This window comes from Lysinibacillus pakistanensis (assembly GCF_030123245.1).
Lineage (GTDB): Bacteria > Bacillota > Bacilli > Bacillales_A > Planococcaceae > Lysinibacillus > Lysinibacillus pakistanensis.
In genome coordinates, this window is record NZ_CP126101.1 from 4,732,555 (window position 1) to 4,790,225 (window position 57,671).

At 36.0% G+C, this 57,671-nt stretch carries 57 protein-coding genes (2 of these 57 only partly in view); 16 read left to right on the forward strand and 41 right to left on the reverse strand.

All coding sequences use genetic code 11. The annotated features are described in order from the left end of the window. Positions 1 to 87 carry the beginning of a LolA family protein gene (locus QNH24_RS23550; protein WP_054771011.1) on the reverse strand. It extends 978 nt beyond the left edge of the window, so 87 of the gene's 1,065 nt are visible here — the first part of the coding sequence; it begins with the start codon at positions 85 to 87; its stop codon lies off the left edge, out of view. Positions 88 to 313: 226 nt separating this feature from the next. After that, complete coding sequence (acpS, locus tag QNH24_RS23555) at positions 314 to 667, reverse strand: holo-ACP synthase (protein WP_283869797.1); 354 nt, start codon at positions 665 to 667, stop codon at positions 314 to 316. Between the two features lie 64 nt (positions 668 to 731). On the opposite strand from acpS, the gene QNH24_RS23560 reads away from it, so the two are divergent. Beyond that, positions 732 to 1,355, forward strand: a complete 624-nt coding sequence (locus QNH24_RS23560) for a rhomboid family intramembrane serine protease (protein ID WP_283869798.1) — start codon at positions 732 to 734, stop codon at positions 1,353 to 1,355. A 79-nt stretch (positions 1,356 to 1,434) separates the two neighbouring features. On the opposite strand, the gene QNH24_RS23565 is transcribed toward QNH24_RS23560, so the two are convergent. The 8 genes from QNH24_RS23565 to QNH24_RS23600 form a co-directional block, all read right to left on the reverse strand. After that, positions 1,435 to 2,010, reverse strand: coding sequence for a GNAT family N-acetyltransferase (locus tag QNH24_RS23565; RefSeq protein ID WP_283869799.1), 576 nt, complete (start codon positions 2,008 to 2,010; stop codon positions 1,435 to 1,437). Between the two features lie 113 nt (positions 2,011 to 2,123). Further along, the gene (locus QNH24_RS23570) at positions 2,124 to 3,596 is read right to left on the reverse strand and encodes a PH domain-containing protein (protein ID WP_283872929.1); all 1,473 of its coding nucleotides are present in this window, start codon (positions 3,594 to 3,596) and stop codon (positions 2,124 to 2,126) included. Then, entirely contained in the window at positions 3,589 to 4,068 is a 480-nt protein-coding gene (locus tag QNH24_RS23575; protein WP_054771013.1) for a PH domain-containing protein, read from the reverse strand. Before QNH24_RS23575 ends, QNH24_RS23570 begins: the two co-directional genes overlap by 8 nt. Before the next feature lie 194 nt (positions 4,069 to 4,262). Continuing rightward, a complete protein-coding gene (cshA, locus tag QNH24_RS23580; protein ID WP_283869800.1) occupies positions 4,263 to 5,780 on the reverse strand; it encodes a degradosome RNA helicase CshA in 1,518 nt (505 codons plus the stop codon). A gap of 350 nt (positions 5,781 to 6,130) precedes the next feature. After that, positions 6,131 to 6,823: an alpha/beta hydrolase gene (locus tag QNH24_RS23585; protein WP_283869801.1), complete on the reverse strand. Its 693-nt coding sequence runs from the start codon at positions 6,821 to 6,823 to the stop codon at positions 6,131 to 6,133. 62 nt (positions 6,824 to 6,885) lie between these two features. Beyond that, positions 6,886 to 8,250, reverse strand: coding sequence for a UDP-N-acetylmuramoyl-tripeptide--D-alanyl-D-alanine ligase (locus QNH24_RS23590; protein ID WP_283869802.1), 1,365 nt, complete (start codon positions 8,248 to 8,250; stop codon positions 6,886 to 6,888). 11 nt (positions 8,251 to 8,261) lie between these two features. Further along, positions 8,262 to 9,341 (reverse strand): D-alanine--D-alanine ligase, encoded by a 1,080-nt coding sequence (locus QNH24_RS23595; protein ID WP_283869803.1) that lies wholly within the window; start codon positions 9,339 to 9,341, stop codon positions 8,262 to 8,264. A gap of 135 nt (positions 9,342 to 9,476) precedes the next feature. Beyond that, a complete protein-coding gene (locus QNH24_RS23600) occupies positions 9,477 to 10,229 on the reverse strand; it encodes a hypothetical protein (RefSeq protein WP_283869804.1) in 753 nt (250 codons plus the stop codon). 219 nt (positions 10,230 to 10,448) lie between these two features. Here QNH24_RS23600 and QNH24_RS23605 point away from each other — a divergent pair, with 219 nt between their 5' ends. Continuing rightward, positions 10,449 to 11,636 (forward strand): FtsW/RodA/SpoVE family cell cycle protein, encoded by a 1,188-nt coding sequence (locus QNH24_RS23605; RefSeq protein ID WP_283869805.1) that lies wholly within the window; start codon positions 10,449 to 10,451, stop codon positions 11,634 to 11,636. A gap of 71 nt (positions 11,637 to 11,707) precedes the next feature. On the opposite strand, the gene QNH24_RS23610 is transcribed toward QNH24_RS23605, so the two are convergent. Continuing rightward, on the reverse strand, positions 11,708 to 11,845 hold the full coding sequence (locus tag QNH24_RS23610; RefSeq protein ID WP_166672133.1) for an Lmo0850 family protein: 138 nt from the start codon (positions 11,843 to 11,845) through the stop codon (positions 11,708 to 11,710). A gap of 449 nt (positions 11,846 to 12,294) precedes the next feature. Here QNH24_RS23610 and QNH24_RS23615 point away from each other — a divergent pair, with 449 nt between their 5' ends. From QNH24_RS23615 to cls, 3 genes are all read left to right on the forward strand, one after another. Then, positions 12,295 to 13,455, forward strand: coding sequence for an MFS transporter (locus QNH24_RS23615; RefSeq protein ID WP_283869806.1), 1,161 nt, complete (start codon positions 12,295 to 12,297; stop codon positions 13,453 to 13,455). A gap of 187 nt (positions 13,456 to 13,642) precedes the next feature. Further along, complete coding sequence (locus QNH24_RS23620; protein ID WP_283869807.1) at positions 13,643 to 14,434, forward strand: YwqG family protein; 792 nt, start codon at positions 13,643 to 13,645, stop codon at positions 14,432 to 14,434. Positions 14,435 to 14,571: 137 nt separating this feature from the next. Next, on the forward strand, positions 14,572 to 16,029 hold the full coding sequence (gene cls / locus QNH24_RS23625) for a cardiolipin synthase (RefSeq protein WP_283869808.1): 1,458 nt from the start codon (positions 14,572 to 14,574) through the stop codon (positions 16,027 to 16,029). A gap of 52 nt (positions 16,030 to 16,081) precedes the next feature. On the opposite strand, the gene QNH24_RS23630 is transcribed toward cls, so the two are convergent. The 4 genes from QNH24_RS23630 to QNH24_RS23645 all read right to left on the reverse strand — a co-directional run bounded on the left by QNH24_RS23630 (position 16,082) and on the right by QNH24_RS23645 (position 19,237). Then, positions 16,082 to 16,855 carry a M15 family metallopeptidase gene (locus QNH24_RS23630; RefSeq protein ID WP_283869809.1) on the reverse strand — a complete coding sequence of 258 codons (774 nt, stop codon included), beginning with the start codon at positions 16,853 to 16,855 and terminating at the stop codon, positions 16,082 to 16,084. Between the two features lie 341 nt (positions 16,856 to 17,196). Continuing rightward, on the reverse strand, positions 17,197 to 17,448 hold the full coding sequence (locus tag QNH24_RS23635) for a hypothetical protein (protein WP_283869810.1): 252 nt from the start codon (positions 17,446 to 17,448) through the stop codon (positions 17,197 to 17,199). Positions 17,449 to 17,503: 55 nt separating this feature from the next. Beyond that, positions 17,504 to 18,265 carry a membrane protein insertase YidC gene (gene yidC, locus QNH24_RS23640; protein WP_283869811.1) on the reverse strand — a complete coding sequence of 254 codons (762 nt, stop codon included), beginning with the start codon at positions 18,263 to 18,265 and terminating at the stop codon, positions 17,504 to 17,506. A gap of 177 nt (positions 18,266 to 18,442) precedes the next feature. Beyond that, entirely contained in the window at positions 18,443 to 19,237 is a 795-nt protein-coding gene (locus QNH24_RS23645; protein WP_283869812.1) for a helix-turn-helix transcriptional regulator, read from the reverse strand. Between the two features lie 504 nt (positions 19,238 to 19,741). Between QNH24_RS23645 and QNH24_RS23650 the strand changes: the two genes are divergently transcribed. The 3 genes from QNH24_RS23650 to QNH24_RS23660 all read left to right on the forward strand — a co-directional run bounded on the left by QNH24_RS23650 (position 19,742) and on the right by QNH24_RS23660 (position 23,494). Further along, positions 19,742 to 20,392 carry a LytTR family DNA-binding domain-containing protein gene (locus tag QNH24_RS23650; protein WP_054609424.1) on the forward strand — a complete coding sequence of 217 codons (651 nt, stop codon included), beginning with the start codon at positions 19,742 to 19,744 and terminating at the stop codon, positions 20,390 to 20,392. A gap of 316 nt (positions 20,393 to 20,708) precedes the next feature. Next, positions 20,709 to 22,229 carry a succinyl-CoA:acetate CoA-transferase ScpC gene (scpC, locus tag QNH24_RS23655; protein ID WP_283869813.1) on the forward strand — a complete coding sequence of 507 codons (1,521 nt, stop codon included), beginning with the start codon at positions 20,709 to 20,711 and terminating at the stop codon, positions 22,227 to 22,229. Between the two features lie 122 nt (positions 22,230 to 22,351). After that, positions 22,352 to 23,494 (forward strand): MFS transporter, encoded by a 1,143-nt coding sequence (locus QNH24_RS23660; protein ID WP_283869814.1) that lies wholly within the window; start codon positions 22,352 to 22,354, stop codon positions 23,492 to 23,494. A 16-nt stretch (positions 23,495 to 23,510) separates the two neighbouring features. Here QNH24_RS23660 and QNH24_RS23665 read toward each other — a convergent pair whose 3' ends face one another. From QNH24_RS23665 to QNH24_RS23720, 12 genes are all read right to left on the reverse strand, one after another. Further along, entirely contained in the window at positions 23,511 to 23,822 is a 312-nt protein-coding gene (locus tag QNH24_RS23665) for a hypothetical protein (RefSeq protein ID WP_283869815.1), read from the reverse strand. Between the two features lie 505 nt (positions 23,823 to 24,327). Next, complete coding sequence (locus QNH24_RS23670) at positions 24,328 to 24,609, reverse strand: GNAT family N-acetyltransferase (protein ID WP_054771020.1); 282 nt, start codon at positions 24,607 to 24,609, stop codon at positions 24,328 to 24,330. Positions 24,610 to 24,725: 116 nt separating this feature from the next. Next, positions 24,726 to 25,640 (reverse strand): DUF1002 domain-containing protein, encoded by a 915-nt coding sequence (locus QNH24_RS23675; protein ID WP_283869816.1) that lies wholly within the window; start codon positions 25,638 to 25,640, stop codon positions 24,726 to 24,728. 162 nt (positions 25,641 to 25,802) lie between these two features. Next, positions 25,803 to 26,660 carry a CvfB family protein gene (locus tag QNH24_RS23680; protein WP_283869817.1) on the reverse strand — a complete coding sequence of 286 codons (858 nt, stop codon included), beginning with the start codon at positions 26,658 to 26,660 and terminating at the stop codon, positions 25,803 to 25,805. 42 nt (positions 26,661 to 26,702) lie between these two features. Beyond that, positions 26,703 to 27,119 (reverse strand): transcriptional regulator MntR, encoded by a 417-nt coding sequence (mntR, locus tag QNH24_RS23685; RefSeq protein WP_283869818.1) that lies wholly within the window; start codon positions 27,117 to 27,119, stop codon positions 26,703 to 26,705. A 186-nt stretch (positions 27,120 to 27,305) separates the two neighbouring features. Next, positions 27,306 to 27,605 (reverse strand): late competence development ComFB family protein, encoded by a 300-nt coding sequence (locus QNH24_RS23690; protein ID WP_376781256.1) that lies wholly within the window; start codon positions 27,603 to 27,605, stop codon positions 27,306 to 27,308. 170 nt (positions 27,606 to 27,775) lie between these two features. Then, the gene (locus tag QNH24_RS23695; RefSeq protein ID WP_283869819.1) at positions 27,776 to 29,902 is read right to left on the reverse strand and encodes a heavy metal translocating P-type ATPase; all 2,127 of its coding nucleotides are present in this window, start codon (positions 29,900 to 29,902) and stop codon (positions 27,776 to 27,778) included. Beyond that, on the reverse strand, positions 29,880 to 30,254 hold the full coding sequence (locus QNH24_RS23700; RefSeq protein ID WP_054771024.1) for an ArsR/SmtB family transcription factor: 375 nt from the start codon (positions 30,252 to 30,254) through the stop codon (positions 29,880 to 29,882). Before QNH24_RS23700 ends, QNH24_RS23695 begins: the two co-directional genes overlap by 23 nt. A gap of 177 nt (positions 30,255 to 30,431) precedes the next feature. Continuing rightward, positions 30,432 to 32,795, reverse strand: coding sequence for a penicillin acylase family protein (locus QNH24_RS23705; RefSeq protein WP_283869820.1), 2,364 nt, complete (start codon positions 32,793 to 32,795; stop codon positions 30,432 to 30,434). Positions 32,796 to 32,981: 186 nt separating this feature from the next. After that, positions 32,982 to 33,737 carry an exodeoxyribonuclease III gene (locus QNH24_RS23710; protein ID WP_283869821.1) on the reverse strand — a complete coding sequence of 252 codons (756 nt, stop codon included), beginning with the start codon at positions 33,735 to 33,737 and terminating at the stop codon, positions 32,982 to 32,984. Positions 33,738 to 33,791: 54 nt separating this feature from the next. Continuing rightward, entirely contained in the window at positions 33,792 to 34,706 is a 915-nt protein-coding gene (gene murB, locus QNH24_RS23715) for a UDP-N-acetylmuramate dehydrogenase (RefSeq protein ID WP_283869822.1), read from the reverse strand. 193 nt (positions 34,707 to 34,899) lie between these two features. Beyond that, entirely contained in the window at positions 34,900 to 35,205 is a 306-nt protein-coding gene (locus tag QNH24_RS23720; RefSeq protein ID WP_054771027.1) for a winged helix-turn-helix transcriptional regulator, read from the reverse strand. Positions 35,206 to 35,661: 456 nt separating this feature from the next. Here QNH24_RS23720 and QNH24_RS23725 point away from each other — a divergent pair, with 456 nt between their 5' ends. Together QNH24_RS23725 and QNH24_RS23730 are read left to right on the forward strand one after the other, a co-directional pair. Beyond that, the gene (locus tag QNH24_RS23725; RefSeq protein WP_283869823.1) at positions 35,662 to 36,189 is read left to right on the forward strand and encodes a YceI family protein; all 528 of its coding nucleotides are present in this window, start codon (positions 35,662 to 35,664) and stop codon (positions 36,187 to 36,189) included. 33 nt (positions 36,190 to 36,222) lie between these two features. Beyond that, positions 36,223 to 36,591: a DUF2500 domain-containing protein gene (locus tag QNH24_RS23730; protein WP_283869824.1), complete on the forward strand. Its 369-nt coding sequence runs from the start codon at positions 36,223 to 36,225 to the stop codon at positions 36,589 to 36,591. 24 nt (positions 36,592 to 36,615) lie between these two features. Here the strand turns inward: QNH24_RS23730 and QNH24_RS23735 are convergent, their stop codons facing one another. From QNH24_RS23735 to QNH24_RS23745, 3 genes are all read right to left on the reverse strand, one after another. Continuing rightward, positions 36,616 to 38,976 carry a bifunctional 2',3'-cyclic-nucleotide 2'-phosphodiesterase/3'-nucleotidase gene (locus QNH24_RS23735; RefSeq protein ID WP_283869825.1) on the reverse strand — a complete coding sequence of 787 codons (2,361 nt, stop codon included), beginning with the start codon at positions 38,974 to 38,976 and terminating at the stop codon, positions 36,616 to 36,618. A gap of 305 nt (positions 38,977 to 39,281) precedes the next feature. Continuing rightward, positions 39,282 to 39,908: an FMN-dependent NADH-azoreductase gene (locus QNH24_RS23740; protein WP_283869826.1), complete on the reverse strand. Its 627-nt coding sequence runs from the start codon at positions 39,906 to 39,908 to the stop codon at positions 39,282 to 39,284. A 158-nt stretch (positions 39,909 to 40,066) separates the two neighbouring features. Then, on the reverse strand, positions 40,067 to 40,774 hold the full coding sequence (locus tag QNH24_RS23745) for a DsbA family oxidoreductase (RefSeq protein WP_283872931.1): 708 nt from the start codon (positions 40,772 to 40,774) through the stop codon (positions 40,067 to 40,069). Between the two features lie 129 nt (positions 40,775 to 40,903). On the opposite strand from QNH24_RS23745, the gene QNH24_RS23750 reads away from it, so the two are divergent. After that, on the forward strand, positions 40,904 to 42,283 hold the full coding sequence (locus tag QNH24_RS23750; protein ID WP_283869827.1) for an FAD-dependent oxidoreductase: 1,380 nt from the start codon (positions 40,904 to 40,906) through the stop codon (positions 42,281 to 42,283). A gap of 38 nt (positions 42,284 to 42,321) precedes the next feature. Here QNH24_RS23750 and QNH24_RS23755 read toward each other — a convergent pair whose 3' ends face one another. Continuing rightward, positions 42,322 to 43,245: a manganese-dependent inorganic pyrophosphatase gene (locus QNH24_RS23755; protein ID WP_283869828.1), complete on the reverse strand. Its 924-nt coding sequence runs from the start codon at positions 43,243 to 43,245 to the stop codon at positions 42,322 to 42,324. Between the two features lie 412 nt (positions 43,246 to 43,657). Here QNH24_RS23755 and QNH24_RS23760 point away from each other — a divergent pair, with 412 nt between their 5' ends. After that, the gene (locus QNH24_RS23760; protein WP_283869829.1) at positions 43,658 to 44,461 is read left to right on the forward strand and encodes a GNAT family N-acetyltransferase; all 804 of its coding nucleotides are present in this window, start codon (positions 43,658 to 43,660) and stop codon (positions 44,459 to 44,461) included. Positions 44,462 to 44,556: 95 nt separating this feature from the next. On the opposite strand, the gene QNH24_RS23765 is transcribed toward QNH24_RS23760, so the two are convergent. Next, a complete protein-coding gene (locus QNH24_RS23765; protein ID WP_283869830.1) occupies positions 44,557 to 45,420 on the reverse strand; it encodes a MurR/RpiR family transcriptional regulator in 864 nt (287 codons plus the stop codon). Positions 45,421 to 45,808: 388 nt separating this feature from the next. Continuing rightward, entirely contained in the window at positions 45,809 to 47,038 is a 1,230-nt protein-coding gene (locus tag QNH24_RS23770; RefSeq protein WP_283869831.1) for an MFS transporter, read from the reverse strand. Between the two features lie 204 nt (positions 47,039 to 47,242). Between QNH24_RS23770 and thrC the strand changes: the two genes are divergently transcribed. From thrC to QNH24_RS23785, 3 genes are read left to right on the forward strand one after another with little or no spacing between them, the layout of a single operon-like run. Next, positions 47,243 to 48,295: a threonine synthase gene (gene thrC, locus QNH24_RS23775; RefSeq protein WP_283869832.1), complete on the forward strand. Its 1,053-nt coding sequence runs from the start codon at positions 47,243 to 47,245 to the stop codon at positions 48,293 to 48,295. Beyond that, positions 48,292 to 49,185, forward strand: coding sequence for a homoserine kinase (gene thrB, locus QNH24_RS23780; RefSeq protein WP_283869833.1), 894 nt, complete (start codon positions 48,292 to 48,294; stop codon positions 49,183 to 49,185). Before thrC ends, thrB begins: the two co-directional genes overlap by 4 nt. 53 nt (positions 49,186 to 49,238) lie before the next feature. Beyond that, entirely contained in the window at positions 49,239 to 49,925 is a 687-nt protein-coding gene (locus tag QNH24_RS23785; protein ID WP_283869834.1) for an MtnX-like HAD-IB family phosphatase, read from the forward strand. A 66-nt stretch (positions 49,926 to 49,991) separates the two neighbouring features. Here QNH24_RS23785 and QNH24_RS23790 read toward each other — a convergent pair whose 3' ends face one another. The 6 genes from QNH24_RS23790 to QNH24_RS23815 form a co-directional block, all read right to left on the reverse strand. Continuing rightward, on the reverse strand, positions 49,992 to 50,597 hold the full coding sequence (locus QNH24_RS23790; protein ID WP_283869835.1) for a phosphatase PAP2 family protein: 606 nt from the start codon (positions 50,595 to 50,597) through the stop codon (positions 49,992 to 49,994). 249 nt (positions 50,598 to 50,846) lie between these two features. After that, positions 50,847 to 51,734, reverse strand: coding sequence for a hypothetical protein (locus QNH24_RS23795; RefSeq protein WP_283934517.1), 888 nt, complete (start codon positions 51,732 to 51,734; stop codon positions 50,847 to 50,849). 448 nt (positions 51,735 to 52,182) lie between these two features. After that, positions 52,183 to 52,797 (reverse strand): response regulator, encoded by a 615-nt coding sequence (locus QNH24_RS23800; RefSeq protein ID WP_283872933.1) that lies wholly within the window; start codon positions 52,795 to 52,797, stop codon positions 52,183 to 52,185. Continuing rightward, positions 52,781 to 55,060, reverse strand: coding sequence for a sensor histidine kinase (locus QNH24_RS23805; RefSeq protein WP_283872935.1), 2,280 nt, complete (start codon positions 55,058 to 55,060; stop codon positions 52,781 to 52,783). The genes QNH24_RS23800 and QNH24_RS23805 overlap by 17 nt, the downstream gene beginning before the upstream one ends. 17 nt (positions 55,061 to 55,077) lie before the next feature. After that, a complete protein-coding gene (gene comX, locus QNH24_RS23810; RefSeq protein ID WP_283869837.1) occupies positions 55,078 to 55,236 on the reverse strand; it encodes a competence pheromone ComX in 159 nt (52 codons plus the stop codon). Between the two features lie 12 nt (positions 55,237 to 55,248). Further along, positions 55,249 to 56,151, reverse strand: coding sequence for a polyprenyl synthetase family protein (locus tag QNH24_RS23815; RefSeq protein ID WP_283869838.1), 903 nt, complete (start codon positions 56,149 to 56,151; stop codon positions 55,249 to 55,251). A 358-nt stretch (positions 56,152 to 56,509) separates the two neighbouring features. Here QNH24_RS23815 and QNH24_RS23820 point away from each other — a divergent pair, with 358 nt between their 5' ends. After that, complete coding sequence (locus tag QNH24_RS23820) at positions 56,510 to 57,166, forward strand: hypothetical protein (RefSeq protein ID WP_283869839.1); 657 nt, start codon at positions 56,510 to 56,512, stop codon at positions 57,164 to 57,166. Between the two features lie 146 nt (positions 57,167 to 57,312). Here the strand turns inward: QNH24_RS23820 and QNH24_RS23825 are convergent, their stop codons facing one another. Both QNH24_RS23825 and QNH24_RS23830 read right to left on the reverse strand, forming a co-directional pair. Continuing rightward, entirely contained in the window at positions 57,313 to 57,627 is a 315-nt protein-coding gene (locus tag QNH24_RS23825; RefSeq protein WP_283869840.1) for an antibiotic biosynthesis monooxygenase family protein, read from the reverse strand. 1 nt (position 57,628) lies between these two features. Beyond that, a protein-coding gene (locus QNH24_RS23830; RefSeq protein ID WP_283869841.1) for a siderophore ABC transporter substrate-binding protein crosses the window boundary here: on the reverse strand, positions 57,629 to 57,671 show its final stretch. Its footprint extends 965 nt past the window's final position; 43 of the gene's 1,008 nt are visible here — the last part of the coding sequence; the start codon falls outside the window, past its right edge; the stop codon is at positions 57,629 to 57,631.

The following is a 57,671-nucleotide window of genomic DNA, read 5'->3' on the forward strand; positions in this document are numbered from 1 at the left end:
CACTTTTTCCTGTGAGGCTGTACCACACGCCGACAGAAGTAATATTGTACAAATTAAGACGAGCCATTTAACTATACGGTTGCCCACGCTTTCACCCTTTCTTCTTTCAAATCCACTACGACAATATATGAACCTTATTTGTCAGTTATGTCATCTGAAGAGCAGGCAATATATTTATCTTCATTCAGCAAATGTTTTTTTGTATCGAAAGCATAGCTACAATAACACCAAGGCGAAATTAATCTTTAATGTTCAAAGAATTTTACAGAAGGTAGAGCATCTTTTTTTATGGCAGCACGATATTCACTATTACTTACAGCAGCAATATGACCTGCGCTGCCGCGTATTGCTTAGTATGTGTGATACTAACAAACCCATTTACAAGTCTTCCTTTAAAATATAAAACAGGATTCCCAGCTTCTCCTCTTAAAATTTCAATATCATGGAGCTTGCATTGCTCCCCAATACCCGTTCCTAAAGCCTTGGAAAATGCCTCTTTAGCAGCAAATCGCCCAGCTAAAAATTCTATTCTACGAGTTTCTGAATGTGCCTCGAATAAACCTCTTTCCTTTTCAGATAAAATCCGATCTTTAAATTTATTTGTTCGCGTCAATGCTTTAGCAATACGTTCAATTTCTACAATATCGAGACCAATTCCTTTAATCATTTGAACTTCTCCTTTTCCTATTACCAAAAAGCCATGTATAATAATTGTAAATTGAGGTGGAGCCATGTTTAGTAGAACAGAAAATTTTAAGCAATATACAAAGTATTACCCTGTTGTTTCTACGTTTATAGCGATTAATTTAATTTTTTATGTATTAACTATTTTACCTGGTGTTGGGGTACTTGTATTGAATTACGGAATCCAACTGAATTTCCTAATCCAGAACGGTGAATGGTGGCGTATTTTATCTGCAATGTTTTTACATGCCGGCTTCTTACACATGCTCTTTAATATGTTTTCATTGTATATTTTCGGGCCAGAGCTTGAAAAAATTGCAGGTAAGGCACGTTTTATAACTATTTATTTATTATCCGGCATTGTAGGAAACATGGCGACCTATCTACTTAATAATGATAGTGGCTATGGTAGTCTCGGTGCAAGTGGGGCTATTTTTGGCATTTTTGGTGCTTTTGGGGCGCTTGTTTATTATACACGCCGCACAATGCCTATGCTTCGCAAGCTAATCTTACCAATCATTGTAATCAGTGTCATTATGACTTTTATACAGCCAAATGTGAATGTCTATGCGCATTTAGGTGGCTTAGTAACTGGATTCATTCTTGGGTTGATTTATTTACACCCCAAAAGAATTTTAAGCTGGCGTAAACAAAAAATGGCAGGTAAATAGCAGGCACAAAGAGGAGGATCCTTAGGAAAACGGATGCTCCTCTTACTTTATCTTTTATTATAACGACCAAATTTTTATTTTATAAAACGATAGTATTCTCGTTCGTTGATTTTAGTTTTTTCCATTCAGCTGCCGTTAATCCGTAGACTACCTGATCGACATGATGATCATATAACCATTCAGCGTCTCTCAAACGACCTTCCTCGTTAAAACCAAGCACTTTTGGTATTGTACGGCTTCGAATATTCCCTACAGCAACACGTACTTCTATACGATTTAACTTTAAATAGCTAAAAGCATAATCAATAAAAGCTTTCATTGAATTAGTAACTAACCCCTTACCAACAAAATCGTTTCCTAACCAATAACCGATACTCGTCCATCTATGTTGCCAATTCACTTGATGATAGCCAATTACTCCTGCAAGCTTCCCCTCATAATAAATCCCTGCTTGTATACCATTATTATTAGCATATTGGTGCATCGCATTTCTTACGAATTTTTCTGTATCCTCTACCGTTCTCACATCATCTACGAAAGGTAACCACTCTCGCAAAGTTTCCCTAGACCGATCTGTCAATGTAAATAACTCATCTACATCGTTTAAATCCAACAATTTCAAATACGTGTTTTCGTTAATATCATATTTAAACAAAAAATCCACCCCTTTTGTTAGATATATTCTATTATATAAATTATTATTGTTTATTTATAGCTAAAAAAGGCTAACCATTACAAAAAATTGTAAATGGTTAGCCTTCCATATGATTAATGCTCATACCAAGATAAGATGGTTTCAGCATCCTTCTGTTCTAAGCTCGGAACGTTTCCAGTCATTCCAGTCATTCCAGACATTACTGTAGCTTTAATAGACATAACATTTTTTCTTTTTTGGAAATACGTTTGAGTACTTTCAATAGATTGTATGCGTTTTTTCTCCATAAAAAATGTAATACGATTAAATACTCGGTATTGCATTGTAAGCTGCTTTCCATCAATCATATAACCAGCTGTTTTATGCTGCCAAATACCCAGAAGTATTGTAAGTGGAACCAGCAGCAGTGAAAGCAAACCATACGGATACAAGAAATAACTACATGCACCAATTATAGGGATGAGCCAAATAAAATCGATACGATAGAAAAATGGACGAGCACGTTTTGGAGAATGAATAAATTCTGGATGCCAGTTCATTTCTGGGAAAAGTTGCTCTAACGTTTCTAGACAATCCTGTTTTTTTATAAGTGGAAATAAAGTAATCTTCTTATCTTTTCCACTCTCACCATTTCCTCCAGCACTTTCAACAACCACTGTTGCAAATCCAAATAATTGACGTACTGGATTCTCTACAATACGAATTGCCTGAATTCGATTTAAGGGTAAAGTAATTCGTTTTTTCTCAAGTAACCCTTTTGTAATGATTAACTTTTCATCTTCAATTCTAACTGTGTACTCATAGTAGTTAATTAATGTAATTACTACAGAAACAAACCATGCAACGATTAAGATGAACATTACTGTTAGTGCAACTAAAAAGGCTCCAATTTTAACAAAGTCAGCTAACTCATGAAACACAGTTTCATAAGGAATTATATCTGAAAACTGAGAGACAATTGCTGCAAGACCAGACAGTACGACGCCAATTCCACCCGAGGTCGTTGCCAAGACTAATAAATCACGGATTGACATATGATAAATCTGTGGAACTACTTCTTCCTCTGTCATTTGAGCAGGCTGTTCATCTTCAGTTTCTTCCGCTATTTGTTTTTTTGCTCGACGCATTTCCAGCTCTATTGCATCAGCTGCTGCTTTACGTATTGCCGTTAACTCTGCCTCAGGCTTTCCATCCTTACTCCCTGCAGTTTCAATCTGTACCTTTACTAAACCAAATAACCTGTGAAAAATTCCTTCATTGTAATTTAAGCTTTGAATACGTTCAAATGGAATATAACGCTTCTTTTTAACAAACAGGCCATACTTTACACGTAATTCACCCTCTTCAAACCAATAGACAAAAGTACGCCATCTAATAATCCCACTAACAACCGCAAGTACAGCTACTACTACCCAAATACCGAGCAATAACAGTGTTTTTAAAAAATGATCGCTAGTAAAATTAAACGAAAATTTAAAACCATTCGTAACAAAAATAATAGCAACAGGTAAAATCATGCTTTTTAATACTTTTGCACTCGTTATAATAGCTGATATTGGATGTAAACGATTAATTTCCTTAGACATCATCTTCCGCCACCCTTGCTAATTCCGAAATTCGTGCACGAAGTCCATCAGCTTCATCCATCACAAGCGCAGGAATCGTATGTACAGTTGCTGCTGTTGATATTGAAATATTACCTAAATCATATCTTTTTAAAATTGGCCCTTGTGTTGTATCTACATGCTGTACACGCACCATTGGAATAAGTGTACGTTTAACAACAAATAAACCGTGTTGTACTTCAATTTCATTCTCACGGACCTCATAACGCCAGCGTTCCCACCTTATTTTTGGAAATAAGTAAACTGATAAAATAGCACTCAGTAAAACTACTGCTACAGCAATGAAATAAATAAATGATGGCCACTCAAAATAATACGTGCAGTAGGAAACAATTACTGCCACAATCAATAGCAATATTGTTTGTAATACACCATATAAACGCCACACAGTTAACCCTTTTCGGGAAATTTTATGAATTGGTTCTGCTCTCAAAGTTGTTCCCTCACTTTCTTTAATTACGTATACGAGTTGAATGCTCCTTTTGTTTCAAAATATACGAAAAAAACCTTACAGCCACTTTGACTGTAAGGTTCGTAATAATCAATTTTACCCTGGCGTAAATGCGTCCAGATTTTGAATTGTACCCCACTCTGTTGAGGTGGGAGTCTGCTGAATGAAGATAAAAATTAATCTTCGTGACGTCGTGGTGCACGAGAGCGCCCTTGTCCACCCTCACGACGAGCACCACCTTCACGGCGTCCGCCATCTCGACGACTTCCGCCACGTCGGTCTCCGCTACGTCCACTATCTCGACGTCCGTTAAAGCTACGGTTATTACGTCCACGATCTCCGCCACGATTGTTAGAAGAACGCTCACGACGCATTGGTAATGGTCGTTCTTCCGTAATAGTTACTGGTGTATCATCTGGCTCTTTTGTTAATGTACGAAGAGCAGCAGCAACAACATCAAGCGCATCATGATTTTCAAGTAATTCTGCTGCAAATGTACGATAATCACCTAGATTATTATTCGCGATAAGACCTTCTAGCGTCTCTACAGCTAACCGTTGTTGACCTTCAAGAGCTTCATCAGAAGTTGGTGGACGAAGTGGTGTCATACGTTTTTTCGTTGTTTCCTCAACAATACGTAAATAACCCATTTCACGAGGTGTTACAAATGTTACTGCAAGACCTGATTTACCTGCGCGCCCTGTACGACCAATACGGTGAACATATGATTCAGGATCTTGTGGAATGTCAAAATTATAAACATGTGTTACACCAGAAATATCAAGTCCACGTGCAGCTACATCTGTGGCAACAAGAATATCAATTTTATTTTCTTTAAATTGACGTAATACTGAAATACGTTTTGCTTGGCTTAAATCACCATGAATACCTTCTGCTAAGTATCCGCGAATTGATAGGGCCTGTGCAAGCTCATCCACGCGACGTTTTGTACGTCCAAAGATGATAGCAAGCTCTGGTTGGTGAACGTTTAATAAGCGAGATAAAATGTCGAACTTTTCGCGTTCAGCAGACTTCACAAAATATTGATCAATATTATCAACTGTTAATTCTTTTGCTTTAATTTTTACGATTTCTGGATCACGCATGAATGTTTCAGCAATTTTGCGAATAGCTGGTGGCATTGTTGCTGAGAACAGTAATGTTTGACGCTCAGTCGGCACGTTTTCTAAAATTGAATTAATATCATCTATAAAGCCCATGTTTAACATTTCATCTGCTTCATCTAGTACTAATGTTTGCACATCTTCTAATTTTAACGTACGACGATTAATATGATCAATAATACGTCCTGGTGTACCAACAATGATTTGAGGTCTATTTTTCAGTGCACGAATTTGACGGCCAATTTCTTGCCCACCGTAAACTGATAATAATTTTACACGTTTATCATAACCAATTTTATAAAGCTCTTCTGATACTTGAATTGCTAATTCACGAGTTGGAGCAATTACTAATGCTTGGATATTTGGATTTTTTGGGTCAATTTTTTCGATAAGTGGAATCCCGAAAGCGGCAGTTTTACCAGTACCAGTTTGTGCTTGACCTAATACGTCGCGGCCTTCGATAGCAAAACGAATAGTACCTTCTTGGATTGGTGTTGCTTCTTCAAATCCCATACGCTTTACAGAGCGTAATGTAGATTCACTAATATTTAATTCTGAAAAATTTGTCAAACTTCTCATTCTCCTTTTTTTGCTTTTAAGTTGACAAATGGTTACATTTTCAGATGAAGTTGTCGGCAAATTCGAGCCTGTTATGTGGAACGTTTCCGTTACTTAAAAATTTCCTCTATATAATGTTCATATAGAGCTCTCTTATATGAAAAGGAAAGCCCGGTCCTTACCGAGCGGTTCGATTCTGTCGTAATAATCACTTTAGAATAAAACCGTTGTGTTCAAAAAAAAGTACTCTTCAACCAAATATGAAGAGTCTTCGCACAAAATGTATCCATTGCTTACACTAGTCTAACATGGCTTTAAATCGTATGCAACGATAACGCATGAGTCGTAATAATCTGACTATTTTATTTTCCCTTTAAAAACGTCAAAACTTGAGAAAACCACTTAGTACAATCCTTGTCGAAACATATATGGTGCTTACCATTATCAGAAAAATACAATGTTTTATCGTTTGAAATTAATTCATCATATAAGAATTGAGCTGTATGATAAGGCACTATTCCGTCTAATATTCCTTGAACAATATAGACAGGAATATCAATATCTTTATAGTATGGCTCAACCATTCGAACAAGTCTCATAAATTCTATTGTTGATGATAAAGGCACATTGTTAAACTTATGTCGATATCGCATAAACAGCTCGTTATTAGATAGATTGCGATGGTACGCCTCCGACGCAAGCATTTTAAAATCCTTGACCAATTGCTTGGGACTTATATATTTGGCAGCTGCGCTTAGTAACACAAGCTTTTTCACCTTATAGCGTTTAGCAAGATATAGCGCAATAATCCCTCCCATTGAAAACCCAACTACTAGAACCTCATTTACCTTCTTAGCCAGTGCTCGAAAGGCGAGTTCAGCATCCATTAGCCAATGCTTAGCAGTAAAGCCTTGCATCTGTAATTCCTCACCGTGACCTGATAAAGTAGGCTCCTCAATGAGCCAATCTGTATGAGCTCGTAAATAGGCAGTAAAAGGCTCTATTTCATAGGGACCTCCTGAAAATCCGTGTATACATAATACACCTACTGACATTTCTTTCACCTCTATAAAGAAATCGGTGAGAATGTTGTCTCACCGATTCTATGTAGCATTTATCACGTAAAAGCCTTTAATATTGTTTCTAATTTCATTCCTCGAGAACCCTTTAGTAAAACAATAGACTCTTTGTTAGCTTGCTGTAGCTTTTCAATGATTGGGGCATAATCATCCTTAACATATAATAAATGCTCCGCATCAAAACGCTCTTTTAAAATATCATATAAATAAGCCATGCGTGGACCGAACAAGCAAACATAGGAAATTTCCTGACCCTGAATATCCTCTGATAAATTCTCATGGAAAACCTTTTCATTTGGCCCAAGTTCCAGCATATCACCTAACACAAGCCATTTTTCAGAACGGATTGTTGAAGATGCGATAAACTGGATAGCTGCCTTTACAGATGTTGGAGCAGCATTATAGGCATCATTTATAAATAATGCTCCATTTGTTCCCTGCACTTGCTGCATGCGCATATCTGTGAGGGTCACTTGTTTTAAGGATGCACGAATTTGGTCATCGTTTAAACCTAATTTTTGTGAAATTAACATGGCTACTAATGTATTTTTCACCTGATGCTTTCCAAGAACTGAAATAAAGAAGTTTCCTTCAATCACTCCATGTGCTGTAAAGCTACTGCCATTAGTAGTTGCTTCGATATTTTCTGCATATAATAGGTTCCCTGGCATTAAACCAAATGCCACCGCATGAAGATTTTGCTCTTTTGCAACTAATTCTTTAAGCAAAGGTTCATCTCCATCATAAAATAGCACGCCATTTGCTGACATCCCTTGAACGATTTCAAATTTTGCTTTTGCAATTCCTGCGCGTGAACCCAAGTCTTGCATATGAGCTTCTCCAATGTTTGTAATTACCGTCATATGTGGACGAGCAAGTTTCGTTAAAAATTCGATTTCTCCAAAGCCACTCATTCCCATTTCTAGCACAGCAACATCTGTATCTTCATCAAGCTGTAAAATTGTAATCGGGAGACCAAGCTGATTATTAAAATTTCCAATTGTTTTTTGTACTTTAAAAAACGGTGTAAGCACTCCTGCTAAAATATCTTTCGTTGACGTTTTACCATTCGAACCAGTAATCCCAATAAATTTCGCCTTATGCTCACTTCTATAAGCATGTGCCATTTGCTGTAAGGCTAGCTCTGGGTCATCTACAAATAGCAATGGTACATCTTGAGGTGGATTTGGTTCATCTTTCTGCCAAAGGGAGGCACCAGCCCCCTTTTCAAAGGCCTGCATAACAAATTTATGGCCATTAGTCTGTTCACCTCGAAATGGCACGAATAAATCTCCCTGCTGAATCGTTCTTGTATCAATTGAAATACCTGTTACTTCTGTATCACCAAAAGCTGGCACCTCATCATTTAACCATGCAGCTAATTGTTTTAATGTTTTTTTCACAATAATCCCACTCAGTCTTTTTTATAGTGAAGCTGTTGTTTTTCTTCATAACGTTCGATTGCTAGTGTAATGAGACGATCAATAAGCACTGGATAGCTTACATTTGTATGTTGCCAAAGTAGCGGATACATACTCACAGGCGTAAAACCAGGCATTGTATTTACTTCATTCATATAAATATTGTTCTCAGCTGTCACAAAGAAATCCGCACGAACTAACCCGCTTCCATCTATTGCTTTAAATGCACGCTTTGCTAGCTCCTGTAAGCTTGTTACTGTTTCAGCAGGTAGCTCTGCTGGAATAATAAGAGCTGTTGAGCCATCTTTATATTTTGAATCGTAATCATAAAAATCAGTCATAGGTTTAATTTCTCCAGGTACAGAAACTTCTGGGAAGTCGTTTCCAAGGACTGCTAGTTCAATTTCCCGGGCTGCAACTCCTTGTTCAACGACAATTTTACGATCATATTGCAGGGCTATGTCAATTGCAGTTACCAGTTCTTCACGATTATTTGCTTTGCTAATTCCGACACTTGAACCTAGGTTTGCAGGTTTTACAAACATTGGCCAATTCAATTGTTCTTCACAGCGAGCTAAAATCGTATGCTTTTCGTTCACCCATTCGCTACGAATGAAGTACGTATACGGCACTTGAGGTAAGCCAGCAATTTCAAATAATTGCTTCATGATTACTTTATCCATGCCTGCTGATGATGCTAGCACGCCATTACCAACATACGGTAAATTCAGAACTTCAAGTAATCCCTGGACTGTTCCATCCTCCCCATTTGTACCATGTAACAGCGGAAAAATAACATCAAACTGTGTAGCTTCCCCGTTTTTATCCATTAAGAAATCTGTAATATTATTTTCTAGAATCGTGGCTTCGTCACCAAATTGTAGTTCTTCAATTGTACTTGCGGGTTTTTCTAGACGTCCACCTCGACGCCATTCTCCCTCAGGTGTAATGAAAATCGGATATACTTCATACTCCTCGAAATTCAAAGCTCCAGTGACTGCACGTGCCGTCGACAATGACACCTCATGCTCTGCTGACTTTCCGCCGTATAATAAACCGATTCTTTTTTTCATCTTTGTGCCCTCCACATACTTCTTGAGTACTATTAGTTTATCATGAAACGTCTTGACAAATGACATAAAAATCTCACCGTATTTTTGACGGTGAGATTTAAGTGTTTTATTCATTCCTACGTGTAGAAAGAATCGTTAAATAATATAAATCAATTCATCGTGCTCATTTTTCAAAATTGTATTTAAATCATCCCACACTTCATCTGGGAATGAATATTCCGATAGGTTTCGAATTTCAATACCATAGGCTAATTTTGGTTTTTCAATTCTATACAGTGACAATAGTGCTCCATCTTTAGCAAAAGATCGATAGGCACGTAAAAATTCAGGAGAAATAGAAGGAATACTTGATTTCACTTTCCTTCGCCAAAAGCCTGAGCTTCGTTCTTTTTCTCGAATTAAACTGTTAAATACATTAGCCATTAGTAAGTCCCAATCACTTAAATGACGAAAATAAATTTTAGTCATTTTTTCAAGGTCAGAGGAGTAGTAAACAAATCTATTTTGTAATTTATTAAAAAAAGGCGAAGTAATTGGTTCCTTTTTATGACTTATATACAACAATTCCCCTTGCTCCATCGGCGTTAATTGGTCTAGCCTCTTTTCATCCATAAAATCTACCCAGCATAATTCCTTAGACTCCGCAGCTTTTTTTACAAACTGGGATACTTCTCCGTCGGGTATATAATCAAACTGTGTATGCATATTAAAAGAACCGTCTTCATAGGAATGTTTTAATAACAGTAAGTGATGCAGTGGTTCAAGAGCAGCCACAAATTGCGAGAATTTCAGACCGCTAAAAATGACAAATTTATCGACATCATTCATATGAACATAAATATGGAACATAAAATCCTCGGCTGACTTCAATTTTTTAGCCACAATCATCACCCCATTCTTCACTACATTATAAGACTAATCTTGAATTTTTTGAAACATTTTATGTTATATATCGTCTTAACAATATTCACAGGCGTAAAAGTGTTTTTTGCGTTATAATGTGAATGTTAAACATGCTATTGCATGAATGTTCAACTACTCTTATTTAGTAAATAGGATAAAACCAGATTTACTCATAAAGAGATACTATTTTAATAGGTGGCTTGTATGGAAAATAAACGAAATTTCGCGAATCGTTTTGATTGGACGCTTGCTTTTATACTTTTTACCTTCCTGGTCATTAGTTTGCTAGCCATTGCATCGGCACAAACATCCGGGCAATATGGCATTAACTATGTTCCTAAACAGCTACAATGGTACGTAATTGGTGCAGTAATAATTGGTATAGTTATGTTTTTTGAGCCTGATCAATATAAAAAAATGTCATGGTATATGTATGGTGCAGGTATCGCTCTGTTAGTACTTCTTATTTTCATGCCTGAAGGAAAAGGACAAATAGGTGAGCCTGTAAACGGTGCAAAAAGCTGGTATCATACTCCAATGGGAAATATACAACCCTCTGAATTTATGAAAACTTTTTACATTTTAGCACTTGCCCGTCTTATTAGTAAGCATCATGAATTTTATTCATTGCGGTCATTAAAAACAGATTTTATATTATTAGCAAAAATTGCTGTTACATTGATAGTTCCGTTAGCACTGATTATGCAACAGCCTGACCTTGGTTCAGCCCTTGTATTTTTTGCCATTACAGCTGCGATTATTATTGTAGCAGGTATATCCTGGAAAATAATTTTGCCAACCCTTTTTGGCGGAGCTGTCGCTGGTGGTACACTTTTATGGATGGCGATCTATATGCAGGATTTTTTAGAGAAAACATTCGGCTTTAAGACGTATCAGTTTGCCCGAATCTATTCGTGGTTAGATCCCTATTCATATTCCTCAAGTAAGGGTTATCATTTAATTACTTCCCTTAATGCTATTGGCTCTGGTGAAATTTTTGGTAAAGGTTTCAGAGGTCGTGAAGTTTACGTTGCCGAAAACCATACCGATTTCATATTCACTGTTATTGGCGAAGAATGGGGTTTTGTTGGTGCTAGTATTGTTATCTGTATTTTCTTCTTATTAATTTATCATTTAACAAAAACGACATTATTATTAAAAGATCCGTTTTCAACCTATGTATGTGCTGGTATTATTGCCATGATTACGTTCCACGTATTCGAAAACATTGGTATGACGATTCAGTTATTACCGATAACAGGTATTCCTCTACCTTTTATTAGTTATGGCGGTAGTTCATTAATGGGGAACGCCCTCGCTATCGGTCTGGTCTTTAGCATGCGCTTCCACTATCGTACCTACATGTTTACTACTCATGATGAAGATGATTGATTGAACTTATTTAGATAATGAAAATGGGTAGTCTCTGTTAAAGAGAGACTACCCATTTTCATTTGTACGAGTTAAGCTTGAACTTGCGGTGTTTGCGTTGGTGGTGTGAGCACTTTTAAAAGTTCAAGTCGAGACTTTGTTACAGTGGCTGTTACACCCAACTTAGATAAATTCGAAACAATCTTTTTCAAATCTACTTCTTTTTTCATACATTCCACCTCAATCTTTCCTCGAATTAATATAACGTTTTATTTCCAAAAAAGTTTCATTTTTCTTTCTACGTGTATGATGTCCGACGAGTATATCACTTCTTATCATACCACTTAACTCATCTTTAAAATTTTTCATTTGTGTTACAATGTAAATTTTTTCTTCCCTACACTATTACCACCAAATCAAAAAAAATAAAACTTGATTTATATACCCTATAGTAGTATACCCTAAATTTAAATTCCTATACTATATGACAATGGATATAAAAACTTAGACAAGTGCATGTACTCGCCGCCACCTATTGACCTGTGAAGTTGTACAAATTCTGAGAGGAAACAACTTTTACTGTGTTTCTTCCAATGTTCTACCTTCCGTTTTCTTGTAATAACAAGTTCAAGAGAGGTAGAATATATATACTGAAATATCGTATGAAAGCAGGGACTGTATGAAAAAAGCAATTTTATTATTAATGTCTGTTCAATTCCTCGTGTATTTAGGATTTGGGATTATAATACCTGTCTTACCAGAGGTTATTGTCCAGCATAATTGGGACGAATTACATGTAGGCGGCTTACTAACAGTTTACTCCCTTGCAAGTTTCTTCACTGCACCACTTTGGGGTATGCTCTCTGATAAGGTAGGGCGTAAACAGCTTATTTTAATGGGTCTAGTTGGTTTTAGTTTAAGCTTTGTAATTTTCTCTTTATTTATAGATAATCTAGTAATTTTATACGTTTCACGTGTTGTGGGTGGTTTATTCTCAGGCGCATTATATACAGCAGTAACAGGCTTCGTTGGTGATACGTCAAGTGAGGAAGACCGCAATAAATATATGGGTCTAATGGGCATGTCCATCGGTCTTGGTTTTATTTTTGGTCCAGCAATCGGTGGTATGCTAGGCCACTATAGCTTACAATTACCCTTTACTAGTTCAGCACTATTAATTGCACTATTATTTATTTATGCAAGCTTCGTCTTAAAAGAACCTGAAAAACGAAAAGATACAAATAAACGCGCCATTGTGCCAAAAGGCGCTGGTAAAATGCTGCAATATCGAGTGCGTTATTTGTTTTTGTTCTCTTTTTTAGTGACTTTTATGCTGGCTGGAGTAGAGGCTACATTCCAGCTGTTTCAAATCGATCGCATTCAAATTACCCCATTACAAATTGGTTATTTATTTATGTTTAGCGGTTTTGTAGATGCAGCTATTCAAGGTGGGGTTGTAAGAAGGATTAAAAATGGACGTGAGACAGCCTGGATAATAGGTGCCCAAATCGTAACTGCAATCGGTATGCTGTTATTCACTTTAACAGCTAACTTATTTATGGCCGGTCTTGCCCTTTGTTTCTTTACTGCAGGCAATGCACTTGCAAGAACGTGTGTTGTATCACTGTCATCGAAAGAATCAGGAGGCCAATACGGAACTGCAGCAGGACTTTCCTATTCTATGGATAATCTAGGACGCATTCTAGGTCCATTATTCTTCACTTGGCTATTTACAGTCCAATCCAGCCTTGGTTATTATACTTCAGCAGCAATAGCTGTCGTTTCAATAAGTATCATATTTATCTATAAAGCTTCAAATAAATCTTTACGACTTGAATAAAAAGTTCAAAAAAAGGCGTAACATAATAGGTAACGTAAATAATACCTAAAAGCGTAGAAAATTCAAATAAACCATAACACTATTCAGATATGATACTTTACTAAAGCTATAAGTTCATAGAATCTCGAAATATAAAGAACTGATAAGAAATAATTTACTGCTTAAGAGGAATAACGGAGGGCTCTGCATGATGAATAAAACCACAAATCTTTTACTTCCAAAAGAGCTAGAATTGCTTCGTTTCGAAATTGAAAATACACTGCTTTCATCCATGATTATTACACCTTATAAGCATTCAACGACCTTAACAGAAAGTAAATTTGCTGGTGTACCATATTTACCGTATTATCAGACATATCCTAAAGACATTACAGGTGAGCCAATGCGGCTATTAGCGCAAATCAACTTTGCTGAAATGCCACCACTAAGGGATTTTCCAACTCAGGGTATTCTTCAGTTTTATATTTCGTCTAATATTTTTGTGAATGCAGATCATTACCACGAAGATATTTTTCAGCAGTTTTATAAAATTAGATTTTACCCTACTGTAAATTCTGAAGTGGCAATGCCCGTACAAGAATTTATAACATATTCAAAAGATTGGTTCCCTATTCATCAAGAATTAGCTTTACAATTCAGACCATCACAGGAACCTGTGTCAGCTTTAGATTATCGCGCTATACGTTATTTGCCTAATTTAATACCTTCACAGGTGGATATTGATTTACAGGAAATTTATCTGCAACATTTTTTAGGAGCCGGAGCTAAAATTGGTGGCTATGGTTATTTTTTAGAGGATGATATCCGTCATGAATCAAAGCTCCTTCAACGCTATGATGTCTTGTTACTTCAAATTGACTCAAACGATGAACTCGGTATTATGTGGGCAGATAGTGGTGTAGGGAAATTTTTTATCAATCGTGAAAAGCTACTTCAAAAGGATTTTTCTGATATTTTATTTCAATGGGAGCATTATTAATCATTTTTAGGATTACTTCGTTCCATATTTCGGAGTAATCCTTTTCTGTGCCTACAATAAATTTCTTCTCTTCTTTCCACCAATGAAGTAAGCTATACTAGGATATATTGCGAAATATAGTAAAGGCAGGTGCAGGAATGAGCATTTTTACAGATGTGGAATATCTAGTACCTTTAATTATGTTTGTAAATATTTTAGCAGCATTGACAATTATTTTTTTAGAACGTAAAGATGCTACTTCTACATGGGCATGGATTCTCGTACTATTCTTCCTTCCATTAGCTGGTTTTATTCTATACTTACTTCTTGGCCGACAGCTAAGAAAAAAGCATTTATTCCGTTGGGAAGGACGGAAGGATATAGGGATTGATAATCTTATCAGCTATCAAATGGATGCGATTCGAGATGATACATTCGAGTTTCGTATTGAGAATGCGGAAAATTATAAAGAAATGATTTATATGCATCTGAAAACAAATAATGCAGTGCTAACGCAGGACAACTCCATTAAAATTTTTGACGATGGTGCAGATAAATTTGAACAGCTACTAAAAGATATTGAAGCAGCAAAGGACCATATCCACATCCAATATTATATTTTTCGTTTAGATGACTTAGGTACCCGTATTGTCGATAAGCTGATTAAAAAGGCAAAACAAGGTGTAAAGGTTCGTCTCTTATATGATGAAATGGGCTCACGAAATGTTAAAAGGCGCCATTTCAAGGAATTACTTAATGCAGGTGGCGAGGTAGAAGTATTTTTCCCATCCATCTTCCCCCTTCTAAACCCTCGTTTAAACTTTAGAAATCACCGAAAAATCGTTGTTATTGATGGACGTATTGGTTTTATTGGTGGCTTTAATGTAGGAGATGAATATCTAGGTCTACAAAAGAAGTTTGGCTATTGGAGAGATACACATTTACGTATTGAGGGTAGTGCTGTACACCCACTGCAAACACGCTTTTTATTAGACTGGAATCAAGCTTGTGCACAGCAAAAAATGGGGTATTCAGATAGATATTTTCCAGCTATCCCCAAAAAAGGCGATGTAGGTCTACAAATCGTTTCAAGTGGGCCAGATTCTGACTGGGAACAGATTAAAATTGGTTATTTAAAGCTTATTAACATGGCCCAAAAATACATTTATATTCAAACACCATATTTTATTCCTGATGTTAGCTTTTTAGATGCTATTAAAATTGCTACATTATCGGGTATTGACGTACGTATTATGATTCCAAATAAGCCTGATCATATGTTTGTTTATTGGGCTACTTATTCATATGTTGGACAATTATTGCGAGCAGGAGCAAAAGTATATATTTATGAAAAAGGCTTTATTCATGCGAAAGCCATTATTATTGACGATGAAGCCTCTACTGTTGGAACTGCCAATATCGATGTCCGAAGCTTCAGTTTGAATTTTGAAGTAAATGCATTCATTTATGACCCAACCATTTCACACCAGCTAGCTGAGCTATTTGAAAAGGATATTTTTGATTGTACCGAATTAACATGGGAAATGTATCAGAACCGTTCCAATTTAATAAAATTTAAAGAATCCATTTCTCGCCTACTAACACCTATATTGTAAAACAAAAAAGAAGAGCAGCTAGCTCCATAACTATGGAGTAGCTACCCTTCTTTTATTTCACACCTAAATATTCTTCTAAAGTTATATCTTTCTTCTTAATTTCTTTTGCAATATCAACACCCACATAGCGATAATGCCATGACTCATACATATACCCAGTAATATCTTCCTTGTTTTTTGGGAATCGTAATATAAATCCGTAATCTTGAGCATTTGTCAATAACCATTGCCCTGCTGGTGTTTCTCCAAACTCCTCAGTCAGCCATAGATTCTCTTTGCCACGCTCTCCAATATCAAAGGCTAAACCTGTTTGATGCTCTGAGTAACCTGGTCGCGCACTATACCGGTCTGCTGCTGCCTGTCCATCACGATTCACATAATTGTTATATAATGTTGTTTGATAGTCAAAGGACCGATAGCCACTAAATGCCACAAAATCAAAACCCTGTTTTTTAGCAGCAGCTAGCATTTTATCTAATTCTTGACGCGCTTCCTTATTTTCTCCTGGCGCAAAGGTAGACGGGAGTGGATATATTTTATTTGCTAGTAAAATACCATTAATATACGTAGGTTCAGTGGGTAATGTTTGATTTGGTAAATATCCATTTTCATCAGGTTGTTGCTCTGGTTCCGAAGGCTTTTCTGTTGTTTTTTTCGGCTCTTCCGTTGCAACTGAATCATTTTTTGTTGGTTCGGTTGTTAATGACTGCTTCTCTGGTTCATTACTTACTTGCTTATTTTTATAGTTATAAACTACGAAAATAGAAACAATTAGTGCTACTGAAATGATAGCACCAATAATGAGTAATAGACGACTTTTTTTCACTATTTTTACCCCTTTTGTAATTTTTCAAGTACTATGTGGTTAAAATATCCCTTTTAGCTTCATTCAGCAAATGTTTTTTGCATCGAAAGCATCGCGGCAGATATTTTTTTGCGCGTAAGCGTAGCGGCAGCCGCAGATGTTTTTTGCGCGTAAGCGTAGCGGAGCCGCAGAACAGAAGACTCCCACCTCTATAGAAATTGATATTCGGGAATGCCTTACGCTAGTACTGAACTTTTTAACTCTTGCAGGTACATTTGAATTAACTGTATCCGACTTTATTGGTATAATCTCATTTTAGCACTGTTCACAATTTAGGGTGCACTATAGATTATTAATTTAGTTTATTTGTCAGTGAGAATGATAATTATGACAATTATAGAAGCAATAGAGAAAAAAACAGCCATATACTTCATCCATTTCGCTTCTTTCATATAGCCCTGTTCTTTAAAGCTTTTAGCTCTGAAACCATTAGATAAAGCAAACATAATCGTCATTGCCAATACTGCAAAATTAAAATTCCCCATAATGATAAATACTATAGCTGCAATACTAAAAAGTGCCACTAAAATAGATGATAGCCATTTAATGTTCATCCTGTTGTCCTCCTAAAAAAATCGAGGCTACTAAGGCGCCTCGACATTGAATAATTTATGAACTTGCTTTTTCCGGATGTTCCGAATAATACTTTCGACCGATGTAGGTTTGAATAATCAGTAAAGCACCGCTGACAGACCAATACAGTGGTAGTGCTGCCATTGACGACATCGAGATAAAGACAATCATAATCGGTGAAATATAAATAAACATTTTCATTTGTGCTTTTTGCTGCTCTGGTACTGTCCATAATGACACACGAGCTTGAACTAAATACACAATACCTGCAATAATCGTCATTACAATATCAGGCGATCCTAAGCTAAACCATAAAAATTCATGTGATTTCACATCAGCTGAGTATAAAATTGAGAAATAAAGACCCATGATAATTGGCATTTGAATTAACATTGGTAAACATCCCATGTTTAGTGGATTGATGCCATGCTTTTGATATAATGCCATCATTTCTTGCTGGTGCTGCATTTGCTCTTCTTTTGTCTTTGCTTCCTTCATTTTCTTCTGAACAGCTTCCATTTCAGGTTTAAACGCGTCCATTTTCGTTTTCATTAATTGTTGCTGACGATAATTTTTTAACATAATCGGCATTAAAACTAAACGAATCAGCACTGTAATAGCAATAATCGCCAGACCATAGCTACCTGAAAAAATAGTATTTCCGAAAAACTCCAATAAAAATTCCATAGGCTTCACAAAAATACTATAGAAAAAACCTTCTTTGTTTTGCACAGCTTGACAGCCACTAAGAACAAAAACGACAAGTCCAAGCATTGAAAATAGCTTCAAATTTTTCATTTTTCCACCTACTATTATTTATCAACTAAAGTGAAGTATACATTATTGAGTCTATCTTTATCAAATAGCAAGGTGCTACTAATTACCTCGTTATTGCCAGAGCATAAAAAAGATGCGAGCTTTAGCATCGCTAACACGTCCGCATCCTATTCATTCATACCTTATTTATTAATGTCATTAAACATTCTGAAGCTCAGTCTCTGCCATTTCAAAACGATAAAACTCATGATGTAGCTCATCACGGAAGTGCTTGGGAGTAACCCCAGTGTATTTTTTGAAAATACGGGTAAAGTAGCTTTGATTACAGAAATGGAATTGATCTGAAATAGAAGTGATACTTTTATTTGTATGTCGTAGATAATATTGCGATTCTTCTACGCGGCGAACATTTAAATATTCAACTAGTGTAATACCGACATGTTCTCTAAAAATACGTGATAAGTGACTAGTACTAATATGGAAGTTATTTGCGATGCTTTCAACTGTTAGGTCATTTTCTAATTCATCATTTATATACATAATCACTTTGTTAACTGTCTGATGACGGAAAGTCGGTTGCTTGCGATCTGCGATAAAATAGACAAAGAAATCAATTAAATCATCAGCGAATTGTAAAAATTCAGCGTCTTTCATCTGATTTTCAATCATATCATTACAAGCAATGTTAAAAGCAAAGGCTTTTTTCGAAGGAACTTGATTGTCTAGCAATTTACGTGCAACAATTGACGACAGCACAGAAAAATAACTTCGAACCATTTTAATGACTTGCTTGCCAAAACGTATTGAAAGAATATCAATTAACTCATGCAAAGATTTCTTAGCCTTTGCAGATTCTAAATGGTAAATTTCAAATATTAATTTCGACTCAATATTAAAAAATTCTTCTACACCGATGTATTGATTAATATTATCGATTTCCTGGAAGTATCTTTTTGATATCGTTTCTGACATAGAATGTTGATGTAGTTGCATAATCTTCCCCATCTTTCCTCAGATTGCACGAATTACTTTTACAAAATTAGACATCAAATTACATATTTTAAATAAGAAAATAGTATCTCTTTATTTATTGTATGAATTGAGTCCTATTTCACAAATATATATTGAATACAACTTAAAAATAACCCAACTAAAACACCAGTTTTTTAAAAAATAGACTATACAGTGAATTTTACCATATTCTGCGATTTCCTTTCAACCACATTTTACGCTACACTCTAGTTCTAATTTATCATATATGCACAGTAGAAACCTCGTAAACTTATTTCGCACAATTAAATTTTACCATATACATATTAAAAAAAATTAGTAATTAATTAAATTTTGTGACAAATTATGCTAGGTAATTTGCACGTTTTTTTTTCAACAATCAACATATCTCTTTTTTATTCCGAAATCTTCTCTATATAATTTATACGAATATGTAGTAAAATAGATGATAATACTATTTTTAAAAGTTTAGACGAGGTGTTAATAGTGGATCCAAAACAAATAGAAGAAATTATGGAGATTATTAAGGAGTTCTTTCCCGAAAATACTTCAATCGCAATTTCTGACACGAACGAATACTTGTATTACCAGCCAAGCAAGAAAGTTGATTTAAAAATTAAGCCGGGCGATCCAATTAAAGAAGGCTCAGCAGCCCACAAAGCATTAAGCTATGGGCAAAAAATTAGCTCTTATATTGAGCCGGATGTATTTGGCGTAGCCTACTATGGCATGAGTATTCCTCTTATGGAGGAAGGCGAAACGAAGGGGGCTATTACTGCGATCTTCCCACAAAAACCATCAGCATTTTTAACGAACTACATCACAATCAAGATAGATGATTGCTGGTACCCGATTAAACATGATCAAGTTATTTATCTTGAAACACAGCTCCGAAAAACATTTGTTAAAACAATGAGTCGTGAAGGCTACCACCGCTTAAACCTAAGTGATTTAGAGTTATTTTTAGCACCTGACTCATTCATTCGTTGTCACCGCTCTTATATTGTTAATATTGACTACATCGATGAAATTCAACCAGATTCACATTCAACGTTTTTATTAATCATGAAAGATGGTACCCGTATTCCTGTAAGTCAGCGCTATGCAAGTTACTTCCGTCGTTCTTTAGGTTTCTAATTATTAAAAAGTACAGCGAGCATTTAATTTATTCGCCCGCTGTACTTTTTAATTTCATTTTTTAGAATGAGATTTTCTCTAAAAATTATATAGCTCTACATTAAAACGTTTTCTCTGTCGAAAATTCACATTTATGCTCGATTTTCCTATTTTTTCTCAATTTAATGCTTATCCTAAAGTTTTTGTGACAAATTGGTGATAGTATTATTCAAATGGTTGGAGTTATACTACAACTAAATAAACAGAAAATTCTTGCACGTTTTTTCTAGTTTTGTAATCGGTTTCCATCAAAACTTTTTAGGGGAGGATTTTTTTAATGGATGCAAATGTTCAAAAACGCCTAGGTTTAAAAGAACTAGAAAGTAAAATTGTTACTGCTGATGAAGCTGCAGCACTTATCTCTGACGGTGATGTAGTTGGTATGAGTGGATTCACTCGTGCTGGGGACGCAAAAGTTGTTCCTATGGCATTAGTAGAGCGCGCTAAAAACGAAAATTTCAAAATCGATGTTTATACAGGGGCATCATTAGGACCAGAGGTAGATAAATACTTAGCTGAAGCTGGTGTTATCCGTAAACGTGGACCATTCCAAGGGGACGCTGGTATTCGTAATTTAATTAACTCTGGAGATATCCAATATGTAGATGCTCACCTTTCCCATAACGCTGAATTAGTTCGCCAAGGAATTATTGGACCAATTAAATATTTAATTCTTGAAGCAGTTGCTATTACAGAAGATGGATTCATCATCCCAACAAACTCAGTGGGTAACTCTCCGATCTTTGCGGAATACGCAGAAAACATTATTATTGAATTAAATATTTCACACCCTGAAGCTTTAATCGGTATCCATGATATTTATGTACCAGCAGAGCAAGGTAAACGTGAAGCAATCCCAATGACTGATGCAATGCAACGTATTGGTGATATTGGTATTAAAGTTAATCCAGCTAAAATTAAAGCAATCGTTATTTCAGAAGAGCCTGATGCTCCTTCATTAATCGTTCCGCCAGATGAAGAAACACAAACAATGGCAAACATTCTATTGGACTTCTTCCGTGATGAAATTAAAGCTGGTCGTCTGACAAACCAATTAATGCCATTACAATCTGGAGTAGGCTCTGTAGCAAATGCTGTATTAGATGGCTTTGCTGATTCAGAATTCGAAGATTTAGTTGTAGCATCTGAAGTACTTCAAGATGCTGTATTTAACTTAATCGATGCTGGTAAAGTTAAATTTGCAGCGGCAACATCAATTACTCTTACTGAAGAATTACAGCAAAAAGTATATGGTAATTTAGAGAAATATGCTGATAAAATTTGCTTACGTCCACAAGAAATTTCTAACCATCCAGAGCTTATCCGTCGCTTGGGTCTAATCTCAATCAACACTGCTCTTGAGTTAGATATCTATGGTAACGTAAACTCAACACATGTATCAGGTACTCGTATGATGAACGGTATCGGTGGTTCAGGTGACTTTGCACGTAACGCTCGTTTAGGTATTTTCGTAACAAAATCCTATGCGAAAGGCGGAGCAATCTCATCAATCGTACCAATGGTTTCTCATGTAGACCATACTGAGCACGATGTTGATGTAATTGTGACTGAGCAAGGTATTGCTGACTTACGTGGTCTTGCACCAAAAGAACGTGTACCTTTAATTATTGAAAACTGTGCACACCCTGATTACAAAGAGCAATTATGGGATTACTATAACCGTGCTGTAGAAGCAACTGGTAACCATCAAACGCCTCATATTTTAGAGGAAGCACTTTCTTGGCATGTAAATCTTGCTAAAAACAAAACAATGAAAAAAGAAGTCGCTCAAGCTTAATAACTGCGATTCCGCGAACGTCTAATAAGTTGTAAAAAACTTATTAGACGTTCTTTTTTGTCGAAAATGATATAATAAAATCTAGTTATTTTGTAAATACATAATAGATCATCGGAGGAGCTATGAAAAAATTTATTTATGTCATTATTTTCTTTTCATTTTTTGATCTTTTTACCCAGCTTCCTGTTATGAGTACATATGCAGAATCATTAGGGGCATCTGCCTTTTTAACCGGTCTAGCAGTAGGTATGTATTCTCTATCCAATACATTTGGCAATATTATTTCTGGCTTTTTAACAGATCGTAAGGGACCTTTTGTAATTTTAGTTCTAGGTCTTTTGACAACTGGTTTATCTCTTTCTCTCTACAATTTAGTCGAGGATCCTACTACTTTACTAATTGTTCGTTTTGTTCATGGATTAGTAGCAGGTTTTATTGTCCCTGCTGCCTTCACATTTTTAGCTAACGCAACAGAACAGGAAAAAAGAGGAAAAGGCAGTGCTATTTCTGGTGCCTTTGTCGGTATTGCTGCCATCATCGGTCCTGCATTCAGTGGTATTTTAGCAAGTCGTACTAGTGTACCATTCGTCTTTAATATTACAGCCAGCTGTATGCTTTTATTAGGCATTCTTACTTTCTTTATATTAAAGTCAAATCAAATTAAAAAGGAGAAATCTACACCTAGCGCACATATACCAATAAGTGTATTTTTCAATAATTCAGGCACATTGAAAGCATTTGCGGGTGCATTTTTTTTAATGTTCTCTCAGGGTGTTATTGCCTATCTACTTCCCCTAAAAGTGCAATCTTTAGGCTTTGATTCACGTTTAAGCGGAACATTGATGAGTACATTTGGAATTATTGCTGTCCTTGTGTTTATTTTACCCACTAACCGAATTTTTGATAAGGTTGCCCCTATAAAGACATTATCATTAGGTATAGGCTTAATGGGAGTAAGCCAATTACTTATTAGCCAGGCTGATTCAAGCACATTGCTTTATTTAGCTATGGTCTGCTATGGCATTGGATTTGGCTTCTTATTCCCTTCCATTAATTCTCTTTTAATTGACTCTACAACTGCTGATATTCGTGGTAAAGCATATGGTTACTTCTATGCCTTTTTCTCACTAGGTGTTGTCCTTGGCTCATCGTTGCTTGGTTGGCTATCATTAGGCATTGTCGGTGGCTTTATCTTTACAGGAATAGTTTTATTAGTATTTGCTAGTACGATTCTTATACCATACAAAAGACCTTCCCATGCTTAATGAGAAGGTTTTAGCTTTATTTCTCTTGCTCCTGAATTTGTTCATTATAAAAATGAACTCCTGTATGACCGCCGCCCTCAGCAACCATTTCATTTGAAGCGATTTTCGTTGGCGAAGTCCCAGCCTCTGTAGCTACCTCAGTAGTTACTCGCTCTGCAACTCTGTTATCCATATCAATATTTGAAGTATTTAAATACGATTCAAATTTAGACCTTACATTATTAAACATATTTAATGCTTTTTCACGGTTTTCTTTTTTACTTAAATAAGATGCTGCTAATCCCGCTAACCCTGCAATCACAACACCTTTTCCTTTTCGTTTTGCCATTAAAAATCCCTCCTAAAAGTATAAAAACTAGCTCTGTAGTTTATCTTTTCCCTATTTCAAGACGACTAAACATAAATTTTTTTAAACGCTTTCGCATATATATTAGAGAGAGATAACTGTACTCTTTGCTTAGTCTTTTCACTACTTCAATTGCTTACTTTTTAGTATGTCATAACCTCAAATATATATTATTCTCCTACCAGCTGTTTTTGTATCAATAACGCCCTAGCGTAGCGTAAAAATTTTCTAACACGAAAAATAATTTTGTAACTATTTATGATTATAAAAGACAAGCGAAGGGAATTAATGAATTAATACTATTTATTAGGAGAGTGATGATATGAAAAATTTAGACTTAGTATACGATTGGGTGGATATGGCTTCATTAATAGGTGGAGCAGGCTTCTTAACAGCATTAATCTACAGTGTTATTCAATTGTAGTGGACAGCTTGATAAAAAGTGAAAAGGCAATCCGCTTATCTTCCAAGCAGATTGCCTTATTTTTTATTGTTTTACATCATCATAAGCGTTTGATTTTTCAAAGGCCGCGACTACATAAGAGCACACAGCGTCCATTTTATAATCATGCTCACGGGCATATGCTGCGGCTTGATCTAACAATTCCTTAGCTACACCCTGACCGCGTAATTTATCTGATACATAAGTGTGATCCATGACCATAACTTGCCCATTTTGCTGCCATGTAATTTCCGCTAACTTCTCACCTTCTTGCTCATAGATGTAAGCAAACTGATTTCCTGCCAATTGCTGCAATTGGAATTCCATTTCTCACCACTCCTTTTTTTCAATAGTATCATAGCTGTTTCTATTTTTTCAAAGATAGCAGATAAGGAATTTCGGTGATTTCAATGTTGAAGAAATTTTGCAGAATCATTTATCTCTTAATTAAACCATGATGAAATCGTATCTTTTAAATTAGCAAAGAAATTTTTCACACTTGTCCAGAAGCCTTCATCTTCCATAAGTGACCCGAATTTCTCTTTAATGGTATTACTAATATCATCTAATTGTTCAGACCATTTACTAAAATCAATATCTAATTTACTAATTTTGTCCATTAGATCAACAAGTAATTGTTGATCTTTTTCACTTAAATTAATATCAAGTTTGTTTAACTGCTCTTTTACAATTTTTTCAACATCTTCTCGAGTCGCTGGCTTTAACTCCGCAATGTCCTTTTTAATTTCTGTCAGGAGCTCTGCAACCTTAGCATCATCAACCCCTGCTGACTTTGCAAGAGTAGTAGCAACTGAGAGTTCCTCATTCGCTACATCTGTACGATCAATGTCAAGTGTTTCACCTGTTGTTACTTCATAGGCTTTATAAATTCCTACAAGCGCTGAATGCCCAGTTACTGCTTTTGGTGCAGCAACCTGTACAGTTGCATCTTCAATACCTGCTGTTAGCATTGCATTCGCATACATTTCTGATGTCACCTGTGTAATATTGGATGGCGTAACAATCTCAATGACCAAGCCTTCTCCTGCATTTTTACGTGTAATTTTTGCAGAGGAATACATACGGGAACTTGAATTACTATCTTTAATGTATTTAACTAAATCTTCACCTGATACAGTAATTTCTTCAATTTCAGGCTCTTCCTTCACTTTTAAAGATTTTTTAACGGACTCTTTTTCATCTTCAGATAAGTTTGCACCGTATACAACAATTGGAACGCCTAGTTTTTCATCAATTGCTTTTGGAGGCGTATTATCGGCTGCAAAGCCTGTTGTTGGTGCCATCACACCAAATACTAACATCGTTGCGGCTAGTATTTTCATCCATGCTTTTTTCAAATTGTGCGACCCCTTTCGCTCGAAAACTCATTTGGCCTGTATAATGTATGTCATTATACAATAATTAGTACGAAAAAAAGACGAGAAGGTTTCAATCGTATCTCTCGTCCATTTCTTTACTTCGTATGGTTATCTACCACACCTTACATTAGGAACAAAACATTATATTTCTTCTGTCCAGCCATCTTCCTGTTTTACCCTGCCAGCTTTCATTAAAGTCCCTATTGCACGTTTAAAAGCACCTTTACTCATATTAAACATTTCCTGAATTTCTTCTGGGGAGGATTTATCGCCAAATGGCATTCTGCCCCCAACCTCTTGTAGATAATTTAGAATTCGTTGTGCATCATCAGAAATACGTTCATGTTTACGTGGTAATAGAGAACCGTTCAGGGAACCATCATCTTTTACATCAATAATTCGTACAACTATATCTTGTCCAAGTCGTGGCTCTGTATTACGTTCTGATTCGTGGACAAAAATACGGTAAGGAATGTCTACACCTAGTAAAAACGAACCAACTGGCAGCAATCGATAAGGGCGTGCTGTTACATTTTTATTATGCATCTCTTCAAATGCACCTTCATATAGCTCAGAAACCTTTTCCTCTGTTGCTAAGCGTCCAAATAACTCACCATTGCGATCGGTACGTAATGTCATAAATAAATGATCTCCTGGTATTGGCCAAAGCTCTTTTAATGCAGGTAAGTCCTCAGCCTTTACTAGCACTTCACGTGAAGTACCGATATCTACATAAGCACCCTCACGCTCTACCACTTTCAGGACACGAGCCCAACCATACTCGCCCTGTACAAAAGACGGGATGGCTGTTGTAGCAGCCAATTCTCCACGGCGATCTACAAATAAAAATACTTCAAGGCGATCACCTACAGCAAGTGGCTCTGTTACCTCTGAAGCATTTAAAGGCAGTTCTTTAACTCCATTTGTTAAAATCCATCTCGATGCTTGTTGTTCTAATATTGTTAACGTAACAACTTCACCTGATTTTAATTCGTTCATATTGTCTTCCTTTCCTCCACACCATCATTTTCGCAAAAAATTTTATAAATTGTGTGTTCTAGATGCCTCTAATTTTTTCGCAATGTCTGGGTTTTCTTCCATTACTTGCACAAGATCTGCAATGCGGTCAATTGAGTTCCAACTTAAATGATGCTCGATTCCCTCTACATCATCATAAATACGCTCTTCATCTACACCAATGATTCGCAAAAATTGCTCTAGAAGCTCATGGCGCTGTACAAGACGTTTTCCAAGCTTTTCTCCTTTGGCTGTCAATGTGAGACCACGGTATTTTTCGTAAACTAAATAACCATCTTTATCTAATTTTTGAACCATTTTTGTAACAGAAGAAGGAAGAACAGATAATGCTTCAGCAATGTCAGACACTCGAGCATATCCTTTATGAGCGATTAATAGATATATTTGTTCGATATGGTCCTCCATACTAGGTGTTGGCATATCTTATTCCCTCTCTTTCCTATTCTTACTCTCTAGTTTACTACAAGCTTGGCTTAAAAGTTAACTGAAAATACATATGCCAGAAAATCGTTACATGTATAATACAAATTGTATCCCCTGAGAAGGCGTAACTTACTCGACCACTGATATTTCATCCTCCTATATCTAGCATAAAAAGAGCCTACTTCAGATAGAAGTGGGCTCTTCTTTATGTCGAGGATGCTTATTGACCACATGTAATGCATGAATAATTTCTCTGTTAATACGCTCGATATTTTCAGGTGTATTCATGACTCTAAATGCTTCATCTCGGGCTTCCATAGATGTAACATACTTACTAGGCAATGCATTTAATGTTAGTGCTACTGTGTCAAGTTCACACATTTCACATTTACAAAATGTTTGATATTCTGGTCCTCGTAATAGAAAGCTAACTAAACCACGCACAATTTCCTCTGTAACATTTACTAAAATAGGATCTGACATATTCAAACTTTCGCCTCATTTATGTTTAATTGTTACATTGTTCCTGAAATTATAATAGCGTTAACGGCGGGCTTTTTCAAGAATCCCTAGTAGCATCTATATCAACAAAATTACTAGTTCCTCAGTAAGATAAAATTCCTATACAACCTCAACATTTTAAATCCTATTTACTACTTTTTTGTTTTAATTAATCGTAATGAATTAAAAACAACTAATAATGTTGCACCCATATCTGCGAAAATGGCAATCCACAAGGTTAACCATCCAGGAATGACGAGTAACAATGCTATTAATTTTAAGGCTAGGGCAAAAATAATGTTCTCTTTAATAATGCGTAATGTTTTTCTGCTTAAACCAATTGTATAAGGAAGCTTCGTTAGGTCATCACCCATTAACGCTATATCAGCAGTTTCTAGAGCTGCATCTGCGCCAGCACCGCCCATCGCAATACCGACATTAGCAGAGGCTAGGGCAGGGGCATCATTAACCCCATCACCTACCATTGCTACTGCACCAAACTCCGTTCGTAAGTCCTTAATGGCCATCAATTTATCAGCCGGTAATAAGCTTGCGCGCACATCTGTCATATTTAAAGAGGTTGCAATCGCTTGAGCTGTAGGCTCCGCATCACCTGTTAGCATTACTGTATGCTTCACTTTTAGAGCACTTAATTTACTCAGCACATCTTTACTTTCTTGTCGTAATTGATCAGCGATTCCAATCATGCCAATAAATCGATCATTACTCACAGCCGCTACTACTGTTTTACCCTGTTTTTGTAGTTTCTTAACCTGTTCCGTTATTTTTTCATCAACTGCCGCTAACGTTGCAATCCATTTTAAGCTACCAACATAGATAATCTGCTTATCAACCGTTGCATAAGCACCCTTACCTGTGACAGATTGGAAATCAGTAGGGATAAGCTCTGTTAATTTTTCGTCATGTAATTTCTTTAAAATCGCTTTTGCTAATGGATGCTGTGATTGTTTTTCAACAGCTGCTACTAGCTGTAAAACGTAATCCTGAGAAAGTTCCTCTGCTGTATAGATATCTGTTACAGCAGGTTGACCTTTTGTAAGGGTACCTGTTTTATCAAAAGCCACCGCTTCAATATGACCTAACTGCTCTAAATGTATACCACCCTTAATAAGAACACCTTGTCGAGCAGCATTTCCTATGGCCGTAACAATTGCTACTGGTGTTGAAACAACAAGTGCACATGGACAACCAACAACCAGAACTGCTAAGCCTTGATAAATCCAATGCTGCCAATCCCCCACAAAAAGAGGTGGAATAACTGCTACAAGTAATGCAACTATCATTATCGCTGGCGTATAATATTTGGCAAATCGATCAACGAACTGCTGTGAGGGTGCCTTTTCTGCTTGTGCCTCTTCAACGAGATGAATGATTTTGGCAATGGTTGTATCCTCCACTCGCTTCGTTACACGTATCTCTAGTGCTCCCTCTTCATTCAATGTCCCCGCAAATACTTCATCATCAATTGTTTTATTAACTGGAATCGATTCGCCTGTTATCGCTGCTTGATTTACAGCAGATAACCCGTTTATAACGATGCCATCCATCGCAATCTTTTGACCTGGCTTAACAATTAAAATATCTCCAATTTCAATTTGCTCAGTTGGTAACTCCATTTCGTGGAAATGTTCACCATGTGCTCGCTTTATCGTTGCTGTTGGCGGAGCTATATCCATTAGCTGTCGAATAGATTGACGTGCTTTATCCATTGAATAAGCTTCTAATGCTTCACTTACTGCAAATAAAAAGACAACAACAGCCGCTTCTTCCCATTCACCAATAATGGCTGCACCTATAACCGCAATAGTCATAAGTGTTTTCATATCAAATTCAAATCGGACTAAATTACGGAAGCCTGTTTTAAAAATCCCCATACCTCCAACTAGAATCGCAATAATAAACATTCCAATCGGTAGTGGATCTGTTTCACCACGCCATGCTCCAAAAATATAACCAAGCACTACAAATAATAATGATATGCCGGCTAATATATTTTCCGTTTTTCGATAAAAGGGTATTGATTTTTCCAGAGACCTAGTTGGAGATTGTGACACTTTTATGCCATCAAAAGCACCCGCCTCCTCAATTTGATCAACACTAATATCTCCAATAACTGTTATTTTAGAAGCACCAAAGTTAACTTGTGCATCTTGTACTTTTGGAATAGCTTTTACATTTTTTTCAAATTTCGCTGCACAGCTAGCACATGACAAGTTTTGTAGTCTATATTCTTGTTTAGTTGGTGTCGTTGCTGTCATTAGCTTTCCCCTCTTTCGCATGTTCATAGGCAATCGTTACAATTTGATACACATGCTCATCCGCTAAAGAGTAGTACATTTGCTTCCCTTTACGATGCGATCTCGCTAAATTATTTTCTTTTAAATATCGTAAATGATGGGATGCTGTCGCTACAGATGAACCAATAATCGAAGCAACATCACACACACATAACTCATCCTCCACCGTTAAGGCAAAAGCAATTTTTAATCTTGTTTCATCGGATAATGCTTTCAAAAACTTTGCTACTCCCGATAAATCAGGCATTTGATTTTGCACCCTTATGACCGCTTCCTCATGAACCAGTGTCACTTCACATACTTCTTTCGGCATTTCCTCACCTCATTCAAATATTGGTTTGATTGTTCTCACTATAACATAATATTCCATCTTATTCAAACGATTATTTGAATGTATAGGATTTATATCATTATTTCCATAAAAAAATTTCAATCATGCACTTACGAAATAAAAAAAAATCAGCGCACATTCTTGTACGCTGATTTTTATTTATTTTGCTTTTAATAGTAATGTTTTCCCCTTAATATCTTCTTTTCTCACAAAGGTTTGATGATAAACTCCATTTGCCCAATCTATTACTTGGTCTTGATACCAATTTGATTTTACATGCCCGCTTTGTCCTGGGCCAACGATATGATAGGCTGAGCTTAAATCCCCCGCATCTACAACAAAACGCCATGATGCACCATGATCTACATTTCCTGCCGCATCATTATCGGCAGCTTGAACAGTAACCTTGGAGCCGCCAATAGGGACCTTTTTAGCATTAAAATATGCCGCAAGAATTGGTGAAGCACTGCCTAATGTATGATCAAAAGTAAGCTGATGGAAGTCGCCCCATTGCCATTTCGATACATTTTGACCAAATTGGTCTTCTAATTGCGCTACGGTAAGTTCGAATGCCTTATAAACAGTTGTATCCACACCACCTTGCTCTTCCATCCAAATACTCTTATCTCCTGCATATGCTGAACGTAAAAGCTGATCAGTAATATTAAACTTCCCAGACATTAATTTATACATATCTTCAGGCATCTGATCTTTAAATAATACTTCCTGAAGCTTTACCATCAATGTATGGAAGACTAGTGGAGCACCTGATTCTTTGGCATCTATCATATCCCATTCTTCTAACAATTTAATAATCTCTGCGTACTTTCCATCGTGATTTTTTGATTTAATTGATGCTAATAAATTTGGTAAAAACTCGCGTGCATATAGATTCTGCTGATCCATTTGTAGTCGCATCATATCTTCCACTGTTATGGAATCATTTGCAGCTAACACTTCCTTAATTCGCTCAAAACGATAAGGCTGTGCCCAAAAGTTCGTAATATGATAAGGATATTCCTCTCCAATAACTTCATTATTTGCTGTTGCGATAAAGCCTTCCTTTGGGTTGATTATAGTCGGTAGCTCATCCCATGGGATAAAGCCCTCCCAGCCGTAGTCACTAGAATCCCCTGGAACTGGCAGCTGTCCATCACCCTGCTTTCGAATTGGTATTTGACCATTGGCTTTATAAGCAATCGTTCCATCCTTTGAAGCAAATACAAAATTTTGAGCGGGTGCTTTGAAATCCTCTAACGCTTTTTCAAATTCATTCCACGATTTCGCCTTATTGAAACCCAAAATCGCACTTAACTCTGCAGTTGGCTGAAGTGCCGTCCACTGCATGGCAAATTGTGCTGTCGGCTCCGTATCCTTAAATGCTAAATTAGTCATAATCGGACCATGTCTTGTAACAACTACTTCAAAATCTACTGTATCTCCATCCTTTACCTTGATTGATTCATCACGTACCTCTGCTTGCTCCCATTTACCATCATAGCGATATTGAGTTGGATTATCTGGATTCGGTATTTCAATATATAAATCCTGTACATCAGGTCCAACATTGGTAACTCCCCAAGCGATGTCATCGTTGTGTCCTAAAATAATGCCGGGAATACCTGCAAAAATTACGCCACTAACGTTTTGTTCAGGTGAATTTAGGTGCATTTGATACCAAATTGACGGTGTGCTTAATCCTAGATGTGGATCATCTGCTAAAATGGGTGTGCCTGATGCTGTTTTTTCACCTGATACTACCCAGTTATTACTACCATTAAATTCGTTTGGCAATAAATCAGCTTGAAATTGCCCTGCTACTGCAACTGGATTTTCCTTATTGGCTTCAATAATAGATGACGCATTTTCAGGATATTTCATAAATAATTCTTTCGCTTTGTCTTCACCAAAATTTTGTAAAGCCCAATGACGGAATGCAAGTGCGTTCCAATTTCCACCTAAATCATAAGCCATATATTTTCCAATTGTTAGAGAGTCTTCCACAGACCAATCCTCTGGTTCATAGCCTAATAATGCAAATTCATAGCTTAACGTATTTTTTTCTTTTGCCTCTGCAATAAAAGCATTTACACCCTCTGCAAACCATTCAAGTACCTGCTTGCTTTCTGGATCGTAGGCAGATAATGACTTTTCAGCTGCATCTCGTAAACTAAACGTTCGAAAATGCTTATCTGAATTAATGGTTGCCTCTCCAATTATCTCTGACAAGCGACCACTTGCCTGTCTACGAGCTAAATCCATTTGAAACAGTCTATCTTGTGCCTGTATATAGCCCTGTGCACGATACAAATCTGCATCTGTCTGAGCGAATATATGAGGGACCCCCTTGTCATCCCTTGTGACACTTACATCCTGCTCCAACACATTTACAGCAAGCTCCCCATCAATTACTGGCTTTGATTTATTCATGAACCACGTAAAGCTGATAAATAGCGCAATCGCAACTACTGCTAAAAAAACGATAGTAGCCAGCAGCCACTTTTTCCATGTAAACTTTCTCACATGCCAACCCCCTTCTTTGCAATATATTCTGATTTTCGCCTGCTAAATCCTTTTAAATGTAAAAAAATTAGCGAAATTTAGCGATTTATAGAACATGGACAGTATAAAAAATATGAATCATCCATACTACTGAGGAATGTTAAAAAAATCGTATTTTCCCTAATAGAAAAATACGATTTTTTAATACTAAATATGAAGCTGTAATTCAATTGGACAATGATCGCTTCCTAAAATATGTGCATGAATATTCGCCTCTTCTATGCTGTCTTTTAATCTCTCAGAAACAATAAAATAATCAATACGCCAGCCAATATTGCGTTCACGGACTTTATTCATATAAGACCACCAAGTATAGTGGTCTGTTTTTTCAGGATATAGGTGACGGAAGGAATCGATAAAACCACTTGCTAAAAGCTCTGACATTTTGGCACGTTCTTCATATGTAAAACCAGAATTTCCGATATTCGATTTTGCATTTTTTAAATCAATCTCCGTATGAGCAACATTTAAGTCTCCGCAGTATACGATAGGCTTCTTGGCATCTAGCTCCTGTAAATATAAAGCTAGCCGACTCTCCCACTCTAAACGTAGAGGTAATCGTGCTAAATCACGCTGAGCGTTTGGTGTATAGACATTTACAAGGTAGAAATCTTCATACTCTAACGTAATAATTCGCCCCTCATCCTGAGAAATATCTTCACCTACACCATAATGTACAGAAAGTGGCGTATGCTTTGTAAAGATAGCCGTTCCCGAGTAGCCCTTCTTCTGTGCGTAGTTCCAATACTGCTCATATCCTTCAATAGATAGCTCAACTTGTCCTGCCTGACACTTGGTTTCTTGTATACAGAAAAAATCAGCATCCATGCTATTGAAGAAATCTAAAAAACCTTTGCTCAAACAGGCTCTAATTCCATTAACATTCCAAGATATAAATTTCATTTTCCTCTCTCCCCCCAAAAAACGCCCCCCGCCATTAGCGAAGAGCGTAGTATGCTATAAGTCATCACCAACTATTTTTACTTCTGTCTCCAAATCAATACCGAACTTTTCCTTCACTACCCGCTGTACCATTTGGATTGTTGCGATATAATCAGAGGCTGTGGCATTGCCTTTATTCACAATAAAGCCTGCATGCTTCGTTGAAACCTCTGCGTCACCTACGCCTTTTCCTTGTAGGCCACTATCTTGAATAAGCTTCCCTGCAAAGTGACCTGGAGGACGCTTAAAAACACTCCCTGCAGATGGGTATTCTAATGGCTGCTTGGATTCTCGTTGGAACGTTAAATCTGCAATTTTAGCGTCAATTTCTTCCTGCACACCTTTAGCTAACTGAAATTCCGATGACAGTACATAGTAACCCTTTTTAGCAATAATACTTTTACGGTACCCTAGTTCAAGCTCTTCTTTGTTTAGTATCAAAACATTCCCATCTTTAGTTAGCACCTTAGAGGAAATAATAATATCCTTAATTTCTCCACCATAGGCTCCTGCATTCATAGCCATCGCTCCACCAATTGAGCCTGGAATACCACAAGCAAATTCAAAGCCTGTTAAAGAGGCAGCAGCAGCTAATTTAGATACATCCTTTATGAGTGCGCCGCTTTGCGCGTAAACATGGTCATCTGCTATATGAATTTCATCTAAATATGAAAATGTAACAACGATCCCTCGATGTCCGCCATCACGAACAACCATATTGGACCCATTACCTAACATTAATAACGGAATACTATTTATATGCGCATAGCGAATAACGGATATCGCTTCTTCTTCTGTTTCAGGTAAAACAAAAACGTCTGCCTTACCGCCTAATTTAGTCATCGTATATTGTTGTAATGATTCATTTAATTTAATATTGGCTGGATTTATGCTTTGTGCTAAATCCAATGCCCATTGTTCTTTTGTCATGAGAGCTAATTCCTTTCTAACATCCTTCTTACTCTACACTAGTATGGATTTAGAACCTCGATTTGACAAGTAAAATGAAGGGTATTTTATCTCGTTTTCATGGGTTGCAAAACACCCTGTGCAGAGATGTTGAATATTATAAAGAAAATTCAAGACCATTCCAAGAAATTTTTTTACCTTATATAGGCTTCTTTTAAAGCCAGCTTGTTGCCCATGATTCGATATTGCGAATAGCTCCTTCTAACGCCTTCCCCTTATCCGTTAACGAATACTCGACACGTACTGGAACTTCTGAATACACTTTTCGCTCCACAAGCCCTTCTTTTTCTAGCTCCTTTAAACGTTCTGATAACAAACGGCCACTTACAGGTAAAGCAGACTCAATCTCATTAAATCGCTGTGGTCCATCTAATAGTTGATATAAAATTAGCCCTGTCCAGCGCTTTCCAATTAAATCCATTGCTTTAGCTAAACGAGGACATAAAGTTGTCTCATTCATTTTTTTCACCTCTTATGTACTCTATTGTAACGATTCTTTTTACAAAAGTAAATTTGAAGTAACTTATTTACACCAAGTAATTAATTTACATATGTATATTTAATTACTAAAAGTAAGTTTGAGCTTGATTATGAATTATTTAAGTTACCATACAGAAATTTACATTAAATGATATAAAATCTAAACCTTTACTTTATCTTCTTTCAAAATAACCGTAGTCAAAAAATAATCATGCACAAGACAACTCACTATATGCCTTCTCTTTTCTCAATATGAATCTTTCAAAAGCCAAGCAATCCTCAATAACGTTCATACTTTCTTATAGTAATTTTAAATATTCACAAATTACACGTTTATTTAAAGTATATTTAGGCATTTTTATCAGTAATCCATTGAATCATTGAATTTTTTACTCTATCATTCGTTGTAAGATACTATTTTTAGGGGGATTTTCCAGTGAAAAAGTATGCAATTGATTTTAGCCATTCAACGATCGGCTTTTCAGTAAAACATATGATGATATCAAAAATACATGGTACATTCGAATCGTACAATGCAGAAATAGCTTTACCAGATATTGAACAAGTGGAAGGTGGAAGCATTTCCTTTACCATCGCAGTTGCAAGTGTTTCCACAAAAAATTTCGATCGAGATGTTCACCTTGTATCTCCTGACTTTTTCGATGCCGATGTTTATCCTAAAATATTATTTACATCCACAGATATCAAAAAACTTGGAGATAAAGAATATGCTATTCATGGTGATTTAACTATTAAAAACATAACGAAGCCTATTATATTTACTACAATATATACCGGGAACGGAGTGAACCCTTGGGCACAAGAGGTATATGGCTTCCAAGCAAAGACACAAATTGACCGTCGAGAATTTAATTTAGTGTATAACACGCTGCTTGAAACAGGTGGTGTATTAATTAGTGATGAAATTGATGTTGTTGTTGACCTTGAATTAAATCCAATATAACGGTTTTAGCTGTAACATAGTAAGGAGGATTTTATGTTTTTGTTTAATGATTTTTCATTTGTGTCTATTTTTATTTCAATAATCTTTTTAATTGTTATTGGAGGTATCGTGTTCACTGTTTTTAACAGCATTTTACAATGGTCAAAAAACAATAACTCACCTGTTTTAACAGTACCAGCTAAAGTCGTTACGAAACGATCCAATACAAGTGGAGGGTCTGGTAACACTAGTGCCCAGACATCCTATTATGTAACGTTTGAGGTACAAAGTGGTGATCGGATAGAGCTAAAAATGAATGGTCGTGATTTTGGACTACTTGCAGATGGCGACTTTGGATTACTAACGTTCCAAGGCACACGTTATCATACATTTGAACGGCAAAATAAGAAGAGCAGCGATTAACTCGCGCTCTTCTTTTCAATTTCATTATTGAATTAAATATTTACCGAAGCCGCCCACTGTATCTCCCAAATATTTAATAGAGCTACCTGCTGGGATAACTTTTTGAGCATCCTTTGCAGTTTGGTAAATAACCTTTGTATTTGCTGGGAATGGTACAAACGACCAGTTATTGTCAGCAGCAGGATTTATTGTTTTATTGTCCATAATGTAATCAACAACAGCTTGGCGATTTTCATACGCATAATTCGTTACATTAGAGCCATTAGCATTTTTAAATGTCGCCCCATATGAGCCGCCAACACGGTAATTGTTTGTAATAATGATGAATTCTTGTTTTAAATCAATCGGTTTACCAGCATATTGTACATTCTTAATACGATTTGCCTTTTCATCAGTAAGATTACCACGACGATCATATTTTGCTGGCGATGTCACATCAATTTGATAAGTTAAACCATCTAGCACGTCGAAATTATAAGAACGTGCCTCTGGATCGATAATATTTTGCTCTTCTGTTTTATTTGGATCAATTGTTGCAAAAATGCCTGCAGCCATCTCTAACCATTCAATAGCTTGAGCACCTGTCACTTTAATCGTTGCAACAGTGTTATCATAATGGTAAATATCTGCCATATTTTTAATTGCAAGAGGACCTACAGGAATATTTGTATAATCAGCAGGATTATTACGAGAACCTGCTTTGAAAGGTGCACCAGCAGAAAGCAGTGGTGTCTTTTCATCAGCAGTACCTTTTAATTCCTTTTCGACAAACCATTTTTGAGCCTGTGTAACAATTTGAATAGAAGGATCATCTTGCACCATAGAGAAGTAACTATGGATTGGTGCAGTTGTCTCACCAACAGGTTGGCGAATATACTTTAAAGTACCTTCATGGGCTTCCTTAATCGCATTTAAAACTGTTTTAGAAGGCTGTAATCCCTCTTTTTTAATAGAGTGAATAGAACCTTGTCCATCCACAACAACCCATTTTGAGCCCTGTAGCTCTAGCTTTAAATCAATAACACCAAGATGACTACCGTAGCTACCAGCCATAACAGTAGGTACTCCATTAATTGTCCCTTTTTCTTGATCTACATTTTTAAGATCCTTATAGTCACCTGGGAATGTTAAATGAGAGTGACCTGTAATTAACGCATCAATACCTTCGATTTGAGCAATTTGATAACCAACGTTTTCTGCGCCTTCCACATACGTATCTTCACCTATACCTGAATGTGAAAGAACGACGATTACATCTGCACCTGCTTTTTGTATTTCTGGCACAATTTCTTTTACCGCTTCAACAGGTTTCTGCATATCAACTTTACCTGCTAAATGAATCGCATCCCACTCAACAATTTTTGTTGGTACGATACCTGTAACACCTATTTTAAGTGTGTGCTTTTTACCTGTATGATCTACAACCTCTTTATCTAAAATGACATAAGGCGTATACATATGCTTTTTTGTTTTAGCATCATAAGTGTTTGCATTTACGACTGGATATTGTGCATCATTTAATACCTCATCTAAAAACGCTAAACCGTAGTTGAATTCGTGGTTACCTAACGTACCACCATCATATTTCAATGCATTAAGTGCTGCAATCGCTGGATGAACTTCACCAGGCTTTAATACGTTTTCCAACGCCTTATAAGAACCTAATGGCGTTCCTTGAATTAAATCGCCATTATCGAACAATAATGTGTTTGGATTCTCAGCACGTGCTTGTTCAATTAATGCAGCGGTATTCGCTAATCCTACATCGGCTGAATCAGCATCTAAGTAATAATTATAATTAGCTAGGTTCGTATGGATATCTGTCGTCCCTAAAATTTGTAGATCCATTGTGGTCTTAGCTGCTGGTAATTTATATTCAGCTACAAAACGTTCCACAATACTTTGCATTTGCGCTGATGTCACATAGTCACGGGGGCGAATTGTGTTATCATCAAAGCCTTGTAAAATATTTGCTGCAACAGCATTTGCTAAATCTTGCTTATGTGTCTTAGCAATTAAATGAGCATCCTTGAATTTATCTAACACTGAAAATGAAGCGTTTTCATTAACTAGTCCACGAGCAGATATAACAAAAGCCTGTTGACGTGTTAATTTATCATTTGGTCCAAACGATGTGGCACTTTTACCTTTAATCAAGTTCAGTTCTACTGCTTTTTCCACATAAGGAGCTAAATCCTTTGGAACATCAGTGAAGGACAGGTTTGAACCATCGCCTAGCTCAACGTTTAATTTTCCCACTAATTCTTTCACGAAATCTCCACGTGTCACATCGTTCGATGCAGCATTTGTAGACAGTCCAAATGGTAGCAATGTGAATAAAATAAGTAACATTGCAAAAAAATTAGTCATTAATTTCTTATTCATGTAACAACCTCCTTAGAAATCTATTATTTTCCTACAATTTCTATTATATTATACTAATTTATATATTTACTGAATAAATAGACCTAATTGTATGTACTTTTGAATGATTAGCAAAGCACTTTACTTGAAAATCACAGATTAATACCACTTCTCCTTATTTTTCACCATATGATGTTATTTAATGTAAATTAACATTAAGTGTATAGCTTCAACATGTTAGATCACTATACCACTACCGTACCTCTACTACACCAATAAAAAAAGTCCTCTCAGATTAGAGAGAACTTTTGTTAAAAAAATATTGGTTATGCATGGACAGATTGTAAAGATTGGGCTACTTTTTTAACTTCTTCTAGGCCATTTGCAATAATTTCTTGAGCTTTATCTGGTGAAGCATTGTGTCCTTCAATAACAACTTCTTCGATAATTTCCATACCGAATACGCCACCTGCAATATTTTTAATATAGTTAACTGCCATTTCTAATGGTTGAGCTTCTGGTGAAGAGTAGTAACCACCACGTGCATTTAAAATAATTGCTTTTTTGTCTGTCATTAAGCTCTCCATTTGTCCTTGCTCATTGTATTTGAATGTGTATCCAGCTTGGTATACATAATCAATGAAAGTTTGTAATGTAGCTGGAATTGTTAGGTTCCAAAGTGGGAAAGCAAATACAACTACATCAGCTGCAGTTAAAGCATCCATTGCTTTTTGCTTTGCAGCTAAAAGACGAGACTCGATGTCAGTTAACTCTCCGCCATTTTGTACTTTACCAAAAGCATTAAAAAGATCTTGACCAAAATAAGGCATATCTTCTTTATACACGTCAAACGTTGTAACATTAACACCTTTTACATTTTCCATAAATGTCTCATACATTTTAGTTGAAATACCATCTGGTCGGTTGTTAGCTTTTACTACTAATACATTCATTATATAAAATCTCCCTTTAAATCATAATTTAATATATCTTGATTTCGAGATATATGACTTCCTTAGTCTAAAAAATTTTCAGTCAAAAGTCAACACTATTAATTTTATACTTTTGACTGAAATACTTATATAGACATATTAATGTTGACTACCTTAATTTAAAACTTACAGCTTTCGTCTGTGCATACACCAGTTTCGTCAGTGCCGGCCATTTTTAATGCTGGCTGTAAACCCTCTTCCTGTGCCACTTTACGCAAAGTATCTTCAAATACTTCCTGTGGTTGGGCACCTGAAATACCATACTTACGATTGACAACGAAGAACGGTACACCACGTACACCAAGTTCTAGCCCTTCCTGAATGTCCGATTCAACCTCACTTTTATACTCATCAGACGCAAGAACTTTCGCAACTTCATCACGATTCATACCTACTTGCTCAGCAATATCGACTAATACATTATCATGTCCAATCCGTTTTGCTTCAATAAAATAACCATGTAAAAGTGCTTCTACAAGTGCTGTAGCATCCCCTTGCTGCTCCGCCCATTTCACTAGACGATGTGCCTTTAAAGTATTTTCTTCCATAAGCCTATCGAAATTATAGTTTAGACCAACCTCTTTGGCCCTAGCTGCCACGCCTTGCGTCATTTCCTTTGCTTTTTCTAAAGACATACCATACTTTTTCGCTAAAGCTTCAAACGTGGATACATTTGTATCAACAGGTGTAGTTGGATCAAGTTGATAGCTTTTATATACAAGCTCCACCTGCCCTGCAAAACCTGTATCCTCTATTGCCTGCTCAAGCTGTTTTTTTCCAATATAACAAAATGGACATACATAATCTGACCATATTTCAATTTTCATCATCCAACACACTCCTTTTTGCTACATTGTAGCGATAGATCTTATAGCAAGGCAATTTTTATGCTTCTTTGCATAAATTTTCAATCCTATCTACATACTGAACGTAAAAACAATGTGAGGATTTTATGTATGACACAATCTCTTTGGCTTGCAACATCTGATTCCATCTCGTTAACATCTCTAAATGCTTCTACAACTTGTGATGTATGCATTATCGGAGGAGGCTTGACAGGTCTCTATACAGCCTATACCTTGGCAAAATCGGGTGTTGACGTAGTCTTACTTGAAGCAAATACACATTTAGGCCATGGTACGACCGGTCATTCAACAGGAAAATTAACTGCACAGCATAGCCTAGTTTATTCAGAACTTATTGAAAAACTATCAGTAGAGGAAGCCAGGCTTTATTATCAGCTCAATCAGCTCGCTATTGAAAAAGCGATGCAATTACTTCCGAAGAATAGTGTCCAGCAAGTGGATTCATTACTTTATTGCCAAACAAAAACAGGATATGCACAGCTATTAAAAGAATGGAATGCCTACAAAGTTTTAAATATCAGAGCAAAGATCACTTCTGAAACAGAGCTTCCTTTCCCAATTACAAAAGCACTTAGTATGTCGCAGCAGGCGCAAATAAATCCAGTGGAGGTTTGTAATTTTCTAGCAAAAGAAGCATTATCAATGGGTGCAAAACTCTATACAAATACTCGTGTGCAGCAATTAAACATATCACAAAATAATTTACATACCGAAAATAATATGTCGGTTCAATATAACAAACTTATTTTGTGTTCACATTACCCAATTGAAGCCTTTAAAGGGCTACATCTTTTTAAGCTTTCTAACAGCCGCTCCTATATGGTCGCTAGCAAAATTAAAGAAACGATGCAAGGACAGTATCTCTGTGTAGATTTCCCATCTCGTTCAATTCGTACAGCTACCATAAACAATGAGCATTATTTAGTGTTAGGTGGTGCTAACCATATTGCAGGTGAAAAAGCGAACACAGAACCCTATTATGAAGCCATCGAAGGAGAAATGAGGGCACATTTCGAACAAGAACCAATCTATCGTTGGTCCGCACAGGATATTGAAACACCTGACATGATTCCTTATGTGGGAAGAATTTCAAAATCGCAGCCTAATGTCCTCATTGCAACTGGTTACCGTAAATGGGGAATCTCTAACTCATTTGTAGCTGGAGATATATTGTCTTCCTTGATTACAGGCTCAAGGAGTGAAGACGGTGCAATCGCTCTTTATTCACCAGCACGTACAAAATTTGGTGCTCAATTTATGCAAATGCTTAAAGTAGGAGGATTTGTAGCCAAGGAATTTATCAGTGGCTATCTTAGACATGCCAATACACCAACTTGCACGCATTTAGGCTGTAAAACAAAATGGAATGAAGCTGATGAAACTTGGGATTGCCCGTGTCATGGCTCCCGCTTCAATGCCAAGGGAGAAGTTCTTGAAGGTCCTGCTGTACAACCTTTAAAATTAGAATAAAAGAGGCTGTCTTTTTCGAAGACAACCTCTTTTCTCTATTATTTCAATGCATCCGTTAAAACTGGCACAATTTGTTTTTTACGAGATACAACACCCGGTAAAATAACTCGATTATTTACTAACTCAGCTCCAAATCCTTTTGCTGCAGCCTCTGCTACTTGTCCAATTGCAACAGCTGTTGAATCATTATTTAAAATATCTGTCACAACAAAAAAGAATAAATCTAATCCATTTTCTGCAACATTTTTATTTAATAAAATTTCTAATTCCTCTTGGCGTCCAAGCACGTCATTAATATCAACAGCGTTTACCTGAGCAACTACAGATTTATATTCCCCAAACTGGAACTCTTTTGCATCTAATGATAATAGATCCTCTAATGATTTATCTGAAAGGTCAGCACCTGCTTTCAACATTGCTAAACCGTATTCTGCGATGTCAACTCCTGCAATCGACGCTAGTTCCTCACCAGCTTTTATATCTTGCTCTGTACAAGTAGGTGATTTGAATAGTAATGTATCTGAAACAATAGCAGAAAGCATTAATCCCGCAATATTTGCAGGTATTTCAATACTATTCTCCTTGAAAATTTTATTTAAAATTGTAGCAGTACAGCCCACAGGTTCAGCTCGGTAGTATAAAGGATCAGCTGTTTGGAAGTTGGCAATACGGTGATGATCAATTACCTCTGTAATTTGCACTTCTTCAATGCCATCAGCAGATTGTTGAAATTCATTGTGGTCTACAAGAATTACTTGTTCTGCTCCTACTACTGATGAGATGGAACGTGGTGCCTCAAAGCCAAATTTATCTAAAGCAAACTGTGTTTCGTTGTTTACTTCACCTAGACGAACTGCTTCAGCATCTATCCCTATCTGTTGCTTTAAATATGCATAGACAATAGCAGATGTAATTGTGTCTGTATCTGGATTTTTATGACCAAAAACTAAAACTTTACTCATTAAAATTACTCCTCCTAAATAGCAATAACATTTATTTTATTTTATCATACCCTATGAACTATCGTGATAGAAAGTAAAACTTTGTCTATCAGTGCTTGCAATATACTTGCATTAAAAATCCCTTCGATATTTTCCGTATACCAAAATAATTTCTACATATCACATGCCTTACTTTTCCCATAGGTTAAAGAGGATACATAGGTTATCTAGAAAATGAATATTCTCCTCAATAACTATGGTTTTATATTTTTTTACCATCCTATTTTTAACATTTATTATTAATTATTAATACTTCATTAAAAATAATTGAAATAAATAGATATATAGTTGCGTTTTTATATTTAAGAAACCATAAGTTTATGCTATTATCAGATAGTCTATATTTTAGGATATACAGGAAATGGGGATTACAATGACAAAGAAGATGGAAAAAAAGTATATTCCTTTAGCAAATTATTTTGAAGTAGCTTTACAACAAGAAATTACTTTATCCTTTAGCGAACTCGAAAATATTATGGGACAAGCCTTACCAAATGCAGCTTACTTGAATAAAAGCTGGTGGAAAAAAACAAAGCCTCCTCTTACACACTATTTGACATGGACAAATGCAGGTTACTACGTCATTGACATTAAACTTGGAACTAGTGTAACTTTCTCACGTACACAAATGAAGGCTACAGCGAATAGTATCTCTAATGATGATGACATCCCATCTGCCTACATAATCCGAGCAATCGAAGCATCAGATGCTAGATCATTTATACATTTACAGGAAGAGATTTTTGAACAAACTGACTTTATGTATAATGTCCAAGATGAATTGGATTTAACTGTACAACAGCTTCGTAAAAATTTAACCTACTGGAAGCAACTAAAAAACAGAACAATTTTACTTTGTATTTTAAATGGTAGTTTTGCTGGCTATGCAGTTATCCATGGCCACAAGCATTCAAAAAATAAACACGTTGCATCTATTCACCTAGCTGTTAAGGAAGAGTACCAAGGAAAAGGAATTGGTTTAGCACTCATGGAGGCAGTTGAGAAATGGTCTAAACAGCGAGAAATCTCACGCTTAGAATTGTCTGTTATGGAGCATAATGATATCGCCTTAAATTTATTCAACAAATTAGGTTTTCAGCAAGAAGGAATTCGAAAAAACGCCATTAAGTTAAACAATCGCTACATGAACGAATACAGCTTCAGTAAAATTTTATAAGCTTCTTTTCAAGGTGTCTAAAACTTATTTGGGCATCTTTTTTTCTGTTTTCTAAAAAAACGCATAGAACAGTAACGTTCTACGCGCCTAATGCCTTAAAAAACTTGCTTTTCTCTTGCTGCATCTAAGAATAATAAATTATTTTCTACTTGTTCATAGGATTGCTGATATTTATCATATTGCGCCTTATCCTGACTAATCATTTCCTCAATTAACGCATGTAGAAACGAAAATAAAACGGGGACAATATCAAGAGGCGTTTGGTTTTTCATACCAAGTGCAAATATTGCACTTGCATAATCACGAATAGGTGACAAAGCTGATCCTGTAATGGCAATTATTTTTACCTTCTTCATCTTCGCAATTTCAACGATAGTTTTTATATCGTTGGTATGCTTATCAAATGAGAAAACGATTAACGTTGTATGCTCTCCCATGCTGTTAATTTGTTGAACAATATCATCGGAATCTGAACGAAGCTGCTTAACGTTTGAGCGTAAAGTTCTTAGTGTGTATGATAACCAGTTTGCAATAGATGCCGCTTGACGAGTACCTAAAATATAAATATTATCAGCCGTATGCATCCATTTCGAACTTTTCTGTAGCATACTATCATTAATCAGATGGATCGTATCTTGAATATTTTGACTATCACGTTGCATAATCTTACCAAATCCTGTGTTTTGCTGTTTATTTGAAGTATATGTAGGTTGAAGAGTTGTCCCATTTTGTGACAATAAATACCCTCTAATTTCTTCCTGAAGCTCTACATAACCCGATAAATCCATCGCATAGCAAAAACGGATAACTGTCGATTCACTCACATTTGCTTGCCTCCCAACTTCAGCCGCACCGTTACCAATTACAGCCGTGGGGTTGTTCATAACAAATTGTGCAACTTTACGTTGTCCCTTCGATAACCTAACAAACCTTCTTTTTATTTCTTCATTAATGCTCATCCCTAACAACCTTTCTTTCAATGAAATTATCACGAATGGAGATTGTTTACTACTGACTCTAAATTCGATTAAAAATACAGTATCACGATTACAATTTGAATACAATGACTTTTCAGAAAAATCTTTAGCGCTTTAACTTGCTAATATGATAGTTCGCAATAAATTGACAAAAATTCATTATATTTTCACTAACCCTAGTATCTTTATCAACTTAATTAATTGAAAGGAACTTTATATTGATTTTTTATTTTAACAGATTCAAGAAAATAATTGTATAAAAATTAACAAAATCTAATTTTTATGTATTAAAAGAGCAATAATTAATAGCTTTTTTGTAAAAAAGCAAAATGTCTTGGACTATTAATAATCCAAGACATTTCTAATTTTATTAATCTAATTCGATTTGTTTTGTCTCTTTTCCTAAAAATAGCACTCCAACAACGCCAATAATGATAGCTCCGCAGAAAATTGCAAAAATAAAACCAATATCATAACCTGCTGTTAATAATGAACCTACTAGCAGAGGACCAAAAATACCGCCAATACGCCCAACTGCTGCCGCCATCCCCGCACCTGTACCACGAATCACAGCCGGATACTGCTCAGGAGTATAAGCATAAAGAGCACCCCACGCTCCTAAATTAAAGAATGACAAAAACATCCCAGACGTTAACAAGACTGCCAGCGTCTCAGCATTCCCAAAAATGAAAGCACTTACAGCCGTTCCAATTAAATAGGAAACAAGTATAAATTTCCGCCCAAATTTTTCAATAAACCACGCGGCAGTGAAATAGCCAGGTAGCTGAGCAAGTGTCATAATAAGCACATACTTAAAGCTTGAGATCATATCAAATCCTTTACCAACCATAACACTAGGAAGCCATAAAAACATTCCGTAATAAGAAAATACTACCGTGAACCATAGCACCCACAGCATAAAAGTGGAACGCGCATATTTCTTCGACCATACTTCTCCAATATTTTGTCCTATACTACGTTTCTTCGATTCCGCTTTTACCGTAAACTGAGGGGAATCTGGTAAATGCCAGCGAAGATAAATTGCATATACTGCTGGAAGCGCTGTTAACAATAAAGCAACACGCCAGCCCCATGTAGGAATAACAAAATAGGAAATCAGTGCTGCAATTAACCACCCTGCTGCCCAGAAGCTTTCTAGTAAAACAACTACCCTTCCTCTTTCCTTAGCTTCAACACTTTCAGAAACTAATGTTGAGGCAACAGGAAGCTCTCCACCAAGCCCCATGCCTACTAAAAAGCGTAAAGCCATAAATGCAAATAAAGAAGTTGTAAACGCTGATAAACCACTTGCAATCGAAAACAATACCAATGTCCACATAAAAATTTGTTTTCTGCCTACTTTATCAGCAAATACACCAAAAACGAGTGCCCCTACAGCCATTCCGATAGAATTAATGCTGCCTATCCAACCTGATTGATTAGGTGCTAGCCCCCAATCCGCCGCTAGAGCTGCAATGACGAACGATAAAATTCCTACATCCATTGCATCGAAAAGCCAGCCAACACCCGCTACCCCCAAAAGCTTATTACGCGAGATAGATTGTTGAGTCTTATTTGTTTTAACTGTGTTTGTTGTCATATAACCACCTGTCTTTACACTTGACTTTACATTATGTGTATACTATACAGTTGTTTCAAGAAAGTGACAAGCAATATTCAAATTACCGAATTGTTTCGACAATTTCTTAAATGCTATTGAAAATATAGTACGATTTGCGTTAAAATGTCTTTTATACAAAAACAACTGTTCTTTCTATAAGAACAAAAGGAGATCGTAAACGTTATGTGGAAAGGCTTAATTGAAGAATATAAACAATTTTTACCCGTAACAGAAAATACACCTGCCCTAACTTTAAACGAAGGTAATACACCTCTTATACATTTAGTAAACTTATCCAAAAAACTTGGGATTGAGCTTTATGGAAAAATCGAAGGGGCAAATCCAACAGGCTCATTCAAAGATAGAGGTATGGTATTTGCCGTTGCAAAGGCCATTGAAGATGGAAGCAAATGCGTAATCTGTGCGTCTACAGGTAACACTTCAGCCGCAGCTGCTGCTTATGCAACACGTGCTGGAATCCAGTCAATTGTAGTTATTCCTAAGGGCAAAGTAGCTCTAGGAAAGCTAGCACAGGCAACAATGTATGGAGCAAAGATTATCGAAATCGACGGAAACTTTGACGATGCCTTAAACATTGTCCGTCAAGTAAGTGAAACTACTCCTGTAGCTCTTGTAAACTCAGTAAATCCATACCGGATTGAGGGCCAAAAAACAGCCTCATTCGAAATCGTAGATGCTTTAGGAGCAGCACCAGATTATCTATGCATCCCTGTTGGTAATGCAGGCAACATTACTGCATACTGGAAGGGCTTTAAAGAATACAACGCTGCAAAAAGCTGTGGTCTTCCAAAGATGTATGGCTTTGAAGCGGAAGGTGCCGCAGCCATTGTAAAAGGAGAACCAATTGCTGAACCAGAAACTGTAGCAACAGCAATACGTATCGGAAATCCAGCAAGTTGGAAATTAGCAGAGGCAGCTCGAGATGAATCTGGGGGCATTATTGATTCCGTTACAGACGAAGAAATCGTTACAGCCTATAGATTAATTGCTGGTACAGAGGGCATTTTCGTAGAACCAGGCTCTGCTGCATCATTAGCTGGTGTTATTAAATCTGTTGAAAATGGCAAAATCGCTAAAGGCTCAAAAGTTGTTACAATATTCACAGGTAATGGACTAAAAGATCCTGATACTGCAATGAATGTTTCAACAGTAGAGGTTGTTTCTCTTAAAAATAATGAAGAAGAAATTCGCCAATACATTGAGGGCGTACTATGAGTAAAATGTGGCAAATCTCAGTTCCTGGGAGCACAGCCAATCTAGGCCCTGGCTTTGATTCAATAGGACTTGGCTTGTCCCTTTACTTAAAGCTAACTGTTTCTGTTCAAGAATACTGGGAAATTATCCATCTCGATGATAATGGTCCTAAAGAGTTTGAGTTAGAGGAGCATTTACTATACGTAATTGCCAAAAAAATTGCTGATCAATTCGGAAAACAGCTTCCTGCGTGTCGTGTAGAGATGGCAAGTGAGCTTCCATTAGCACGTGGTTTAGGAAGTAGCGCAGCCGTTATTGTGGCTGGCATCGAGCTTGCTAACCAGGTCTGTGAGTTAGGCTTATCTGTGCAAGATAAACTTAATTTATCCTCACAAATTGAAGGACATCCAGATAATGCAACCGCCTCAGTATTAGGTGGCTTAACCATTTCCTCAATGAATGAGAACGGCATTGTCGATACATTCCATGTCAATGATATTGATGCTGCCTTTGTGGTCTTTGTACCGGATGTTGAACTAAAAACAAGCGAATCTCGTTCTGTGCTACCAGAGCAATTTGAACGCACATATGCAGTGCATGCTTCAGCAAATGCCAATATGCTCGCAGCTGCATTAATGGCACGTGATTTCAAGCGGGCAGGTCGCTATATGGAAGCTGATTTATTCCATGAGCCATTCCGAGCAAAATTAATTCCAAACTATACAGAAATTCATAAAGAGGCTAAGGCGAATGGTGCATTTGGAACAGCATTAAGTGGAGCGGGACCAACGCTTATTTCCATTGTTCCAACCACTATTGCTGACGATTTTGTAAAAGCTATGAAAAATAAATTTCCAGATCATCAAATTATCTTAACCAAAGCCGATGAACATGGTATACAAGTAAAGTAATGTTTAAACGTCTACTGAAAAGGTAGACGTTTTTTCTTGAAGGAGGAAGTAGCTTGAAACCAATTATTTTCTGTGATTTCGATGGCACCATAACAGAAACTGATAATATCGTCTCACTCATGACTCAATTCGTACCAGAGGATTCTGAGATCATCGCAAAAGCAATGATGGAACAAACCATATCCTTTAAAGAAGGTGTTTCAGCCATGTTCGAGCTATTGTCAACTAACCAAAAAGAAGCTATAATCGACTATTTATTAGATACGGCCATCATACGTGACGGCTTTGGGGATTTTGTGAGCTTTGCACAGGAAAAGCAGATTCCACTTTATATCGTTAGTAGCGGAGTTGATTTTTTCATAGAGCCACTGTTAGAAAACTACGGGCCATTTTCGGGGATTTATTGTAATCGTGCTGATTTTACGGGGCGGCAAATCAAGCTTGTCTTTCCAAACAGTTGTGATGAGGAATGTTCTAATTTTAACACGCAGGGTTGCGGCTGCTGTAAGCCAAGTGTCATGCGCAAGGTTACTCAGAGTGATTATTTTAAAATTGTGATTGGAGACTCCCTATCTGATTTTGAGGCTGCTAAACAGGCAGATTTAGTACTTGCTAGAGATCACCTTATAACACGCTGTCAAGAACTTGATCTTCCCCATAAACCATTCGAAACATTTTATGACTGCTTAGAGGTTGTAAAAAAGCTTATAGAGGTTGAGCAGGGTATTCCCTTATCATAAGCTACTTAAATTTCTATATAACAAAGGGAGCTATGCTTATTATGCTAGCTCCCTTTATACATGTCATTATTGATTTCTTTGAAAATATCGCTTTCGACGTTCATACCAAAACATACAAATGATGAACCAAGTATACCCCATACTCCAGCCAGCCAACACATCGGAAGCAAAATGACGAGCACCAGCGACTCGAGACAAACCAATAAGAACAGTTAAAATGATTGCGCCAATCCAAAGCAAGATTTTACGTCCTTTACTATTGTTTTCCGATAAAATATAGGCTGTTGTGAATAAATATAAAATTCCCGTCATAGAATGTCCAGATGGAAAACTGAAAGAAGTAAGTTGTTCTTCGATTTCAGGACGTGGTCGTTGTACCCATTTTTTTAAAATTTGATTCAGTACATTACCACCCGCTATTGTTAATAAAACTAATAAAATACCTCGATAATTTTTTGCCTGCCAAGCTAAATAAACAATTAAAATAAGAGCTACAAAAACTACAAATGCAGGTTCGCCGATATAATGAAAAAATTCAATAAAACGATTCTCGAAAAAAAGCTCTGCCATTTTTGTATCAAAATTTTCAATCGACTGACTTTGAAAATTAGCCTGTAGCCAACAATAGATAATTAGTGTTAATAATGCTAATGGATATACCAAAGTTTTCATACCATACTTCACCCTGCCATTTTATTTTCCACATCATATCATATTTTAATTAGCAAGGGGTGAATATCCATTTGTCTAAATCAATGAACAATTGCTTTCATTTTCTTGAACCATAACAAATGTTATTTTATTAGTTGTATTGAAATAATTAGAAAGGGCTAATGCAACGATAAACAAGATTGCAATGATAGGTATTATTTTTCTAAACAAAATAAACACTTCCTCATCTTTATATCATTGTCAGAAAGCTTATTTTAAAAGTACAGGGTCAAATAACCAATCTCTAGGTCCAAAGTTTTTATCCTTCTCGCCTCTTACCTCACGAGAAATATTGTTTTTAATAATAATTTCTCTGAACTTTCTACTAAACAAAGTTTTTCGGTACAAATATCTGCCATCATGACTCCACTCTGCTGAGTAGAATACATCACCTGTCAGACCTTTCAAGTCTTCATTCTTGTATATATCAGGGCCATTAATAACACCACTTAATCCACATCGACATGGCGGTTGCTCCGTTGCAAAATATAATTTCACTCTTTCATTACTACATTGGGGCAATACTTGTGTGGGTATAATTTGAAATGCCTTTTGCTTACCTTCCTCTGTCCCCTGATGAATTACCTCAAGAAGCTCATAACCTTGAATGTCCTCCTGCTCCATTAATGCTACTAATTCCTGTGAAGCTATCCAATAACCGCTCACGTGTACAAGATGGCGATCTTTCATTTCTGTTGTATCAATAACAATAGGTGAAAGTTGCTCTTTTTCCATTAGCCCACAATGTTGACAATAAGTACTTATGGAAAATAGAGTTCCTTTATCATCTACAAACATATCAGGTGAATTGCCTGTTGAATTTAACGTAAACAATGGTGCTTGCTCATATTCACTATCTGAAAAATCAAAGTAAAAACGTTCTCCAATAGAAACAATCCCTAATTCGCGCTCCAAAGATTTATATAATGCTGCTACTTGTTCATATGTTACTTCTTCATTTAATGTAAAAATTGGATTAAATGATGCCTTTAAATTTCTTTTTCTAATTTCAGGCGCACCGATAAATATTCCATAGCGATTATAAACTTTAATGACTTGATCTTGATTAGATTCATCTATAAGAAAATAAATTTTCAAGTTCTACTTTCAAAATACACGCCTACCTTTATATAAAGTTTTATGGTGAAGTACGTTGACTAGCTAGTAACTTTAAAAAATCTACAATTTCTACTTTATTCATAGATAGCAAGGTACCTTTTTTACTAAATTTTTCGTCTATCATTACTTACTGCAGCAAAATTTACTTAACCACGATTAACTTAAGCGTACCAGTACTTATACCGCCATTTCAATGTTAGGTTTACGCCAATTTTATGGCGGTCTTTAATCAAAATTTTGGCGTGATTTGGCGTATATATAAAAAACACCGCCATTTTTTGGCGGTGTCAAAAGAAATATATAGGCATTTAGTATTGTTAATAAGGAAATTTTACCTAAGTTAATATATGGGATTTTAAAACTACCTAATGTCTCCCTTTTTATTGAAATATATACCAGTTCCATTTTATTATAACACATAGTTGCACTAGAGTAAATTCATTCTTTCAGCAAGATTTACAGCCTCCGTACGTGAGTCAACATTTAGCAAAGAAAACAACTGTGTTAAATATCTTTCTGTTGTTCGCTGAGGAATATTTAGCTCAATTGCTATCGCCTTATTCGTATGTCCCTCGGCAATTAATCTTAAAATTTTCTTTTCTTTTTCATTTAAATGAATATCAAGCTTAGCGTCTTGCAATTTAAATCTATTATCGAGAAAGTCTAAGAAATTTTGAGGTAAAACAATTTCTCCATTAGCAATAGCGCGTACAGTCCGTAATATTTGTTCCTTGGAAGCTGTTTTCGCCAAAATTCCTTCTATTTTTCTTTCTAAGATAAGCGGATAATAATCCGTAATATCATCACCTGTATAAAGAATAATTGAAGCTTTTGACTGAATAGCTTTAATGTTACGGGCTAAATTTATACCATTTTCTAATGGCATATTTATATCTATCAAATAAATATCATAGGGGTTATTTCTAATTCTCTGGATAACATTTGTTGCATCGCATTCTGTATCAACGATAATGTCTTCGTTTTCTTGAAATAGATTTTTTGTTCCCTCTAACACAATAGGGTGATCATCCACTATGAGCATCGTAATCAAGTGTGTCACTTCCTTCTTTTACTGTAATTCTAATCGACATCCCTTCATTAATTTGCGAATCAATATAAAATTGCCCGTTAAAGGCTTTTACACGCTCCTGCATACCACGAATCCCCATTGATTCTGCAATAATAATATCATCAACATTGCAGCCAACACCATCATCTTTGTAAAAAATTTCAAATCCATCATCAGTCTCTTGAAGATGTATTTCAACCGTTCTAGCGTAGGAATGTTTTAAAGCATTATTGAGCAATTCCTGAAAGAGTCGATAGATCATTAAGTTCATACGTTCATCCTCTAGGTAAAGGCGATCTATCGTATAAAGTAACATAAAATTAGCTCTCTCTGTTACTTTTCGAATCAGCTTCTCTAAAGCTGCATTTAATCCTAACGTATCAAGTAATGGAGGCTTCAAATTTTCACAATAGGTTCTTAAATCATGTAAGGAAGCAACCATCTGCTTATGAATATTTGCAAGTTTTTCTTGAATTTCTGCCGTGTTCTTTGCATTGACAAGAGCATCAACCTCTCGAGCAATATGCAGCTGCTCTTGCAAATTGGTATCATGTAATTCCTGTGCCAATTGATATTTTTCTTCTTCAAAGCGTAGCCAAAGTAGTTTGTTTAACCAAGGTAAATGACTATCGTCTGCTTGCTTCATATGCTTTAATTCCTCTAACAGTTCTTCCACCATCTTTGTATTTTCAATAAAATTATTAACATAAAGCAGGAGCAATTCTAGCCATAAAAGCTCTTCTTCTTTTAAATGAATCGAATTATTATGCCCCAACACTAAGGCTCTTTTACAATGAGCATCTTGATGGAGAAAGGCTATGTAGACTTTGTCAATTTTTCGGATCTCTCCCAATTTTAAATCCTCTATAACTATAGGATTAAACGAAAGCCTTTTTCCCTCAGCCGTTGAAGTAAATTGATGGATACCATAGTCATAGGTTAGTACAAATACATCCTCTAGCTCAAGATGCAGCGAAACCTCTTGCGCAAATTTCTTTAATAGTTCATCTATTTTAATAGTTTTACCAATTCGATCTACCGCAGTATATAGCTGATGTATGTAATCACCTTTTGTTGAAAATAGGATTTTTCGTTTTCGATAATCAACCTTTTCTTTTATGTAAAAAAGTACAACTAAAGATACAAAGGTAAAGAATGAAACACCTGATACGACAGCCATCGTTAAGTATTTACCTGCAATCCAATATAAGCCAACTGTAAACCACACAGTAAACAATAATGAAAAAATCACATAATAACGGAGTCTTGTAATATGATATTCAATATCAAATAATCGTTCAGCTAGCTGTGTAAAAATAAAACTAAAAGGAATTAATAATAAAAATAGAGCACTAATTTCAGCTGAAAGAATGTATCGATGAAATAAGATGTTAGGGAATGCATATAGAAATAGGAATGGCAGAAAAGGAATCATAATACTATTCAGCAACATCTTCAACTGAGGCGATTTATATTTGAAATAGCTTAGCAATAATATACTAAGTATGATAATTAGGAAAATGAAGAAAATAGCTAATACAACATTAGAAAGTAAATTATGAGAAGATGGATATATAATGCCAATACAGCCCAAAATCATGGCTATCACGGGTAGTAAATAGAATAATTTAATATTGTTAGAAAGCAACCAGTTCGTTTTTAAAAATGTATAATAATTCCTTAAAAAGTGTAGTAATAACACTAGGCATAACAACATGCTTCCACGGTTAATGATAATCCCAGCAGAATTCAATCTTCCCGAAGCTCCACTACTAACGTATGCTATAGAAACTGTGAGCATAAAAAGAATAAGTAGATTTATAAGTTTTGTATTTTTTTGTTTAAAATAAAGGTAAGTAGTGATAATTAAAGTTATAAAATAATAACAAGCAGGCATCACCAATAGATAGTAAAATTGCTGAGGGATATCAAAATGATGTATCCTTACATTTACTTTCTCCCCATTCTGTTTAATGATCGTTAAATCATGCGCAGATAATATTGTAGATAAATATTTAACATTTTCCAAATCTTCAATCGGTGTATCATTAACATTTACTACAATATCACCTGTAGATATATTTTGATCCATTGCCCATTCTTTGTAATAGAAATCAGTGATTACCCATTGTCCATCCTCTTCCTTAAGCCCTATATTCAAAAAAGGCCCGCTATAATTCACATATAGCAAAAAAAGACCAATTGCTAAATAGAGACTTATAGCGCGCCAAAAAATCCTACCTGATAATAATTTTAGTTCCAAATTCCGCCCTCTAAATCAATTTCATTATTAAATGCATCTATAATGGCTTTTTGTTCCACATCTGAAATTCCAATCAATGAGGCTTTTTGTTCCTTTAATAGTGTAACTAGGGCTGGGTTTTGTTCTAGATACTGAATTACGTTCATCATAATAATCTCTCCTCATTTCATTAGTTTTTTTAGGTAATCTTTACCTACTTCTTTTATAGCTACATTTTCAAGATAGCCCAATGCTTTAAACTTATAGACATTTTTAATGGTAATGGCATAACGTATTGCACCACCATTTGTCAACTCGTTTTCTGTAGCATTATTATCCAAAACTGCAACTATATCATCATTATAATAGTTTTTTACAGATTTTGAAACATCATTTTTTTGTGATAAAAGATAAATAATAGGCAATGAGTATCTTTTATTTAGCAAATCATTTTTCGGGCCCCAAGTTTTTAAACCCTGAATATCATTTTTAATTTGTTGAATAATGCCTATGTATTTACTATATTCCTTCACCTGAGAAGAGATTTCACCTTTTGCAAGCACTTCCCCAATTAGGCAACTTAGAGCTGTTAATGAACCTGATTTTTGTTCAATCATTTGTATATAGGACTGCTCATCTCTACAGTTATTGAGTAAATCAAGCTGCTGTCCGTTAATGCTGCCTAATGCGTACTCCTCAAGAATTTGAATAGCCTTATTTTTGTGTTCAAATGAGGTTTCACGTATTATTTTAGAAGCCATCACTAGCATAGCCAATGCAACATTTAATGATAACTCAGGTGTTTTACTCCAGCTATAGTCTGAATCCTTATCTTGCAAATCATCTATAATATCAAATGACAAAATAAGAAGCTCAATAGCCGCGGCGACTTTATAAATATCCTTATCTAAACGCTCTGTAAATGCCTCGTAATGTAAAATACAGAGTCTCCCAAATGAATAGCCTACCGTTCTTTTTTCCTCTTTAAAGCTTTTTAGCATCGATTTTAAATCATAGCCCAACATAGTCTCGTTTTCCAAAATAATGTCCAATGATTCATTAATATGTTCATCAAGACCCTTCAATAGTCCCTTCCCCCTTTAAATATATTAATAAATATTATACATTTTAATGGGAAATAATACTACTCACTTTTATTTTTTTAGGAATATTTACCATATTTTATTTAAACGTAATTACCGCCAAAAATTGGCGGTATTCATAGACATCACGCCATTTTTTTGTTAAGAATTAGTAAAAAAAGTGGCGGTGTTATATAACCGACCGCCATTTTTTGGCGTAAACTCACCATTGAAATGGCGTCCTTACTGATGTTACGCTTAAATAAAGCTACGATTAAGCATTTGGGCATAAGGTATGTAATTTTAAATAAAGGAAGAATTTAAATCTATTAAGGATTCTCCGAAACTGGGAGTGATTGAAATGAAAAATGGAGTAAATGAAAATGTTTTAATCCTTACGGGTACATTTTCTTGTGCAATTTCTGTCTCAGAAGAAGAAATTATCATCAAAAAACCTTCACATGAACAACAAAGCATTGAGCAGATTATGATTAAAGCCGAGCAACAAGCTTATTTGGAAACCTTGGCAGAATATAAAAATAACACTACATTATCGAATTTTATTAGTGAGATACCTGGATTTGAGGATACTTTTCAACAGAGGTTAGACATGTTTATTGAACCTTACGGAATTATAAGAGTTTTTGAAGAAGGCTGGTCTGTATCACCTTTAGTCGTTCCATTTACCTCTGGGCTAAATATAAATGCACCAATCCTATATACAACTACACATTGCACCATTATTAATGCAAGAGGTTCATCTATGACTAATAATGATTCTAATACTTCAGTTATTAGAAAGGAGGAGAATTTAATTGGCTCCTCCATTAATCATAGTAATACCGATTTGGCAATCGATATCTCCTCATCTGGTAATTTATCGACGATGAAGGAAACGAATTGGACACAATATCAACCTACCGCCAATTTAGCGGGTGTTTCCATTAATGATAGTGGTATTTCTTTTAATATTACTAAGGCCTTTAATACATGGAATAGAACATCAATTAAACATTAACTTAATTTTGATGCTAGAATGAACGATCCATTAATAATCCGCAAATCCCTCGCTCACTTATCAGTCTTTTGGAAGGTTTCTAATTGCCTTCCTTCTCCTCTTTTACATCAAAAAAAGGTGCCTCAAATTGAGACACCTTAACTTTATTATCCTTTTACATAGTAAACTTCTTGTCCGCTTTCAATAACGTGTTCAGGCTTCGGCTTGCCTGCGCTTGCCTTGTGACCTGCAATATGCTCGGGACTCTTCTCCCAATTTTTCCATGCTTCCTCTGATTCCCACCGAACCATGATTAGCACTTCCTCATCACCACGGCGCACTTTTTTAACAAGTACCTGCTTATCAACAAAGCCAGGTTGCTGCTCAAGAAGCGATGGCCCGTCTGGCTTAGCACCAAAACGTTCCACAACCTTATTCGAATTTCCTTCCGTCACTACGATACGTTTAATTTGTACAAACATATTAATTAAACGCCTTTAAGACATCTTCAACTTTTTGTGTTTCA

Excerpts from the sequence above, each read along its gene's own strand:
- QNH24_RS23600 (WP_283869804.1), bottom strand. The coding sequence starts at position 10,229 with ATGATTGTGGCTAAAAAATTGAAGTCAGCCGAGGATTTTATGTTCCAT.
- QNH24_RS23755 (WP_283869828.1), bottom strand. The coding sequence starts at position 43,245 with ATGAGTAAAGTTTTAGTTTTTGGTCATAAAAATCCAGATACAGACACA.
- QNH24_RS23760 (WP_283869829.1), top strand. The coding sequence starts at position 43,658 with ATGACAAAGAAGATGGAAAAAAAGTATATTCCTTTAGCAAATTATTTT.
- QNH24_RS23765 (WP_283869830.1), bottom strand. The coding sequence starts at position 45,420 with ATGAGCATTAATGAAGAAATAAAAAGAAGGTTTGTTAGGTTATCGAAG.
- QNH24_RS23710 (WP_283869821.1), bottom strand. The coding sequence starts at position 33,737 with ATGAAATTTATATCTTGGAATGTTAATGGAATTAGAGCCTGTTTGAGC.
- QNH24_RS23695 (WP_283869819.1), bottom strand. The coding sequence starts at position 29,902 with ATGACAGCAACGACACCAACTAAACAAGAATATAGACTACAAAACTTG.
- QNH24_RS23750 (WP_283869827.1), top strand. The coding sequence starts at position 40,904 with ATGACACAATCTCTTTGGCTTGCAACATCTGATTCCATCTCGTTAACA.
- QNH24_RS23720 (WP_054771027.1), bottom strand. The coding sequence starts at position 35,205 with ATGAATGAGACAACTTTATGTCCTCGTTTAGCTAAAGCAATGGATTTA.
- QNH24_RS23595 (WP_283869803.1), bottom strand. The coding sequence starts at position 9,341 with ATGAAAAAAAGAATCGGTTTATTATACGGCGGAAAGTCAGCAGAGCAT.
- QNH24_RS23680 (WP_283869817.1), bottom strand. The coding sequence starts at position 26,660 with ATGAACGAATTAAAATCAGGTGAAGTTGTTACGTTAACAATATTAGAA.
- cls (WP_283869808.1), top strand. The coding sequence starts at position 14,572 with ATGAGCATTTTTACAGATGTGGAATATCTAGTACCTTTAATTATGTTT.
- QNH24_RS23770 (WP_283869831.1), bottom strand. The coding sequence starts at position 47,038 with ATGACAACAAACACAGTTAAAACAAATAAGACTCAACAATCTATCTCG.
- thrC (WP_283869832.1), top strand. The coding sequence starts at position 47,243 with ATGTGGAAAGGCTTAATTGAAGAATATAAACAATTTTTACCCGTAACA.
- QNH24_RS23620 (WP_283869807.1), top strand. The coding sequence starts at position 13,643 with ATGATGAATAAAACCACAAATCTTTTACTTCCAAAAGAGCTAGAATTG.
- QNH24_RS23740 (WP_283869826.1), bottom strand. The coding sequence starts at position 39,908 with ATGAATGTATTAGTAGTAAAAGCTAACAACCGACCAGATGGTATTTCA.
- acpS (WP_283869797.1), bottom strand. The coding sequence starts at position 667 with ATGATTAAAGGAATTGGTCTCGATATTGTAGAAATTGAACGTATTGCT.
- thrB (WP_283869833.1), top strand. The coding sequence starts at position 48,292 with ATGAGTAAAATGTGGCAAATCTCAGTTCCTGGGAGCACAGCCAATCTA.
- QNH24_RS23605 (WP_283869805.1), top strand. The coding sequence starts at position 10,449 with ATGGAAAATAAACGAAATTTCGCGAATCGTTTTGATTGGACGCTTGCT.
- murB (WP_283869822.1), bottom strand. The coding sequence starts at position 34,706 with ATGACAAAAGAACAATGGGCATTGGATTTAGCACAAAGCATAAATCCA.
- QNH24_RS23585 (WP_283869801.1), bottom strand. The coding sequence starts at position 6,823 with ATGTCAGTAGGTGTATTATGTATACACGGATTTTCAGGAGGTCCCTAT.
- QNH24_RS23735 (WP_283869825.1), bottom strand. The coding sequence starts at position 38,976 with ATGAATAAGAAATTAATGACTAATTTTTTTGCAATGTTACTTATTTTA.
- QNH24_RS23635 (WP_283869810.1), bottom strand. The coding sequence starts at position 17,448 with ATGAACATTAAATGGCTATCATCTATTTTAGTGGCACTTTTTAGTATT.
- QNH24_RS23570 (WP_283872929.1), bottom strand. The coding sequence starts at position 3,596 with ATGTCTAAGGAAATTAATCGTTTACATCCAATATCAGCTATTATAACG.
- QNH24_RS23645 (WP_283869812.1), bottom strand. The coding sequence starts at position 19,237 with ATGCAACTACATCAACATTCTATGTCAGAAACGATATCAAAAAGATAC.
- QNH24_RS23790 (WP_283869835.1), bottom strand. The coding sequence starts at position 50,597 with ATGAAAACTTTGGTATATCCATTAGCATTATTAACACTAATTATCTAT.
- QNH24_RS23610 (WP_166672133.1), bottom strand. The coding sequence starts at position 11,845 with ATGAAAAAAGAAGTAGATTTGAAAAAGATTGTTTCGAATTTATCTAAG.
- QNH24_RS23665 (WP_283869815.1), bottom strand. The coding sequence starts at position 23,822 with ATGGCAAAACGAAAAGGAAAAGGTGTTGTGATTGCAGGGTTAGCGGGA.
- QNH24_RS23700 (WP_054771024.1), bottom strand. The coding sequence starts at position 30,254 with ATGCCGAAAGAAGTATGTGAAGTGACACTGGTTCATGAGGAAGCGGTC.
- QNH24_RS23670 (WP_054771020.1), bottom strand. The coding sequence starts at position 24,609 with ATGGAATTCCAATTGCAGCAATTGGCAGGAAATCAGTTTGCTTACATC.
- QNH24_RS23615 (WP_283869806.1), top strand. The coding sequence starts at position 12,295 with ATGAAAAAAGCAATTTTATTATTAATGTCTGTTCAATTCCTCGTGTAT.
- QNH24_RS23745 (WP_283872931.1), bottom strand. The coding sequence starts at position 40,774 with ATGAAAATTGAAATATGGTCAGATTATGTATGTCCATTTTGTTATATT.
- QNH24_RS23800 (WP_283872933.1), bottom strand. The coding sequence starts at position 52,797 with ATGCTCATAGTGGATGATCACCCTATTGTGTTAGAGGGAACAAAAAAT.
- comX (WP_283869837.1), bottom strand. The coding sequence starts at position 55,236 with ATGATGAACGTAATTCAGTATCTAGAACAAAACCCAGCCCTAGTTACA.
- mntR (WP_283869818.1), bottom strand. The coding sequence starts at position 27,119 with ATGCCAACACCTAGTATGGAGGACCATATCGAACAAATATATCTATTA.
- QNH24_RS23825 (WP_283869840.1), bottom strand. The coding sequence starts at position 57,627 with ATGTTTGTACAAATTAAACGTATCGTAGTGACGGAAGGAAATTCGAAT.
- QNH24_RS23660 (WP_283869814.1), top strand. The coding sequence starts at position 22,352 with ATGAAAAAATTTATTTATGTCATTATTTTCTTTTCATTTTTTGATCTT.
- QNH24_RS23690 (WP_376781256.1), bottom strand. The coding sequence starts at position 27,605 with ATGTCAGATCCTATTTTAGTAAATGTTACAGAGGAAATTGTGCGTGGT.
- scpC (WP_283869813.1), top strand. The coding sequence starts at position 20,709 with ATGGATGCAAATGTTCAAAAACGCCTAGGTTTAAAAGAACTAGAAAGT.
- QNH24_RS23560 (WP_283869798.1), top strand. The coding sequence starts at position 732 with ATGTTTAGTAGAACAGAAAATTTTAAGCAATATACAAAGTATTACCCT.
- QNH24_RS23730 (WP_283869824.1), top strand. The coding sequence starts at position 36,223 with ATGTTTTTGTTTAATGATTTTTCATTTGTGTCTATTTTTATTTCAATA.
- yidC (WP_283869811.1), bottom strand. The coding sequence starts at position 18,265 with ATGAAAAATTTGAAGCTATTTTCAATGCTTGGACTTGTCGTTTTTGTT.
- QNH24_RS23820 (WP_283869839.1), top strand. The coding sequence starts at position 56,510 with ATGAAAAATGGAGTAAATGAAAATGTTTTAATCCTTACGGGTACATTT.